Origin of the sequence: Aerosakkonema sp. BLCC-F183 (assembly GCF_041929145.1) — a bacterium.
Lineage (GTDB): Bacteria > Cyanobacteriota > Cyanobacteriia > Cyanobacteriales > Aerosakkonemataceae > Aerosakkonema.
In genome coordinates this window covers 1-57,671 of sequence record NZ_JBHFNU010000068.1, presented here as the reverse complement: position 1 = coordinate 57,671, position 57,671 = coordinate 1, and the positions used below count along the sequence as shown (strand labels likewise).

Below are 57,671 nucleotides of genomic sequence, written 5' to 3'. Positions count from 1 at the left end.
CTTGAGTTGATTCAGTGGAGCGAACTAGCTCCTTGGCGGCATCTGCGATCGCAGCTTTCTGGCGCTCCACCACCAGCTTTTCAGCCAAATGCAAAGCCCGTTGGATTTCACCTGACCACTCTCTAAATAGATGCTCGAACGATGCAGGAGCATCTTCTAACATGAAAGCCAAGTTTCCTGTCAGAATAGCCATGATAATTGCTGGATCGTCCGGGCTTAACTCGGTTAGCTGAATATAATCCAAAACTTTGCCCTTAAAATTAGAGTCTCTACCTTCCAGCAATCTGTCCAATAGTACTTGCTGTGAGTTAGTAGATTCTGTTGAAGTATTAGTCATACAATCTCCGGGAACTACTGTTTGAAAAACTGTGCCTTTTATTTCTGGTTTTCCAGAGCGTTCGCCCAAGCGTGTACGAAGTACGTATCGCGTAAGCTAACGTCTCTGAAAATTCCTTGTCTATTAGGAAAGTGTCAAAGCAATCCAGTGTTATCTAACACCGCAGAGGCTTTTTTAAGGAAATTGATTACCCGTTGTCGCTCCCAGAGTGGCCAAGCTTTTTTTCCTTCGTTTGTCAAACCATCTTGTTCCGGTCGCAGTATCGCTTGTGCAAACTTCACTTCCTCCCTAGCTAAACGTTTACCTTCTTGTGAAGAAAGGGCGGGAAAATCAATTTGAATTGCTTTTTTGATCGGTAAACCGTGGCTATCCACAAGCTGAATGCCTTTTCCCTTATCTGTGGCAATCTCTTCTTCAGTTTTGTCCTTGGGGGATTTGCAGAACGGTTCTAAATCGGTACTTTCATCGACAATTTTCCAATTGTTAGTCATGCCCCAGTTTCGCACTAATATGTGCTGTACGCATCCACCAAAATGATTCAAACTGTCGATAAATAAATTCAAACTGGCCTGTTCCCCATTGCATAAAAACCAGTTATAAATTTTCAGGTCTACTTCGCGATTTTCGTTCTCTTGAAGAGAGGCATTTTCCTTAATTATAGGAACCAACGTGCGATCTATCCATGCAGTGACAAGTTCGTGAATTCCTCCTGGCAAGTTAATTAGAGCTGGTAAATTATTCTCACTTGCCCACTCCAATATTGCATCAGGGTAGTTTTCCGTTTCCTGATTTTCTGAAAAGTAGACTATTCTAGCTTCTGTATAGGCATTTGACACATCAGGATTAGTCCGATCGCAATCCACCAAAATAATTGGTTTACCTTTGTCTCCACAGTAATGGGCTGCTGTTTTTACAAAAAAGCTCTTGCCATCTTTACTTCTGTGACTGCTGACAAAATGCAGCTTAATTACTGGAATTTCAGACTGGTTGTTCAAATCATCTATTATCGCCATTTTTCCACCTTCTTTATCATCGACATCTTGTTGGTTTGAACCATTTTTTAAGGCATCGCTATCGGTTGGAATTTCGGTTTTTTCTCCGATGCTAATTGCGGTATTTAAAGTTTCTGAATTAACCGGCTCCGGCTGTCGTTTTCTTCTGCTCACAGTGCCTCACTAATTGAAATATAACTAGAGTATTTGAAGTAGCTAAGCTTATTTAGGCGTTTTCTTCTGTTCTACGCCTTTTGGATTTTTATTTTCCAATTGAATCTCCCCATAATTTGGAGACCACCATTGATTTCGGGAAGTCCACCAAAAGGCTACATTTTGGCAACTTTCCTTACGATTTTTCAAGTTGGAACATCTCAGCATGGTTTTAGGTTGTCCGGTTTTTTTATCGGCATATTCAAATTTTTCTAAAGGGGCATTGCAAACCGGACAAGGTAGAGAGGTTAAGTTTTCTGGATTAGAGTCTGGTGCTGGACGTTCTGAATAAGGTAACTCATAAGAGCTAGTGCGTTCATTCCAAAACATTACTGCCCCACATCCGTCTTGATATTTATCACAACAAAGGAAATGCCCCGTTTTAACTTTTGGGTTATTTGAATAAACTTTGACCATCAGTTTGTTGCACTTGGGACATTCAAGGTTTGTTACTTCTATTTGTTGGCTTGTTTGATTAGGATTCATCTCAATTTCCTTGCTAGCTTTTACTAAAGCTGGTTCAAAATATTCTCGGTTCCATGAAGTTAGCCACTGCTGCCAATTTTGTTTTCCGGTGGCGATCGCATCCAATTCCTGTTCCATCTGTGCTGTGAACCCGGAATCAATCAAATTGGGTAGAACTTGCTCTAAAAATTGGTCAACATTTATCCCCAGTTGAGTGGGTTGTAGTTTCTTCTTATTCATCTCCACATAATTTCGTTCTTTGAGGGTGGCAAGAATTGTTGCGTAAGTCGAAGGTCGTCCAACACCACGCCGTTCCAGGACTTGTACGAGTTTCGGTTCTGTATATCTGGGCGGTGGTTGGGTTTGTTTTTTATCTGCTCCTGCCCGTTCTAAAGTAAGACTCTCTCCTTCTGACAAAGCGGGGAGGAAGGTATCTGCATCAATATCTTTCCAGTAGCGGGTATACCCTGGTATGAGAAGTTGCTGACCTCTAGCTTCAAAGTTCGCAGTCAGCGATCGCGTGACTATACGAGTTTTGTTGAGTTCTGCCGATCGACACTGGGAAGCCAAAGTCCGGTGCCAAATCAAACTGTATAACAGTGCCTCTTCCGTTGACATTTGTACTGACATTTCTGCTGACATTTCCGCAGAAGCCAGTTGAGGATTGCGACTAATGTCAGTCGGTCGAATGGCTTCGTGTGCTTCTTGTGCTGAGGCTTTGCTGCGATGAGCAGTTACTTTTTCGGGAAGATTATCTGGGTCGTTTTTCTCCAGGTAATCCCTAACTGCGGCACGGAATTCATCCGATAATGCAACAGAGTCGGTACGCATATAGGTGATGTAACCGTTCTCGTAGAGTTGCTGGGCAATTTTCATGGTTCTCTCTGGGGACATAGAAAGTCTCACCCCAGCGGCTTGCTGCAAGCTGGACGTTGTAAACGGTGGTGGTGGGCAATTCTTTGTGCGTTTCTGCTGGATGCTTATTACTTGATGGGGATGGGTACGGGCAATTTCTACGAGTTGGTCAGCAGCTTGCTGGGTGGTTACTCGCTGTCCCATCTCGTTAGTATGCTCATCCCTATCTTTTGCATCATCGGTTTCCTCGTTACTGCTATCGTCGTCAGTAGCATTAATATGTGAGTTGCCGCAGTAAAATGCCTTGAATCCCTCTTGATAGATCGCCCAAACTGACCAATAATCTTGGGGTACAAATGCTTGAATTTCTCGTTCGCGCTTTACTAGGATATGCAGTGTTGCTGACTGTACGCGACCTGCACTTTTAGCTCCGGCGATCGCACCCCACAACAACTGCGACACTCTGTAGCCCACCAACTTATCAACGCAAGAGCGTCCAAGGGCAGCATTTACTAAACTCAAATCCAAGGTCTGGGGTTGAGCGATCGCTTTTTTGATTGCTGTTTCTGTAATTTCCGTGAAGCGAACGCGGTGATATTTTTTTAGATGCAATTGCTCAACGATATGCCAACTAATACTTTCCCCTTCGCGGTCTGGGTCTGTGGCTAAATAAATTTCATTAGCTTGTTGAATTGCTTTTTTTAGTTCAGCTAACACTTTTGCACCGCGAGGTTTTCTTGGTACATATTCGCAGCGCACACAGTTAGCTTCTAAAGTAAATCCCAAACGGTGTGGGCCAGTATCAGCTAAATCTACAATATGACCCATACTGGCTTTAACCATCCAGCCATTTCCCAGGAATTTTTGGATCTTATTGGATTTGGTAGGAGATTCGACAATTAGTAATTTCAAGGAATTTTCCTCCAGAAAGTTTTTTGTCTGTAGTACCATTAGCGTCTTGTTCTTAAATAGTTCAACCTTGAGCTATCTAAGATTAGTGAAAGCCACAATTTTTCTGATTCTTTGGAAATCTATATTGATGCAAAGCACTTGGTTTTGCGTAAGCGCCGAAGTAATTAGGAATCACCAAAATAACATAGCGCTCGCCTTACTTTAGCGATTGCTAATTCACTTTGTTACAAATTCTCGGCTACAAAGCGGGCAGCTTTTGTGCAGCTGTATTAGATGTATTGCACTAGCTTGAAAACTGCTGTAATTTTACTTTGGCTGAAATTAGATTGGGAAACATCTACTTTTGGGCATAAAACATTTTTTCTTAAATCATTGATTGGCAAACTTTTGTCTGTGTTAGCTTACAATCTCCCACAGATTTCGAGTTCTTTTTGGCAGGGTAAATAATGCAAGATGGTATGGCATACTTGCATTGGAGAAATGGTATTTGGTGTAGATTAGGTGCAACATAAAGATAGCTTTATCGCTCTAAGCCATGTTTTTGGTGAGAGGGGGAAGAACGAGTATTATCACGATAATTTTCCTGAGAATGTATCTTTTCTAATGCTTTTTCAAAGTAACCTAAGTCGCGAGCGCTCATACGGCAAAGCATTTTATCTCCAACTTGAGCTAAAATTAAACCTCGTCCATCTTTGGCATGAATTTGCACTTCTCCATCTACGGAAGCTTTCCACTTATAAGAAAACTGACCATCCAGCGTTATGTTCTGACCTTTTCTAGTAGCGTACTCCAATAAGCGAGAGGCAATTTTACGCGCCCGCATATAGTACTCAATTTCAGATGTAGCTAGATCTGCTCCTGGGTGAGAAAATGCTCCATCAGGCTGTTCTCCCCTACTTTGCTGTATTTTCAGCCGTTCGATATCTTGATAATTTTTCGAGGTAAGTTTAATGCCTTCAGCATCTACTCGTACACCTAATGAAGTGGAAGAAAACCGCATTATAACTTGACCCGAATGGTCGCTTAGAGTATACTTTTTTCCTGACCTTTCTATGCGGTATTCAGCTAGCTGAAGAAGCTTGTTATTACCAAAAGCTTGTTGAGTATATAGCTGACGAATTACCAATGCTGCTTGATGTTGTTGCTGGACTTGCTTCCAGTTATTCCAATTATTAAGTAGGGTAGTTTTTGCTTGCGACCACCAAGATTTATTTTCTGGTTGTGATAGACGTTGTTTAAGCTGTATTGTCAGTTCGCCTACAGAAGTTTGCAACTGGTTAATTTGGCGCTCTTGAGCTTGTAGTAACTGCAATAGAGATTGAATTTCTTGTGTGTAAGAGGAAGCTAATCGTTTGGTATTACTTTCTGGTAATTGAGCGAGACTTCGATTAACAATATCGCTACCTCGTTCTACTTGTTGTTGTTCGCTCGGTTGTTGGAATGCAGCTATTTCAGCATTATCTGGAATGTCTTTATAACTTACATTTTTAGAATTGTCCTGTTCGGGTAAACTAGATGCCCGATTTTGAATTATCTCTGTGGCTACCTCTGCCATTTGTTGAGGTGTTTTCGACTTGATTGATGGTTTTGGTTGTGAATTTGGGGGAGCGATCGTTCCGGCGAAACCTTTAGCTAAGTCTTCCACACTAAAAGATGGTGTGGCTTCTACTCGGTTTTGTCCTAATTCTAATAATTCATTGACAGTGACTTGACCATTGTTGTCGGATTGCATAATTACACGACCATCTACTTCTACTTTCTTGTTATTAGCACCCTCAACTACACCACCAACAGGAGTAGTGCTAAGTTGTACCATTTGACTGGCTAAATCTGAGTTAACTTGTTCTGATTGCGGTTCTCTATCGGGATATTCAGCAACCAAACCTTCGCCATCAAATATTCGCACTCCCGACTTTTTTTCTGACAAATCAGTGTCTTGTGCTGTTAATTGTAGTAATTGTTCAAGTAAGCGTAAATATTGCTCTTGAACCGCAGCAGCTTCACCTGGAGAAACAGCACCTATAATACCTGTCATAACTTACACTTCTTCTAAGTTTTTTAAGAAAAGAGCAGCAGTTGCCATACTTTCAAGGCGATTTACTAAAATTTCTGACTCTGTGTAAAACAAAGCGAGTTTCCCATCCAAATACCAAGCTATGAATTCGCTCTTTTGTGGAGATGTTATGTCTGATGGCTGGCTATTGGTAATGCGATCGCATTCGTAAGCCACTCCAAAAGCCACTCCACAAAGTAGGCCAAACTGATCGAAAATTTCCACTACTTCTGGTGTATAATCCAGTGGTAAAGTAGGCATCTTTTTTGCTTCTTCAAGCTCTCGATACCACTCTGGGTATTTTTCTATTTCTTGAATGTTGCTCATAGTTATCTCCTAAAATAAACTAACTAAATCGCTATCTTCGTCAGTTTCTTTTTCTTGTTTAGGTAGGGGAAATAGTTGCTCGGCTAGCGCCCGTCTTTCCTCAAACTGCGCCCGACGATCATCATCGCTAATAGCTGACTTTCTTGCTATTAGACGTTCGCGAATCATATTCCATTTCGACTCCGACCAATCCATTTCATCGATGTCACCTTGGGGAACTTTTACAGTTTGGAATAGTGGCACATACGCTTCTTGTGAACGCACGTAAGCTGGATTAATAATTACGGCTCGTCCGGTTTCCATTTTGGCAAATTGTGCGGGTTCGAGTAGATATCTTTTTTGGTGATTTTCGCTGATACTTCTCGACCCACCTCCCTTTCCAGTGCTGCGGCTTTTGGACTTAAATTCAATTTCTGTTTCTCCCAAATAGTCAGCAAATAGTTTGGCAGAGTCGGGATCTTGTGGGTTCAAAATAAATTTGCTAGCTGTACCTCCTAAGATGGCACGAGATAATTCTTTGCCGTAAGCTTTTTCGAGTTGGGCGATATTTTGATAACCTAAAATACCCACAAATCCATCCTCGCGGTTTTCATTTAACCAGTTCACTAATGCTGGTAAGTACAAGGTTGGTAATTCATCCAGGGCAACTACTAATGGATTTTGGCGTGGTATGGTGCGCGAAACATTTCGAGTGACTACCATGTGTAAAATGGCAGCTAAGAGTGGCCCAACTATGTCGCGGTTGTTGCGATCGAGTCCAAAGATAATCAGTTGTTTGTTATCTAAATCTAGAGGTAGAGTAGTGCTAGAGCAAAACGCTCCCACAAAATCTCGCTTAAGGAAGCGCTGAAACATTCGTTGCGCCGTGCCAACAATGCCAGCCACGGTTTTTTCCGAATCTTTTACACTAATTAATTGAGACAGAGGCCGACTTGTCCAAACTTTTAATTGGTTCTTAGATGCTGCTTCTAATCGCGCTGCTAGGTCAGGTAAACTTAAAATCGCCTGAGCCATCATTAGATCGCAGTATTTGTCAGTTCCAGTGAGTTGCTTGACAGCTTTAGTTGCTAGTAAAATACCTTCAACTAAGCTATCGCCAGCTTCTTCAAAAAACTTATCGCTACTAGCAGTACCGCCACTTCTATCGAAGTTTTTGCTAATTACTTGTGCTAGCTGACCAGCTGATATTGCATCCTCTTCATCCCGAATCAAATCCAAAGGATTGCAAACTTCAGATTCAGGAAAACCGGGAGCAAATACTCGCACTGTGTATCCACGTTTCAGGGCATAAGCTACTGCTCTTTTAGTCTGTGCTGGATATTTGAAATCGTACAAACATATTGGGAAACCTTGGTCAATGGCAGAACGGATCAGCGGGTCAATTACGGAGAATGTTTTACCGCTACCCGCAGCACCAATTGCAGCTATTCCTCGCTGGGCATCTGGAACCCATAAAGTTGGTGACGGACTGATAAGGCTCAAAAGCTGTTGCTGCCAAACTGATTTGTTTCCTACAGGCATACCCGCCTGCTGCCACTCTTTTCTTAACCGCTTACGCATAAAAGTTGGCGTACCGATGTAAAGCGCTACATTATTACGAGTAGTTTTAGCTATTTGCTTTTTGGCTTTACGTGCTGCCGCTGCCTTTTCTTTTCCCCCTCCCCAGTAAGAAGTAGCAATTTTCCCCTTCTTAGAGAGGTTACTAGAAATTTGAAGTAAGGCTACTGCAACTAAGCAGGCTAAAAGTGTTAACCCAGATTGAGTTTTCAAGTATGAAATTAATTGGGTTCCAGTAGTTGGTAGAGGATGTTGAAACTTAGGCGTTTTAGCTAGCACTAACTTTGGTTGAGATATTTTTATTGTCTGCAAATTTGACATATTTAACCTCTCGTTGATAGTTCTGTAATCGAGCTATTAAACCGAGCAAAACTAGAACCGGAATAGCAGTACAAACTTTTTGAAAGTAATTCTGTTTGGGATTTATTCTTCTCAGTTGTGTTGTCGTTGGGATTGATTGTTTGAGAAACAACTAAACAAGGATATCCAGATTGGGTTTTATCGTTGCCTGCAACTGCAAATAAAGGTACTCCTTTCGGGAGTTTAGGTTGCAACAATAAACGCAAAACGGGAGTTCCTGATTCGGTGTAAACCACATATAAACAGCCGCCAATCCCGCATAAGCTGGGAGTATTGAAATTAAAGATGTAAAGTTTGGAGCCTTTGCTATTGATTGGCAACACTCTGACTCTATTAATGTCAAGTTCTTCACCTGCACCTTGGTAATTTTGTTCGATCGCTTGACTGACTAATGTGGGTGGAGCCGCAACAGAAGCGGGTTTCCAGTTGGTAGCATTATTTTCTTGACCTGCTAGAAATGTCAGCAGTAAAAAAGCCAACACGACTCCACTTAAACTTGCTCCTATCGCTAATAAAATTCTCTTTCTGGTAGACCAAAGGAGCGATAATGATGAAAACATTAGTTAATCCTCCTTTAATAACTTAAGAACAACCCATCGATTGGAGAGCTTGTTGATAATTAGCAGCCGCTTTTTCGCCGTAAGTTTTGACTGTTAAACGGTTGTATGTATCGCTGGCGCTGGTATCAATTGGAATCCCGCTACCACCAAAGTGCATCTGGGCGACTCGCTCTACAAGCCGATTTCCACTAAAGGGCTCTCCGGTGATTGGATCGATTTGTTGGGAGGCGCGATCGATTAATGTGCTGGCGTCAGTTCTAAACAAAGCTTCTTGGTCAGCTTCTGAAAAATACAAAAGCATTTCTTCGCCACTAATAGGGCTACCAGAATCTAAGAGGCTAAGAAATTTATTTCCTCCAGGCTTGGTAGAAATAATCGATCGCACGTCAGAACGATAAGACATAAATTGCTTTCCTCCTAACCCCCGACCGCAATTGCCTGTTGAATCGCAAGTATAAGCCCCCACAGAGTTATAATTTCCTTCTATCTCTGAAAGAGATGCTGACAGCGCATCTAACACTACCCCAGAACGAGATACGGAACAGTCACCTTTTTTGGTTGTTGGAAATAGATAAGATAACGATCTGTTATTAGTAAAAGGAGCCTTATCCAAGGTAGATTTAGTACCACCATTGTCTGCACCAGTTGGTGTTGAAATACCACCAGAGCCAGGTTCAATCAGACCTAAAAATATAGGTTCCATTTCCTTGACGGTCATCAATGGCACTGGGCCAATAAAATACGGCGTGCAGCCTAAGAAGTTGATACAAATTCGGAAAAATAAAGCTAAAGTTGCCGTACCTTCCGGTTCCGAAACGTCCCAAATAACGACTTTGAAGCCTTCCCCAAAAGGGTGACGACCTGTTGGTTCTTTACCCCCGTTTACTGAGGCGAGAATACCGTGCCCGCCTCTTACTTCTTGAGACTTTCCAGAAATCCACTGTTTGCCCAATACGGTGGGGTCGCCAGCCAATTCGATATGAGTGCATTCAGTATTACAGCGAACTTTGAAACCTTCGATATCCGAACCACTGATTGTACTCATGCGCTGTTGTTCTGCATTTCCAAAAGCGATATCGACTGTTCCTACAGCTGTACCGATCGCACTAATTGGATTCGGAAACTCCGAAAAAGGTACATCTTTAAGTCCTGGAATGGCATCGATACCAACTGCTTGCCAATCTTTAAAAGCGCCAATCGGAGTTGTGTCTATCCCTGGTATAGAATCTAATCTGTATTTACTTAGCTCCACAGAAGAAAAGTCCAATTTACCCACAAGTGGAGATTGTTTTAAAAGTTGACCAATTGCTTGACTGGGGTCAAAGTCCGTCGTCAATTTACTTTTTAGTAAATCCATAACTGGCAGAATTTCTTGAATCGGCGTTTGACCCAAGCTTGGGATAGCTTTAATTAAACTTTCTAAGTTTTGAAAGTTCATTATCCCTACTCGCTCTAGGGTGATATTATTCAAATCCAATCCAACAACTTGAGCAATCTTACTCAAATCGAAGTTTTGCAACTTAAAAGAAGATTGAAAATCACCCAATTTCAAAAATTTATCTGGAGTTTGTCCGGCTACCCACTGACGCGACGGGTCGTAATCTAGTTGGGAAATAACCTCTTCTGGAGCCAGAAAAGAACCGTTAGAAGAAATCGGTGGAAGACTGTCAAAAGTAATTTGGCTCCAGTCAGGTAACTTGGCTTGTTGCCAGTCTTGGGTGGGAATAAGGGTTGTTGAACTATTTGTTCTTGCTTTGACTGCGGGAAGCCAAAAACCAAACCCTAAAAAAACTGTTACCCAAAATCCTAATACCCATAATGAAAAAAAGCGCTTCCATCTGTTTAACTTCACCATAGCGATTCCACCTCCTCTTGAGTTGCTAATAAGCCATTACCAGAGGGTAAAACTGGCTCGACAGAGCTACCAAGTTGATGCAATCGATTGACTAATTGAACGGAAAGTTGAGAACTAACTCGTGCTTGCTCTAACGGAATGCCTTGGCGTAGATTTGTTAAAAAATATGCAAGTCTATACCACAAAGGAGAGCCTTGGCGTAACCATTGGCGTTCAACGGATAAAGCGATTCCCTTTTCGATCCGTTCAATAGTTTGGTTATTAACTCTACTATTACTGTTAGCTACAAAGTTCAATCTTTGAAGGCTCACAGCAGCAGTTGTACGGGTAGTTTGTTGAGTGTCTTGTACTACCTCTACAGTATGGTATTGAGGTGGCGTTCTAGATGGACGATTTAACTGGATTCGGAATACGTAAACTCGCCGACCTTGTGTTCCCCTGGTCACTAATGTTAGGAGAGTGGATTTTAATGGTGATTGTGCTAATCCCGGAAAATTCAGTTGTTGAATTCGCCGTAAGTGCAGCACAGTTGCTCCTGGTTTATCGCAGTTATTGGTGGAGAGTCCCTCTAAACATCCGTCTACATCAGTGGTGAGCCATGAAGGGTCGTCAAGCCAAACTTTTTCAATGATTTCTCCTGTTGGAATAAAGCTGATGTTGAGACCATAACCAGATGAAATTCCCAAATTTAATGGTGTTCCCGTACTTCCTGTAGCCGCTTCTACCGAAATGCGTCGCACTGCTGAATTTGCCTCGGCTGGCAGATGGAATAAGCAAATAGCACTGATAGCAGCAGTAACTAAAAAAGTGGTTTTTAAAGTGTTTTTCATTAACATCCTCCTTGGAAAATTCAGTTTTTCGATATGATTTTTGTAGACAGAAATTTCATCACAAATCAAAGGAACGATTGACAAATACAACAACCTTTTGGTTGGGTGTGATGTACCAGAGATTGGGGCGTGATTGGATTTGGGCGATCGCTCTAGAATTGCGCCGCTGGATCTGCTGCAATAGCGGTGTAAAGCCGCCTTCCAATACCGCTCCCAATATGTTGGGTTTATTCCGGTCAACGCGGGTACGCCGCCTTGAACCAAAAACCGAATCTAAATCGTCTATTTCTTCGCTGCGGGGTTGGTTTAAAACTCTGCCTAAATTTGCTAGAGAACCAAAGACAACCGTACTTACATCCATTGAGGCAATTTCTAGCCCTTTGTCGTCGTATTTTTGAGCCATCAAAGGTTTGCCCTCTTCACCCCGAATACTAATAGAACCTGGAGGTAAAAGGTATTCTTTTTGATTGATAATCAGAGCGATCGCATCACAATCAACCATACCGCTCGGATGAACTGATTTCACCTCAAATACCGCCAGCGTTCCAGGTGGTAGTAAAGCTTGTCCTAAAGAATCTACCAACGATTGGTTAAGTTGCACGACAAACCGTTCTTCTTGTGCATTTGATGAAGAAGCTATATTGCCGGTAGAACGTACAGACGCAACTTGAATATCATTGTTCGTACTGGAATCAATCGTTGCAATAACAGGTGTAACTAATACAGCTTCTGCCTGTTGTCCTACCTGGAGGTTTCTGACTTCTGACAAGGGTGTTCCTGTGAGAATATTGTACTCTTCATTTGACACATTTTCTACAGGAACCCCTGCGATAATACTTGCTTCTTCAGATGAAGTTGTATCCTCTGGTGAAGAGCTAATTGCAGTTGTTCTCTCTACCGGAGTCGCCCTTGGTACAGTAGCTACTTCCACAGAATTCTGGGTAGGAGTTGGAGTAATTTGAGAATTTACTGGCGTTGCAGAAACAACTTGTTCGGTTTCTCTTCCTCCAATAGGAAGCGCAGCAGATCCATTAGTTGGATTAACTGCTACAGAAGTAGCTTGTTCGTTGTCGCTCTCTTCAAATGGAACTTCGCCGTAACTCCCTAACTTTTGCAAAGCCATCCATTGTTTCATTGGATCGATAGGAGCTATTTTTTGAGGTTCTTCCTTTCTTTCCTGTTGTTGAGGTGGAGTAGGAATTGGCCTAAGAGTCGGCGGTGGTGTAGTGGGTACAGGTGTCGGACGAGTTGTAGCAATGGGTTGTACAACTGGTGCTGATGCTAACCTGGGCTGTGGGGTGATAGCTACGGGTGTCGGACGAGTTGTAGCAACAGGTTGTACAACTGGTGCTGGTGCTAACCTGGGCTGTGGGGTGATAGCTACGGGTGTTGGGCGAGTTACAACTGGCGTTGGTACGGGTACTGTACGAGTTACGTAGCGAGTGATTACGCGAGGGGGTGGAGGCGGACTAGCTGGTGGAACGCGAGAAGGTACTGCTGGGGGTGGTGAACTGCTTATTGGCTTTGGTTGATTTGTAATAGTGGATGCTGTTGTTTGTTCCTTAACAGGTTTATTATTAACCTCTCTATTTTTTGGGCTTTTAGACCTATTTAAAGCTGCTAATTGCTCCTCTTGAGCCCCCAGCGCTAACTGAGTTTTGAGCTTAGCAGTTTCAGCATCCTTACTCTCTTGTTCTTTTTTTTCAGTTAGTGGATTTGGCAGTTGTTGTGCTGTTGGGGAAGGTTTAATTTTGGTGTTCATAATGTTATTTAGGAATAACCCACCCACAAAGAAAATGGCAAAAGTTCCCAACCCTACTAAGCCGAGCTTGGCTAAAGGATTGCTCGATAAAGTTGCTTGGCTCTTAGCTTTATGAGGGTCTGAGTCTAAGTTTTCTTCTTCAAACAATTCGGCTTGAGAAATAATGTTGCCACTTTCAGGCTGAGCCTTTGAGGTTTCAACGTTTTCATCAGCAGATTCATTTTCATTGTCAGCGGTTAATTTCGCAGTTGAATTCGCTGATTCTACACCGCGTTCTCTAAGCCCTAAAAGCTGGGCGATGCTATCCTCATCCCATTTGGGTTTAGCGCTAGAATTTTGCTTGGTAGTCAAGCTAGCTGACTCATGGGTATTGTTATTACCATTGTTATTGTTGTGTTCTGACATTACAAATTCTCCTTTTCTAAGTCGCGAATTGCATAAATTTCTAAGCCACTAGAACGCACTGCATAAATAACAGCCGTTATGCCAGTTGTTTCGGCAGGTGGGTCAGGGGCTTCTACCGCTTGAACGAACACTTCTTTGTTAAAAGGGATTACATTGCCGAGATTATCAGTGCGATCGAATACCACTAAGTTGGCAACCATTTTGACTTTCCACTTTCCTGATGCAATCTGTTGCGGTGGTTGCACGTTTAAAGGAACTAAAGTTACTTGAACGTTTCCTTGAAACACACCGCTAGGAGTCAGAGTCGCCAACTTATTTAAGAATTCTTTACGAAAATCTTCACTTAAGGCGAAGCTGGCCTGCCAAGCAGATGTCGATACTTTGCCTCTACCCACATTCACTCCTGGATCTCGTTTAGGATTGGCAGCTTCTTCTACTGTTGTTGCTGGTAAACTACCTGACCAATTCATCATTAAGGTCATGGTGTTGATCGCAAATTTCTGTACCACTTTGGGAGAGCGTTCTGTACTACCTAAAGGAGCTACAGTAATCGCTTTTCCCGTCTCTAGCTGCACTAAAGAAGGAGGTTTCTTTCTGGCTAGGGTCGAAAAATTCCCATACAGTAAAAATAATCCAAAAAGATTGACTATTAATAACCCAAAAGTACCGACTGCGAATAAGGCTAGCGCATCATTTTTTGAAGGTCGATTTTGACGCTCTAAAAACCGGAGGCGTTTTGATTCGGCAGATTCTTCTAACCTATTTTCCGAATTAACCTCTTGATGATACGATTTCATACTATCCCTCCTTTGTTTAACCTAATTTCAGTTTTCCTGTCCAAACTTGAATAGCAGCGCTAATGCCAAATCTAAACATTGAATTCAAACTACTAAACACAGCCCAACCGCCACCTGTAGCGATAACAACAGATAAGATCGGAGCGAGTAATCCAGTGGCAAAAGCAAAAATTAACGGGTCGCTATTTTCGGCATTGACTATTAAAGTGGCTACCAATCCACAAATAATGTTGAAAGATAATTTAGCCATCCCAATAGAAAAGAAGCCAGTTAACCAAGCAAGAATCGATTTTTGTCCCACTGGAAGCAGCGTTCCACCGACAGCTAGTGGCCCTAAAAGACCTGTTAAAAGCATGGAGATTTCAACAATCCATTGGAAGGCAATGCTAAAAGCGATTAGCCATCCCCTAACTGCTAACTGAAATACATTAGTACTAAAAAATTGTTGAATGCCTGACAATGGATTATTAGAGGAAGGATTGGCTATTTCTTGTGCTTGACGACCTGCATTTTGCAGACATTCACTTTGCTGTGCTGGATCGACTAGAGTGGCGCATTGTGCTTCCAATCCTCGTATAGCGCTTTCGGCTCCTAAATTTCCTTGAACTCGTTGATATGCTTCTTGCAGCTGCAAAGATCCTGTAGTGGAAGTGAGAACAGCTTGATTGACGGAATTGATAATGTTTCTAAGTTGAAGCGTACAAGCTGATAAAACTTGACCGTTATTCGTCAGTAGGAAAATGACGATTATAGGCCAAATTATCTCAGAGAAAGCCTGGGGATTATCTCCATCTACTAAAGCTTTAAACCATTGCACCATAAAGATGATTAGAGTGCCAATAGCGAAGAAAATCCCCAGCCGCACGAGTGCTGCGTACAAACCACCGCCCAGTATGTCACTCCAAAGACCGTCTAGTTGTGCAGCAATATAATCACTAGCTGCTGCACCTTCTTCAGTAATCCGAGAAACTTCTTCTCTCACACCCGGAATACCCGAAGCTTGAGCGATAAATAAAGTGTTTAACCTAAAGTAAGTCAAAGGAGTTAATAGCATGGGTGATGTTTGTTTTTAAAATAACTTGGCTTGGGATGTGATTCTGAGTGTTCCAAGTCCTGCGCCTACTATTTCGCTGGAACGAGCTTGATTTTGGCCGTCTATGGAACGGGAAATATTAGTGAGATTGATGTTAGCTAATTCTTGACGCTGTGCTGCTTGTAAGTTATCCTTTCGCAACCCACCTAGCATTGAAGAAATCTGAACGTTTTGCTGAGCGATCCGCTTCATTACATTTTGAGTAACGACTTCTTCAGCAGCTAATTCTGCTTGTTGTTGTACTGTATCAACAGATTGTTTAGTAGCAGCGATCTCTTCTTTGGTTTGTTGCTGTCCTTCTTGCCCTAATGTGGCAGCAGCAGAAGCTCTGGTAATTTGGCGATCGACTTCGTTGGTTGTGCGATCGATTGGATTAACAGCTACATCAGAATCACCTAAAGTTTCTTCGACACCTTGACGGGTAGCAATCGGATCTGGAAAACCTAAAGCTCCTTTAGCTTCATTAATGGCTGATTCCAGGTCTTCATTGATAGCTTCTTCCAGAGGTTTGATTTTGTCTGTAATCACCTGGCTGATGTATTGTTCGGCTTGATTAATGTAACGCTGAACTTGCTCTACTAAGTCGAACAAAGGATTGTTTTTGAGGAAATCTAGGGAGACAGCAGCAGCAGGAGACGATGATATTCCCCATAACAAACTACTGACTACAATTCCGGACACTATTTTTTTCTTGGACTGCATAAAATTCTCCTTGATTTAACTAAGTGGCTTTCACGCCAGCGACAAGTTGCTTGGCATATTCTGTAAGCGCAATCAACTTATCTTCGTGTTGAGCCATAACTTTGGTGCGTGCCGCTTGTTCTTCAGGATTATTAGCTACAACGCCTAACAAATGGGGTGATGGATAATAGCGGCAGTATGTATAAATTCCACTGTCATCTAGTACCCATTGCGAGTACATCCCGGCTTTTTTGGGAAAGAAACTTTCTGTAGAGTTGCGACTAATAATTTCAGGTGGATATTTCAGAATTTGTACGAAGCTGTCAACGGCTGTTGGTTGAATTCGACCGATCAAACGAGTAGTGAGGTTTTGAAAAATTTTGGCTCCGCTAGGAGACTTAGCAATCGTGTCTGGGTCTTGAGCAGATAAAATGACTCGAATTCCAGCTTTGGCTCCGTTCGCACAAAGCCTGCCTACCAGAGCGGCAATGCTATCGTATTCAAATAAAATCGGGCTTTCATCGATGAAGAATATGGAGGCAGGAGCCGCCAAAGCTCTCCTTAAAGCAGCTGAATAAGCTGATAGGGAAAGGATAGCTGCATCTTCATCGTTGGAAAGATTTCGCAGAGCAAAAACTAATAATCTGGCATCGCTGCGAAAAGTTGAAGGGGAAGAAATCGCTTTACCGACTCGCGATGACATCCAAAATCGCAATCGCAATTTAATTAATGGCAGAGCGCTTTGAATGTCTCCGGCGATCGTATCTAGTTGCAAGCGCTCCGAAGAGCAATAATTTAAGAAGTCAGCTAAGGTCGGCGTGGCTTGCCATTCGGGAGAACCAAAGCCGTTGATAAATGCTTTGGCATAGCGATCGCGAATTTGCCAATCGCCAAAAAACTCTTCCAAAGCAAGTGCCAAAATTGAGCGAATGGTGTCCGATAAAGCTTGCTCTCTAGCACCTTCACCACGCTTGGTTCCCACAACCATTGCCATGAGAGCGGAAGTGAGAAACTCTTTATAGTCTTCAAATCGCTCTTGCTGAAGTTTCGGTTCGAGGGTGCTCAGATCTGGTAACTCGAATAAATTAGAGCTTTCCTTACCAATGTCGAAATAGGCACCATCTTGCCCCATGAAATAGGTGTAATCGGTAAAAGTGCTAGTCCCATCTGGTTTGGGGTAATCGAGAGCGACAACGGGCATCCCCTGAGCTAGGGCTTGGGTCAGAATTCCTGCTGCCGTGACAGACTTACCGCTGCGAGTCGTACCAAATAGCCCTAGATTTTTGTGTTGCGTGAATAAATTGAGGAATACTGGCGTACCTCCTTCCTCTGCAATCAACTCAAAGCCACAATTGTCACCAGAACGGGTGCGAACTAGAGCCATAAAACCAGGAGCTTCGCTGCTCAGGTAAGGCAGGCGGCGGTTAAAAGGAGTGGTTAGTAGCCTGTCCCAGCAGATGGGTAGTGTTTGCAGCCATAGTTTCCAAGGGTATTCGGTTTCCCGTAGCACCCAAGCTGGACGCAGAAACAGCGACTGAATGTGGCGGCAGTCGTCATCCAGCTTGCTGCGGCTGTCGCGGTAGACTAGGAAAGCGACGGCGGTGTGGATAGTGACAGCACCTCGATATAGTTCGGCTTGGGCTGCGATCGCATCTTCTACTTTGAGCAAGGAACCAACATCAACCGAGTTTTGTTCTTTCGCCAGCTGTGCCGATACGGTTGATTGCTTGGTGATCCGCTGCATATTCGTCTTCACCAAAGTGTCATTAGCCCGCATCATCTGGCAGAAAATCTCAGTATCGTAGATGTCCTCCCGGCGCATCACGTTGTCCCAAAAGTATCTCAACTGTTGTTCTTTGCTGACCCAACCTCCTGGCTTATCAACAAAAGTCAGCACCCCAACGTATTTACCGTTAACGTTTACCCACCGTCGGTCGGCAACAGGTACGCTAGAATGCGATTCCATTAATAAAGTGACCGGGTGAACTTCCGAACAAACGTCTTCTCGCAACCCATCTTCATCTAGCACCAACAACTGGGGTACTGGAATTGTTGGTGTATTGTTAAACCTCTGCCACAAATGCCCCCATAATTCAACAGCAGTTAATGGGCGAATATCTAATCCCATTTTGTTAGCCAGCAATTGTTCCCAGATTTGAAATCCATCCGTAAAAGATGAATAAATTAGTTTCTCAACTCGGATGTATTGCAAGTGCTGCAATTCACCTGTAAATTGCTTCCACGATCGTTCAAGTTTGGCTAAAGCTTTCTCAATCAAATCCGTTGTTCCCTCAGTATCTGGCTCAACGGTATAAGTGCCATATAAGCGTAAGAACTTTGGCTTGCGAATGCCCATATCAGTCAGTTCTTGTACCCGCTTGCGTTCACCCATGAGCAAATATTGCAGTTCTGTATTGGGTGCGTGTTGGCACAAGTTTTTCAATTCTTCTTGTCTGGCTGCATCTGACGTGAAAGAACCTAAGTTGATGGTTAACCGTTCGTTCTCCGGTAAGTCTTTTAAACTGGCTTCAATCGCATCAAAAATTGGATCGATTTGTTCAGTTCTTAGAGTGGTATGAATACCTTGGCATTCAAACCCGAACTGAAGCATAAAGCTGTTTTCACCTTTTTTGAGCAGGTAAGCACCTATCTTTCTACCTCTCAGTTCAATTTGCACCATTGACGCTAAATGGCATTCATCTTCAAAGGGCGTGGCTCTAACCTTGGTTTCTCCATCATTTATCCAGCGCTTGCCAATCTTAGTTTTGGTTTTTACCTTAATTGGTTGAGCCTTCTTTTTGTCTTTTTTCTTAAACCCAAACACAATCTCCCACCTTCTATCGTCGATATTTGTTAACTTTTTTGAATTGTCGATTTGGCGTAGGTTTTAGCATTCTGCGATACTGTCCAAATCCTCTAACCCAAAAGGGAGTGGAAATAAATTTTGACAAGAATTTCCAAGCTTTACTCCCTGTCAGTACCCACCAAGTAGAGATTCCCCAGCCAGCAATCACCCCAGTCCACAACCAAGAAAGACCTAAAATAAGTTTGCAAACCCAGTAACTTGTCAAACAAATACCTGCCCAAGGAAATATTTGATCGGCTGGGAATGGCCCCACTTTGGGAGCCTTTCCCAAAGTAGGGTTAACGGCTCGAAATCTTTTGTTATTTGATTCGGGCATCGATTTTTACCCAAAGTGGAGTTAACTAAAACGAAGATTAAGGAGCAGCACCAGGGCCACCAGCTGCACCACCAGTAATTAGTCCAGCTAAGATATCCCCTAAAGTTACTGTGACCAGAATAATTAGAGGAGTTCTGGCTAAAGACTGCCAATCTTCGTCATTTCTGGCTGCTGCAATTACTCTGACTAAAGCAACTGCTAAATACAAAACAAAAATTGCTCGTAATGTGTTAAAAACGACGCTGTAAATATCAGTTCCACCAGCTCCAGTACCACCAGTAGCACCGTTAATTGGAAAAGCGCTACGCAGCCAATTTTCAGTTTGAATAAAAAATTGAGCGTGAGCAGGAGCGCTAGTAATATCCAACCACCACAGCGTTACTATCACTGTGCAAAGTAAAGGTAGAATGTTGACTTTATGGCGACGCTGCCAGTGCCAAAACCCATTAAAGAATTTGTTGATTTCGCGAGGCCATATTACCGATGCCGTTCCGATAATGCCAAGCCCAAAAGCAAGGAAACTGGTAACACCGCCATCTACCACCATGTCAATTAAAAGTAAGACTGTTGCTGTTGACATGAGTGCGCTAATAGGTATCCGTGCCAAAAAGCTTTGGTTTTTAAGCTGGCATGAACGCACGCGATAACGCGCAAATTGAGAAGTCATAAATTCTATTTTCAACTCCAATAGCTCTAAACAAGTCAGTGAAACAGCTAGTTATTGTGAATTGCTGTTTTAATTATTCTTTCTATTTAATAGCCCGACATTAACTGACTATCCATCTTTCTAAAGGCAGTAAAAAGCTCCGCTATTTTTGTGTGCTAAATGGGAGAAAACTTATGCAACTTGAGGCGGAAAAACCACAATTACTTTTGGAATAGCGCTTCTCTGTCTTTAGGCGTAAAGCTTAGCTAAATTTAGCGGTAACTGTCGATTTTTAAGACTATACCGCCTTAGAAAAATTTAAAGATATTGTTCCCACTGAAGGTAGGTATTATTTTTGGAAAAACTTTGCTAGGAAATAGGTTATGACGTAAAAACTCAAGCGGACAAAATATTATGGACTGGCAAGACCTGGATTTATTAATAGAAACTGTTAAAGTCGTTTCCATTCAGTGTTCTGCTATAGAGCAGCCGAATACATTGAAATGGATTGATGAACGGTTGGCAGTTCCCAGGAAGTTGCCAGTATATGTTTGGAATTATGGACAAGAGGTTTTTGAAGTTTACGGATCAAAGCTATGTCAAAAAGTCTGGGATAAGTTTCAACCAATTAATGACTGCTTAATTGACCTGGTTAACTTTTTGCTACAGTGCGAAGAGCCTGGTATCTTTGTGGTAGAAAATTTACAGTTTTTTATAAATATTCTACCTCAAACAGACTCGCTCTGGTGCGCTCGCGCTCTAAAAATCAACGACAAACTCAGAACTATCTTTAATACCTGGCGCTTGAGTCAGTCACCCAAATACCTGATTCTGCTCTCGACAATGGGTGTGGATTTACCTTCACATCTGGTAAATCTTATCCCAGAATTGTGGAAGCCTCTGCCCAAACCTGAAGAAATCTTCTCAATAGCTAATGAGGTTTTAAATGAAGAGAGTGTAGATAAAAATGCTTCTGACATAAACACTTTAACTTTGGCTGCTTCTGGATTAACTGAAGAGGAAATCAAAACTGGGCTTCGCTTAGGTTTGAAGCGTTGTAGCACTAAGGAAAAAGACGCACTTTTCTTTTTACTTCAATATAAAATCAACCTACTTCGCAGCCTTAACTTAGAGTTCATACCCAAACCGGAAGTCAAAAGTTTTGGGGGCTTGGACTTGCTTAAAAAAGCATTTATCGAAGTTAAAAACAAGTACTCTCCAGAAGCTCGTGCAAGCAATCTTCCCCTTCCTAAAGGATGCTTGCTAGTAGGTCCACCGGGGACTGGCAAAAGTAGGGCTGTCAAGGCTTGCGCTGTCCTACTGGACTTCCCGCTAGTCATGCTAGATGTAGGGACGATAGTAGCAGGCGGTCTAAAGTTCCTTAAAGAGGTGCTGCGGCGAGTGGAAGCACTTGAACCTTGCGTCATAGGATTTGACGAATTTGACAAACTCTTTGCCGCCTCAAATAATTCAGGAGAAGACATTGCCAACAGGCAAATTCTCGGTACGTTACTAACCTGGTTGCAAGAGAAGAAAAGCAAAACCTATGTAATTGCCACGCTCAACCGCCTCAAATCGCTACCACCAGAATTAACTCGTGCGGGAAGGTTTGATAGAAAATTTTATGTTGGTTTACCTCAAGCGATCGAACGGAAAGAAATCATCCAGCTGCACGCTTCCCGATATGATTCCCGGTACGCTACGGGCGATGGCCCATTAAGTGAAAGTGAGTGGCGCACTCTGCTGAATAGTTCTACAGTTAACTTCAGTGGCGGCGAACTAGAAGCAATAGTAGAAAGAGCGGTCAACAAAATTTTCCAACAAGCTTTAGCAGAGAAACGCCAAACAATGCAAGCAGGACTGGCGGATGCAGTGACTCCTATAACCTTCAAAATAAATGCTGATGATTTAATAGAAGCTGCCTCCTCAATTCATTCACTCTACTCAATAGACCCCGACAGAATTATTGCAATTCAAAACCAATCTAAATACTTTTGCGAACCATCGAGCACTCCTGATAGTTCTAAGTATGCACCTCCAATCCAAACATTTTGGGGTCAACCAGTTTCGGTTTCCACAAATCTTGATTAGCCATGCAGCATAGTAAGAATCGGATTGATAAATTTATTGACTTGGTTGGAGTTTCTATAGGCTGTGTTTTGGTGGTCGGTTCCCTGACTCAAATTATTACCACCATACAAAAGCGATCGACTCGTGAAACTGAAAAGCCAATAGCTTACTTGGTAGTGGATAATCGTAAGGTTCCGCTACAGATTGCCCGGACTCAAAGAGAGCAGGCGCGAGGGTTGATGTATCGAGACAAGCTCAATGGCTTGGGAATGTTGTTTCCCGTCCATCCGCCAAGGGTCGTGTCCGTGTGGATGAAAAATGTTAATGAGCCTCTTGATATTCTGTTTGTCCGTCAAGGTAAGGTAGTTGCGATCGCACCCTCTGTCCCCCCTTGTCTCGATCGGCGTTGCCCATTATACAAACCGCCCGTTCCTGTTGACTTGGTAATTGAACTACCTGCTGGTAATGCAGATCGATTTAAATTATCTGTTGGTTTGGAGCTTGCTGTACTCACACCGACGCAACCACTAACAAAACAACGAAGAGAGCCAACCTTATTCTCAGGTTTTATCAAAAAATGTGTACTCATTACACATTTTTCCACCGAGCCAAATTTTTAAGGAATTTGCGAGGATCTTTAAGGAATTTGTGAGGATTTTTGAGGAATTCGTGAGGGACGTTGTTGTACTTCTTTTGGGGTGTTTCCTCAAACATTCCTAAAAATTCCTCAAAAATCCTCAAGTATTCCTAAAAATTCCTCAAAAATCCTCACTATTGTTAATAAGTATACTTGCTTATTATTTGGATTGTAACCATAGAGCGATCGCTACTACAACCGGGGAAGTAAAAACCCATGCCTAACATTTCATTTAAAATTAATTCCAACGCCAGATTGTTACGATAAAACAGTCCTGATAAATTTTAAATAACCAAATTACAAAATACTTCTGTTATGGAATACGCTGCATCGATTAGATACGGAGGCCAACTATTTAGCGCGTCTGACTGCAACCACGGGGATTTTTTAAACTTAGGATTAATCTGTCCTAACTGCAAAGATTCGGTGTTTTTAAGAATGGCTCATTCACGCTTAACTTCACAAGGCAAAGCGGTTGCAGTCCGCGCTCAATTCGTCCATCGTGCTGATACTAATCCTATCTTGGTAAAACAATGCGAAGCTAGGGTATCCAAATATAGTGTTTCTGAGATTCAACGCCGCACCAGAAATGCAGCCAACCAAAGGTTGAAACTCTTACAGCAATGGTTTTGGAAAGTATTCCTTACTTACAACAGGCATTATGTTTGCGAACTGCCACCTAATCCTTACGAAATAACTAACGAATGTCTTGAATTATTTGTGAAATTTCTAGATAATTTTGCCACCAAAAAAGTGTTACTTTTGACAGCTAAAGACCATTTTTGCGAGCTATTCACATCCAAAAGTAACCGAGGACAACTACATAGCTGGTTAGACACTTTTTGTAACGAATATGTCACAGGAGTCAAAAAAATAAATCCCTATGAGAGCTGGGAATCCAAATTTATCCTTCAGCAAAAGCTAGAAATATTTAGGAATTCCGTTGACCTCAATATGCACCGTTTAATAGTCAAGGAAGTTTTGGAGTTTTTGAGCGCCAAAAGCTCCAAACCACTGCTTGAAAAAGTGTTTTGGTATCAGGAGTTTTTGCTTTCAGGAGATACACCACAGCAACAAGCGTTTAGAGAGACATTCCAAGAGATTAAAAATAAAGCGCCCCATCTGAAAGAATACGAAATCAGAGCTAACTGCCACCTTTGTCCAATCCTTCGACTTCTGTCAGAGGTAGCTTGGGCAGACGCTTTCTCTGATTTGAGCCAAAAGCCAATCAAAAATAATGAAATAATTCAAAACAAGCCACCAAAGCAAGTTTTTAGTGTTGGTTTGCAGACAAATTGAAAATTTTTGAATGTATTTCCTGACGGGGCGACAACAATCTGTGAAACCCTCACTCAGTAATGGTTTTACAGATTGTTGTCAAAAAAAATAGGTCAGCTAGGCGGGAGCTTGGGTGGAATCTCTTACGTTGTTGGCTGAACAAACTATATCGACAGGGTATTAATTTTTGGGACTTTTGTGAAGAGCGTTCGTCCCCTCAAGACACGAAATTCCCACCAGTGAACAAACGAGAAATGGTGTTAGAAATAACTACATAAACAACCGCCTAGCTAAATTTTTTCTCTGGTAAAACGATACCTTTTGACTGCTAATCCATTCCTGGCTTGTCGAGATTCTATGGCTGATATCACTGCCATATACAACTCATATTCATCTTCAAACATTTGACCAGCTAATTCATCTTCCTTAATTCTTTGCCATTCGTTTTCGATGTGATTCAATTGGGGCTAATAACTAGGTAATAAGAATATATATAACCCCTAGTGACGCCATCGTTCATAGTTAGTTTTAGTTACCCCTCTTCTGTCACTCTCCGAGTATGATGAATAGAAGAATCAAAAAATAAAACTCTACAAGGCAGGTAGGGCAATGGATGTAGAATTCCAAGTCCGAAAACATTTGGCTTTCTTATGCCCAGCCAACAGTTGCGCTCGTAGATGAATACTGTGCTGAGTATAAACACATATTTAAAGAAGTAAGAAATTATGAGTGTTTTAAATATTTACATTTAGGAATAATGTCACCGCTTAAAAGAAAATCGCTGCCGGAGATAGCGAAAGTTGTAAGTATCAAGTCTCCTCAGTCATTACATCATTTTCTAGCGAAATCAGACTGGTCAGTAAATAAATTAAAAAGGCGGAGATTAAACAAAATCAAGGAAACATTAAATGGCCAGCCAATTACTGTAGTAGTAGATGAAACAGGAGACAGGAAAAAAGGCAAAAAAACTGATTACGTAGCCAGACAATATTTAGGGAGTGTGGGCAAAATAGATAATGGTATAGTTTCAGTAAATGTTTATGGAGTTTACGCGAATATAACCTTTCCTCTAATTGTTAAAATAAGCAAACCTAAAGGGACGCTAAAGGCCGAAGATAAATATCAGACCAAAATAGAATTAGCGGCAGAAATTATTACTTAAGAACTTGGGTAGAATATGGTTTTCGTCAGTGTAAGCAGGAATTGGGTTGGACAGATTATCGGCTGACTAATTTTCAGCATATTGAGAGGTGGTGGGAAATTATTTTTTGTGTATACACTGCGGTTTAGTTTAAATTACCCAGCTTTTTTAGACTTGGATCAATCCGCGCAAATTGGTCAACTTGTACGAACGCCGTAAGGAAGAAAGTTGGAAACACCCGGTTACTGGATATTCGCTTACCTATCGCCGTTTGTTTGAACTAGAAGTGCGACTGCTAGAAAAACAATGGAACGGTGAAGGCGACTTGTTTGGTCGGTTAGTGGTACGGTGAGGTATGGCAATGGCAGAAGATCGACATTCGTACTTAGTTGCCTATGATATCCGTAGTCCCAAACGTTGGCGCAAAGCTTATCAGTTACTCCAGGGATATGGTGAAAGGCTGCAATATTCTATCTTTCGTTGTTGGCTTACTCAACGGGAGCGAGAAAAATTACGCTGGGAGTTAGAAAAAATCTTAACTGCCGACGATGACCTGCTGTTGATACGTTTGTGCCATCGCTGTGTAGAAGGAATCAGGTTATACAACCGACCCGGAGCATGGCCAATAGAAGCGCAAACTTATCGGATTGTCTGATGCAAGCACCTGTTCGCGTAACGGAAACGGTGGGCATTGGATTGCTCAAAACCCTGATAGGAACTAGCGTAAGCTCGTTTTTTCGGTGTGAGGAGGTACTTGCAAAATGCTATGACTTAGATAGGATAAGGGTTCTACGATACAACTTCACCCCGGTTTTTTGCTAAACTCGACTGCTTCGTTGCTACTGTTACAAGGTGCTTGTAAAATTGTGTATCAGCATCCAGTACGCTCGGATTTCAGGCGACGCCGTTAATAACCTTTGATTGCCGTAAGGCGTTGATCACAAATTGACCCTGACAATCAGTATCGCTTAATCATGTTAATAACCTTTGATTGCCGTAAGGCGTTGATCACTAAACCCCATCGCCGTCATCGATCGTCCGGTACTGGCGTTAGACTTTGAAAGTTTTAAACAGAGGGCTAAAGCCAAACCAACTAAAGCAGCGTAAGTTTAATTTATGATGGGAGTATTAGGTCCTTTGGAAACTTATACCAATTTCCCACAATTGATAGGAGTTTCTAATTAAAGATTTTAAGAAGCCTCTATCTCAATTTCATTGAATGGTAAAAGCAATGTTGATTGGATAAAATCTCTAGTTTCACGCTTGACATAACATGGCGATTGAAGGCAATCTAACAACAATTTATTAGCGTAGCAATATGCTCGTAACATTCCCCATTCTTGCTCGGTATCTAATTGCCAATCATAATCAATATTGCGATATTTACGATTCAAGCCTTTAAGCTTATCACCCCAAGCACCACTATCATGCTTATACCAATGGTAATATTCATCCCAATGATCGTAAACCCCTTCTGGCAATTCTTCATCTAGGTTGATAAGTTCTTTCTGAAAATCTTGATTATCAGTCAATGCTATGGCTGAATATAACGCATCAGATAAGGTGTAAAAATTAGTATCGTCAATCGGATGCTTGTTATACATTTCATCAATTTCATAATCCTCATCTCCTTCATAAAGGCTAATAGATGTAAATTCCTCATTTTCAGGATTCCTATTAGCAATGCGATTTAACAAAGATGCTTGAGCGCGAGCATGAGCCAAATTAAGGTCTAAAGCTAGATTTGGATCGTCAAGAGAAGCACGGAAATTTCCCATACCAAATCCTGAAGCACATCCTTCATAGAAGCTTAACTGAATATTGGAATCTAAAGATTGTAATAGATCGCTCATCTCTAAAAATTCCCAAGGTGAATAGGGAAAATAGTTTGTATTATCTAATATGTCAATACCTACAGCCAGACAAATGTAAAATGCTCTAATTGCATTAGGCTGATGAGAGCTAGATATTTGACGCGATTTTTGACTAGCCCAAGTTAACAATTCTTGAATAGTTCTATTTTGTGCAGCGGCTAGATCGATTTGATATTTCATTGATAGCAAAAGCACATCAGCACTTCTTAGCATCTCAGTAGTTAGCAAGAAAACTTCACGCCATTGTTTATAAAAAGCGTATTTAATTAAATTATTCAGACCAGAATCGTTAAATTCGTTTGGATTAGCTTTTGATACAATCTCTTTGGCAGCAAAATACTCGTGAAATGTTAAATGAGAGAATGAATAAACTTCTCTAGCTCGTTCTACTAATAACCCATGCTGTGCCTCAATAGATTTTAATACAGCTTCGCTATCTAGCGCTAAAGCTTCTGGAAGTTGGGAATATTCTGGCAAGTTTTTAATATAAGAAGCTATATATTCCTGCACATCCTGTTTTCTCCAGAAATATTCCCCTTTCTCAAAGGTTATTAAAGCTAAATAGCTAAGTAAATCTTCTTTGCGCGGTACAGAGAGATGTTTATAAGCGTTATCCCGTTCAATAATACGAGTAGCATCCCATTTCCTTAAAAGTGTATGAGTTGCCCTTTTGTATAACTCAGCACGACTATTAGGAAAGTCTCCAGCATCTTCAAATTCAATACATAACAAAGTTAACAGTAGTGGGTTATTAGCTAGTTCCTTGATTGATTGGTTTTTTTGGAGGTGTTCCATAAACCGTTGGTCAGAATTAGAGATATTATTTTTATATGAAAACCACTTACTGACAAAGGTTTGGATTTGTTCTTGGTCGAAATCAGCAACTTCTACATCTGTAAAATGCTCAAATGTATATTCCTTGGCTGCAATTCGGCAAGTCAGGATAAATTTGTTATTAGGGAATCTTTGAGAAATATCACGGATCTCTTTTAAGACATGGCGATCGTATTCTTGCCGAACTTCATCTAATCCATCTAGCAATAATAGTATCCGTCCTAGCTCAAACAACCGAACTATTTGGTTATTGTCAATGTGGTTATTAGATAATTCCTTCCCAATGTAATCAAGTAAACCTATTTTAACATCAGGGTTAGCAAATTCTTTGAGATATATGAATATTGGTACATAATTATTAAAAATATTTCCTGAAATACATTGAGTTGCTAGATACCTTAAAAAGGTCGTTTTCCCTGCTCCTGGTTTCCCTAAAACCATCAATTTGTCATACTTGGTCACTGCCTCTAATCCAGGCACTCTTTCTTGAGCAACTTTAGGAAGTCCTAAGCGCTCAAAATAATTTACTGAAAATTCTTTGGTAAGCTCATCAATGCTTTTTCGTTGTTTATTAGTAATTTTTTCTAAAATATTGACAGTTGTATAAATATGATTGACCTCAATAGGGTACTGCATATCTAATACCCGCATTATCCCACATTTTTGAATAATGCTTGATTGACATTTTTGCCGAATATCTACAACTAGCTGCTCGATTGATTCAGTATTTTGAGGTTCGGATAAATCAGCAACATCTTTTTGATTTATCTCAAGGATAGTACAGATTTTGATAAAATTCTCTTTATCAATAGGCTGACTAGAGAAGAATTTATAGATAGTTGAACTAGATAGTTGAACTTCAACTTCTAATTTTTCCTTAGTCCAACCTTTTAGGCTGAGAGCAGCTTCGGCAGTTTTAGAACCTTCACGAGATAATCTCAAAGAACGTTTCGACATAATTAGTTTTCATCTGATTTATGGACTATTTCACTGTAGCAATAAGTTTTACAAGGTTTAGCTAAGAAATCTCTGACTTGTCTGTGACTTATCTCTGACTTATTTTTAAAACGATTACTCTTTCGTCTCCTAATTGGAATGGCCCCGCAAACATAAATAGTCAGACCTGCTTCCAAGGGGATTTTCGACCCAAATTATGGTGCAACTGAAAAGGTTCAGGGGGCGACAAGCGCCCCCAAACCAAGATGGAACAAGGGTTGTAGGATTTAGACTGGGGAAAAAATTTAGTAGCTTATTGAGAACAGACTTTCTTGAGAGAAAAATAAACCTAAATTCAGTCACCTTCTTGTGGTAAAAAAGAACGATTATTATATTTCAACAAGACCGCGATAAATATGCTACCTGAATTCTATCAAACCCATCTGCAAAAATATTTGAGCGAAACGCAACTGATTACATTAAAATTATTAGTATGGCTGCTGCAAAGCCACAAACAAGTAAAAATAGAAAGGCTGGCCGCAGTGCTGCCTTTACCAATTCAACAGAATAGTCGCCGTCGTCATATACAACGTTTTTTGAACTTGACCAGATTAAGTGTAGTTCTGGTGTGGTTTCCTCTGATTAAAGAAATTATTACTCAACGTATACCAAAAGGAAAACGATTGATTATTGCCTTGGATAGAACGGCTTGGCAAGAGAATAATATCCTGATGGCCAGTGCGATTTACCAAAAACGAGCTTTCCCCATATTTTGGATTTTATTATCCAAAAAAGGAGCGAGTGATTTGAGAGAACAACAAGTCGTCTTGCGCCCTGTGATTAAATTATTTAAAACTCATCAAATAGTGATTGTAGGGGACAGAGAGTTCCACAGTGTAGACTTGGCGCAGTGGATAGACCGCCAAGGTGTCAAGTTCGTGTAGAGGCAAAAAAAGGATACGACTTTTCGCCTGAAAAGACGGAAATTTAATTCCCTATCAAGTATTCAGCTAGCACCCGGTCAACGAAAATTTTTCTTGGGAATTAACATTACTCAAAAAAAAGGGTTTGCTCGTTTTAACCTGGCCGTGTATTGGCGCAGGAAATATAGAAATAAACAAGAAAAATTACCTTGGTATCTGCTGACTAATTTAGGTGATTTAGAAATAGCGGTAAAAGCTTATAAACAACGTTGGGGCATTGAAGCGATGTTTAAGGATTGTAAAACTGGTGGTTATAATTTAGAAGGTTCTCAAGCTTCACAGGATAAGTTAGTACGTTTAATCTTATTGATTGCTATCGCGATGACTACGGCTTGGTTACAAGGGGAACAAATAAGCACTTTAGGGAAATCAGCTTATATTTGTCGGCCAAAGGAAGCAGGCAGAACTAAACGAAGACATAGCAATTTTTGGGTTGGTTTGTATGGCTATAACTGGATAGCTGCCTTTCATGAGTGTCAGGAGTGGGTGGAGGAATTAGTCACTTCTGTTCGCAATAAGCGCACATTTTATCAACGGGGGTTAAAAGCTCTAAACCTCATCCAGCAAGCTTCCTAGCCCCCTTGTCGCCCCCTGAACTGAAAAGGGTTCAAAATCCACAGCACTTTTAGGCCACAAGGATGTCGGTTCGCGCATAAGTTGAAAAAGGAGCAACGGCAGATATACCCTTTGAGCCACCTCATTCGCACATAAGTTGAAAAAAATCCGGCTCATTCGCGCATAAATTGAAAAAATCTCCAGCAATTCGCGCATAAGTTGAAAAAATCAACAGCCATTCGCAGATAAAGTGAAAAATAACCCTTCCGTAACCGCAGCCAAACAGGTTAGCACCTTTCAACTTTCGTAAACAAAATAGGGTGAGGGTCAAAATCCACAGCACTTTAGGCTACGAGTTTGGCCAAAATCCACCCAATCACCGCCAGGGTCGTACCGACAATGTATAGACGGAAATGGTGTTTCCCAACCCGATATACTTGCAGCGATTGCTAAGGTACTGGTGATAGTTTTAACTAAATATTGGTACTATGGCATAGTTTGTTTCTTTGTTTACTTGTACCAATCTTGTGTTTGAGTATAATCAAAATTTCAACAAATCCACCGCTTTTCGTTTCACCTGTTCTCCACGTCTATCATATTTAGAAGTAATCGCTGGGTTAGAGTGTCCCGCTAACTTTTGGACGGTCACGATATCGACGCCTGCATCTAACAAATCAGAACAAAAGGTACGGCGAAAATCGTGTGGCGAAAATCTTGTAATGCCTGCATCATTGGCTAGTTTTCTCACAATCAATAATACCGCTTGGGGAGTTAGATGTCTTAGTTCTACTTGTCCCCCTTTCTGAATCGGACACAACAATGCTCCGGCTCTGTGGCCTCTTTTGGTTAACCAATTATTTACTAAATCAATAGCTATTTTGGGTAAATAAACCGAGCGGTCTTTGCCACCTTTACCGTTACATATTTCCAATTCGCCAGTCAGGGGATGAAAGTCTTTCAAAGTTAGATTAACCACCTCAGCCCGACGCAATCCCGCACCGCGCAGAATCCCAATTAGCGCCGCATCTCTCGCACCAACGGCACCTCGCTGTTCCTGACAAACTTGGAGTAGTTTAGTAATTTCAGCTTGAGTAAGCGCCCTACCCTTAAGTCCTTTTTCTACCTTGATACTCTTAAAATCTACAGCCTTAGCGTAGTCATTAGCATCAATCAAATCAAGCTTAAATGCTTCATGTAGCACTCGCCGCAGGGCAGATAGCATCTTATTCACCGTCGCCGGGGCAAACTTTTTCATTAGAGTAGTCCGAATCGCCGCCGTATGCTGATAACGCAATGCCGCCCAATCAAGCGTAAGTGCATCGCATTGCCCATCGGTGATGAGTTTGGCAATCGCATTGAGGGCAGGCTCCATCGTGGCCCTCGACCCCTTGCTCAATCCATCCAAGTACACCGCCGCCGGGTGCATCGTCAAAGGTTGGGGCGTTATCATAACCAGTGACTTGAAAGATAGACGGCTCATAGGATTATCGGAATAGCTCTTATAGATAATAATCAATTCTGCCACGAGTTCACCCCTGAATCTACGTGGAGTGGGGAAGCCAGGGGGAAACCGAGCGCAGCTTATTGAAAGAATCAACGCCACACCCAGAGACAACTTCTCCAATATTTCCCTTAGAAATTCCTACGATCGCTTATCGGTTTGCTATTGCTACTTTTGTTCTGACTGAGAAACTTGATTTTGCAAGTTAGCTAATTGCGTTTCTACTGCTTGTTTGATAGAAGCTTCCATAGAACTTTGCAAATCTTTTAATCTTTGTTCTAATTCATCCATACGTTGTTCTAAAGAAACATCATTATTCCTGTCTATACTAAATCTTGATACCCTGGTTGGTGGGATATCCAAACAACCATCAATATACTCAGTTAACAGAGCAGAGGCATTAGTTCCGCTACGCTTAGCCCACTGCTGAAAAGCTTGCCATTTATTAGGATCGATCCGAAAAGTTGCCAGTTTCTTTGCTGCCATAGTTCCCACTAATTTGTTAATCTCTAACTAAAGAATATCACCCGCGAATGTATATACGCGAAGGCGTCACCGATTGATGTATGTACAACGTATAGAATTGTATAGCGAAGAAAGCGACCTTTTCAAGGAAACCCAAGCACAGTAGACCGTTTGCGGAATGGAGTAGCGCCTCTGGGAAGCTTAACTGTAGAGTTACTGCTGAGAAACCTCATCATACAAATCGTTCGGCAAACATCCAGTCGGCTGCTCGTGCGATCGTATCCTTGGTTAATCTGGATGTTCGGAGTCGTATTTACCGCAGCTGGCGTGATGATGAATCCTGCCTTGAACGGTCAAACCCTGACTTGCGATCGCAAGCAAAGTATCTACCCCCCAGACGGTTGAAGGTTCTGTATCCGGTCGCTGTCAGTTAGAGAGTGGTACTTTTTGGGATAAAACCCACATTCCGCACCCTCAACTGTCACACATCAAGAAAAAGGGGATTCAGTAGTACAAGTGAACTAAAGCAGAAACAGAAAAAAGAGACTTAATGATAATAAATAGCATTAAGCTGGGGAAGTGGGAAGGAAAGGTAAGAAAACAACATTCATAGTTAAAAAAATTAATTTATCACCACAGAATAAATGGGAAAATTACCTTATTTGGTTCAAGTTGTGGAGAACTCTGTGGTGATGTGAATGAATAACGAAATAGAGATTCAAAATATAGACCATTTAGGGATAGTAGCAGGCATCATAGACGCGATAGGATTAGTAGAAATAATTAATGAATTAATCCCAGAAGAAAAAGGAGAAAAGGTTAGTTCAGGTCATGTAGTCAAAGCGATGATTTTGAACGGACTAGGATTTGTATCTCAACCTTTATATATGTTTCCTAAGTTTTTTGAAAACATTGCCTGTGAGCACTTGATAGGAGCCGGAGTCAAGCCAGAATATCTCAATGATGATAAACTGGGTAGAGTCATGGATAAGCTATTTAGCAAAGGACTGGATACAATATTTTTAATAGTTGCTTTGAATGCAGTCAAGAAATTTAACGTATCTTTATCATCCTCGCATTTAGATTCGTCCTCAATGCACGTACATGGAGAATACAATTCGAGCTTACCAGAAGTAAGCTTTATGAACCAACCAACAGTCAATGGACAAGGGTCAGAAGAATTAGCCAGAAAATCGCCCAAAGAAATAACCATAACCTACGGTTATTCCCGTGACCATAGACCAGATTTGAAACAATTTATCATCGAACTAATCTGTTCGGGAGATGGAGATATACCAATCTTTTTGAAATTAGCATCGGGAAATCAAGCTGACTCATCATGTTTTGCTCGAATCGCAGTAGACTATCAAAAACAACTAGAAGTTGATAGTCTCATAGTTGCAGACTGTGCTTTATATACCGAAACAAATATTAAATTGATGTCAGATTTACGCTGGTTGTGTCGCGTACCTTTAAGTATAAAATCAGCGCAATCATTAGTATCAACCTTACCAGAATCGGAATTCGTTGCTAGTACTTTGACCGGATATAAATTTCGAGAAACAACAGCAACTTATGCCGGAGTAGAGCAAAGATGGCTGGTAGTGCAGAGTGAAGCTAGAAGGGAATCAGACTTACGAAAGCTATCCCAAAAAATTGAATTAGCTCAAACCAAAGCCTTAAAAGAATTGAAACAGTTATCCCAAGATAACTTTGCCTGTGAAGCTGATGCAATCAAGGCATTAGCCAAACTGTCAAAAACGTTTAAATATCATCAAATAGAGTCGAGTAAAGTTACTGAAATTACCATAAATAAACCAGGTAATCCACCAGAAAAAGCTTACTCTATCTGGGCTACAGTTGGCCGGAATGAAGCTAAAATTAACAGCGATGTTCTGAGTGCAGGACGTTTCATTATTGCCACAAATGTTTTAGACTCAACTGTACTCAGCAATGATTCAATGCTTATAGAATATAAAGCTCAACAGTCTTGTGAGCGGGGATTTGGCTTTCTGAAAGACCCATTATTCTTTGCCGATAGTATCTTTCTAAAAAGTCCGGAAAGAATTGAATCATTAGCCATGATTATGGGTTTATGCTTGCTGGTCTATACACTGGCACAAAGACAATTACGAGCCGCTTTATCTAAATCCAAATCTACCATTAAAAATCAGTTGGGTAAAGCTACTAACCGTCCCACTTTTAGATGGATATTTCAATGTTTCCAGTCAATTCATTTAGTTCTACTTAATCGGGAACTTCACATTTCTAATTGGACTCAAGATAGAGATTTTATCCTGGATTTATTACCTGATGATTGTCTTCGTTACTATAAGTTAAATACCTAATTTTTGTCTGTTTATTTAACAATTAATTCATTATACTGATTACCAAGAGCTAATTGCTTTGACGAGTAGCTCTCCTTTTTTGAGTCAAAAAATCCGGTGGCTTAAGAGCATATATTAGGTTAACTGATTATTTAGACATTCAATATCCTCATTCATTTATCAAATAACTAGAGATCTGCTTCTGATTCTTATTGCTAATTATTGAGAATAGGTTTTGATGCCATTCTGGATTATTTAGGGCTACTCAAATGTCTTTTTTGACTGAATATGTCTCTTTTTACTCTTGCGAGTGCCTTCTTTTCTCCGTAATTTCCGATTGTGACAGTTGAGGGTGCGGAATGTGGGTTGTTATGGTCAACAGTCAAATGCTTAGCTCAGAAACCAGATTGAGAAAAGCACGGACTCACCAGACTTGCACAATAACTAGCTTATTGCTGTGGAGTTAGACCATACAAAGGCAACGCTGAACATAGGTACTAATACGATGAGCAACAACTACTGCATTGTCTCAAATACAGCTGAGCTGCCAGAAGCCAACCGCATAGCCTTTCTAAAGGAAGCTGAAGCGATTGAAATTCAAGATGGAGTAGATCCTAACAGGGTTCTTTTGTCAAAAGCTCCGCAGCTCGCTAAGCACCTAACGCCTATCAAGCATTCGCTTAAACTAATGCAGCAACCACACGGGCTACCATATACAGTCTTGCAAAATATGCTGATTGACCGGGAACTGCCTTCTCCCCCCAAAGACGGCAAACGGCCCAAGAATAAGAAAACTTGGGTTAGCGAAACTACTCTGCTGGTAACCGCCAGTGCTGCTGGCTTACAGCCTGTTGCTTACAAGCAAGAGAAAGGAGAGTTAGTTCAGCAAGTCACACCAATTGCGGGTCAAGAACTGTCGCTGTCTAATGGAGGCCGCATTGCTCTTGGCTTTCATACTGATGATGCCATCCTGGGACGAAATTATCGCCCAGAATACCTAATGCTCTTGGGACTGATTAATCAATGCAAAACGCCAACGTATATCGCTGTGTTAAATGAAGCTTTGCAGGAACTCAGTTCTCGCCACCAGCGTATTTTACGCGAAGACCGCTTCCGGATCGAACTCCCAGAATCTTTCCAGTTGTGGGGTGGCAAATTGATTCAGTCCGAATGGCGATCGCTGGTTAACAACGACAGTTACGGTGAACCCGAAATTGCAGGCAACCTTTACTCTATCAAGACTAAAGATAAAGAAGCCCAAACAGCGCTAAATGCCTTGGTTGATATCTTACCGTATGTGGCAAAACCAGTGGTACTACAACCAGGAGATTTACTAATTTTTAACAATCATAAGTGCTTGCACGGAAGAGCGGCTGTTGAGGGGGGCAATCGCTGGCTACAACGTTTATTTGCTAGGCACTCGCTTGAACTGTTGCGCCGTGTGACAGGAACCAGCGATGACACCTATATTTTTGATATCCAATCCCTGGTTCTTGAGTGATTAAACCCAGTCTTGGGGCAGTTCACCAACTGCCCTTATTTTATTGAGCCATTTTCTGTGAAAAACAAAGGATTAAAACAATGAATACTACCCAGAAAATTTGCCATTTATTAGACTGCAACTCAGTCAAATATAAGCTATTCTCCCACCCCGAAACACGAACTAGCGAAGAAAGTTACAAAGCTCGCCAACAGGCGGCAGGTGAATCTGTAATCGGGGCAAAAGCTTTGTTAATGAAGATGACTTCTAAAAAGGGTGCAACTCTGTTTAATGTTTTCGTTTTACCAGGGGATAAGAGGCTTGATTCCAAAGCTTTGAAAAGCCAATTAAAGGATGTAAAGAGCTTCCGGTTTGCGACTTCTGAAGAAATGGCTGAACTGACAGGGGGGTTAGTACCTGGCTCAATGCCGCCGTTTGTTCAACCGATTTTTGAAAATCTGAACCACCTGTTCATTGACACTTCTCTGTTGGAACACGAGCGAATCGGATTTAACGCAGCCAGCTTGACTCAATCCCTAATTGTCTCTTGCAACGATTACATTCGAGCGGCAAATCCCACCGATATCTTCCCATTTGCTTGTTAGATTTATTCCTTTGTTCTTAGAACCTATATCCCGCATATTTCATGGGGAAATTGCGGGATTTTTAAAGTAAAAATAGCACAACCAGTTGCCTTACAAGTCTTTAGTATGGGGCATGGGTTTACTAACGGAACTTCAACAAAATTTAGTTGAAGAATTGGCTCAAACACAGTTTTTAAGAGAATTTGAGGTAGATTTATGTTTTCCGGATTCATTTATTTCAAAGTAAAAGAGAATCGATATAATCGTTTTTCTGTTCAACCGCTCCTAAAGCGATCAGCGTGGCTCTTTGAGCTTTTGTTAAACCAGTAGCACCAGTAATGTCCATACCTTCGTAGGGTCTTTCGGCTCTCATAGTACTTTGACACTCGCCTGTCTCAACTTTCCAAACCCTGACGATCTCATCTTGACCGCAACTAGCAAGGATTTGTCCATCCGGACTGAAAGCAACCGACCGAACGAAATCTGTATGTCCCCGCAAAATTTGGCAGCTGAGATCGCTGTGGACATCGCTGTGCAAATTCCATAGTCTCACCGTTTGGTCATCACTAGCACTGGCTATCAAGCGACCATCTAGACTCAAAGCAATCGCCCAGACAGAATTCTCATGTCCCCGCAAAGTTTGCAAACACTCCCCAGTACGGACATCCCAGAGCTTTACTGTTTTATCTGCACTAGCACTGACTAATGTTTGACCATCTCGACTAAAAGCCACTGACAATACCCAACTGCTGTGTCCCTCCAACGTTTGTAGGCACTCCCCAGTGTTAATAAGCCATAGCTTCACAGTCCGGTCTAAACTGCCACTTACCAGAACTTGACCATCCGGACTGAAAGCCACTGACCGTAAAGCTCCCGTATGTCCCGACAAGATTTGACGACATCGCCCAGTGCTGATTTCCCATAACCTCACCATTCTGTCGTCACTGCCACTGGCGATTGTTTGACCATCGGGACTAAAAGCCACTGACCATACCCAATCAGTATCTTCCTTAAAGGTGTGGAGGCATTGCTTAGTGTTAATATCCCACAACTTTACCGTTTTATCTGCACTACTGCTGGCGATTGTTTGACCATCGGGACTAAAAGCTACTGACCGTACCCAATCACTATGTCCCTTGAAGGTATAGAAGCACTCTCCAGAGTGGATATTCCATAGCCTTACCGTTTTGTCTTCGTTAGCAGTGACAAGGTTTTGACCATCGGGACTGAAGGCAATTGACAATACCCGATTGGTATAGCCCTGCAAAGTTCTGAGACATTGTTTAGTGCGGACACTCCAGAGTCTCACCGTCCGATCGAAGCCTCCACTGGCAAGGGTATTCCCATCGGGACTGAAAGCCATTCCCCTAACCCAACTGGTGTGTCCCTTGAAAGTGTGGCGGCATTGCCCGCTATTAACATCCCATAACTTTACCGTCTGGTCAGCACCGCTACTGGCTAGTAAGCGACCCTCTGGACTAAAAGCCACTGACCGTACCCAATCACTATGTCCTAACAAAGTTCTCAGGCATTGCCCGCTATTAACATCCCAAAGCTTTACTGTTTGGTCGCTACTACCACTAGCTAAAATTTGACCATCTGGATGGAAGGCGACTGACCGGATTGTTTTGGTAGCACAAGACACTTCCCAAAGACTCAGCAAAAACACAATTAGTGAGATCGGAATAAGCGAAATTTACACGAGGCAGCTTGACTTCCCGTAAATAGGCTTGCCAAACGCTTAGATGAGAAAAGTCAGAACCGCTTAAATCCATCTCTAAGTAACAAAGCAAATTGAGAATATTTCCCGCTGCATATCCTGACTCTTGTGGAGATTGCTCTCGCAGAGTTGTTAAAATTTTTAGTAGCTGATTTTTAAGCTCGATTTTGCTTTTAAAATAGGTTCCTAATTTTTGCTTAATTAGCAAAAATATGTGACGAATTTGAGATTCTCTAACATAGTCCTTCGCTTGAGAAAGCATTAAAGAATAATGATTTAATAACTTAATTTCATTACCTTTAATTTCTTGATATATTAGCTCAATTAGTTTTTTATTTAAGTACTCCATAACAAGAGGTTGTAATGTAAAACCTGCGGTACTTTTTTCAACTATAGAGCGTCGCCGTAATGAAGACAAACTATCAATTAATTCGCGATTTGATACTGTGGGTACAATCTCCTGTTTCAGATCTGACAGTAAAGCAGGTTCACGGTTAATATTCAGCCAGTACAGAATCTCCTGTTCGAGTTTTGACAAGCGAGCAAATTGCTCCTCTAAAAGATAGTTAATTTGACCAAATAATGCAGTTTCTTGCTGTAAAAATTCAGGAATATTGCCATTAAAAACTTCTTGAATTGTACTGGCAGCTATATTCAATATAAAGGGATTAGCTTGGTAGAGGTCAATCAATATTTTATACTCATCATTTGAACCGGAAAGATTCCTGGCTCTAAAGATTTCCTTTGCTTCTTCTCCTAACCCTGATAGCCTAAATGAGCGAATGGGTCGCGTTTCTCCTTGCAAGCTGCTAATTTCCTCTGGTTCCTCCCGACTGGTCAATATCAAGCAGCTTTGATGAATTGCTTCTCCTACTCGTTTAAAGAATTGCCCATACCCCTCATATCCCTCGCGATACTGCCCCGCGCACTCACCAGAACGCAAAATTGACTCGACATTATCTAGTACCAACAAACAGCGTGAGGAGCGTAAATAATTAATTAGTAGTGAAACTTTACCGCTTATGTCGTCCGGAAAATCAATTTCTTGATTGTTGCACAACAATTGAAGCAAGTTGGTCAACATATCTTGGACTAATGGGGCGTTACGTAGCGATCGCCAAATAACGTAATCAAACCGATCTTGAATCTGTTCGGCCAATTTAATAGACAGGTAAGTTTTGCCAATTCCCCCCATCCCCAACAGTACCACCAATCGGCAGCCATCTTGCACAATCCACTGCTCAAGAGTTGCCAGTTCTTCTGTTCGTCCATAGAAAACCGAGACATCAACTGCCTCTCCCCAATCCACCTGTGGATGAGTACCTGTCTGAAGCTGCTTAGATGTCGTTTCTTTTAGGTCTTTTCTTGGATCGGGTGGTGGAAGCCTCTCCTGCGCTTGCCTCAGCAATATCAGAAGCTCGTTTTTTCTGAGTCTAATCAGTTCTGGGTCTAGTACGCCTATAGCTTTAAGCGCTTCTGTAACTTTTCTCCGCATACTGGGGCTGACACATTTTTTGAGGTATTCAACACTAACATCCCGTCTGGCTTGGCGTTTAATCTGTCCATAGTCCCAACCAGCTAAAGCTCCTTTAAGTACGTCTTCTTCTAGTTCATCCAAGGATTTTCCGTATTGGCGAAAGACTAACTCATTCGCCAGATTTACAAGACTTATAATTTGCCTGGAAAATGGATCTTTATTCATTAGCTAGCTCACTTCAAAATGTTATATAAATTTAACATTATTAATAACAGTGTGATTAAATTTAGGAACTTTATGAACTTTATGAACTTAACTTTATGAACAAAAATTGAAGATTATGTATTGAAAAGCTTTTTGACTGCCTAGTACATTGCTATTACGACAATAAGAATGATTCAGGATTTCATCAATGAAAGTTACCTCCTGAATCATAGGGAAGCAGCAAAACAACCAGACCATGAATTTACTTACCCGCAGCGAGATTCAGAAATTTCCAGATCCACTCCCAGGCCAAGTCGAGCGTAAGATCGCCCGCAATCAGCCCGGACGAGTTAAGTTTCAGGGGACTTACTGGCCAGCCCAGTTTTATTACCCAGATTGCCAAGCGACGGTTCTTCCTGACGAGCCAGTTACTGTAGTTGGTATCCAAGGTATCACCTTACTGGTAGTTCCAGTTAACACCTTTTCCCAAAGTCAATCATAAAACCTGGACAGATTGCATATTAGACAACCTTTGAATATTTAGCGAAATAAAAAAATGAAAAAGCTTGTCATGCTGTTGAGAGACCAAATGCTCCCACCACAGATACTCTGTAGTACCTGTCTAATGGCTTCCCAGCAAGGGCAACCCAGATGGCAAGACGGTCAACTGCGATGTGGTCGCCCGGTGCATAATCCTAGCAACAATGCCGTTGAATTTCGATGTATTAACGACGCCGAAATCATTGAATTTGAATATTCCGCTCCCTCTGAATAAGTACTAATTGCCATTAATGCCTAGTGTGATTTTTTCAAAAAATTATACTACTAGGTAACTAAATGTATATAGCTGTGAATACTGTTTGATTATGTAGCTGCAATTGAGGTAAAAAGAATGAAAAATCTCACAAAAAATCAACCGTTTTGTCGGCTCGTTGAAGTCGTTCAATTTGATAATAATGAAACTCATTCCTTAACTAACAGCTTTTCCTCAGATGGGCTACCTTCGTCTATCAACAAAACTGAGCGATTAGCAATGAGGCTGTTTAAATCAAACGATTATGAGGCTCTTTCTAAGATTTACAGCGATGAAGAGGTCATGCGCTATATTGGAGCGGGTGCAAGAACAGAAGAGCAGACAAGAGAACTTTTAGAGTCTTACATAACTCATTGGCAGAAATACAACTTCGGCCCCTTTGCCATACTACTTGAGGGTGAACTGATTGGAAGAGCGGGACTCTATTACCATTTTGACAGCAGCCCAGATGTTCAGATAGGGTACGTCCTGGCTCGTAAGGTATGGGGTAATGGCTACGGAACAGAAGTAGCTGCCGCCTGTCTCAAATATGGATTTGAGGCATTAAATTTCAACAAAATTGGTGCTTGTGTAAGAGTTGAAAACAAAAGATCGAGCAATATTTTGGATAAGCTCGGTATGCGTAAGCAGTTTGAGTTTTGCTATCTGCCGACTCAATATCAATTTGCTTACTACTGCGTCTCCAAGAGCGATTACTCAGCACAAATAATGCTAGTGTCGTCTTAGTTTATTTCCAGTGCCAAGTATCCTAAGCATACAAAGCCAAAAGAGGGATCTGTTGACCGAGTAAGAGCAGAAGAATATCTGCTAGAGAGCAAGGAGAAAACCAAATAGGGTTAACGTGCAGTGAACCATCATAAGTTCGTTATGCTTTGTACGGCTCACGTCACCTTGGAAAAGCTCTGCACAGTGTGACACCGTAGCAAATACAATCAGGCTATGACGCCAATTTACTCAAATGCACTTACCCAAACGGGGGTGTGGTCAAAACCCGTTGGGAGGAGAGGAGCGGGCGAGCGACCACTGATTTTTAGTTAAAAATAGAATTACGATGAGTTTAATTTCCTCGCAATTAAGGCCACAGGAGCTACTCGACTGTGGCCAACGATATGTTCAAGCTGGTGAGTATGGATAGCCATTGGAGAGCGACTACCAGACTAATGTGCCTTCTTTACACCCCAAAAACTGAGAAATATGGCAATGTCTTGAAATATCATCGTTTTCAGGACATGGCCATGAAACAAGATTACGATCATCTTATCTCTCAACTAGCCACCCAGTTATTCTCGGCCATTGAGGAATCGGAAAAAGACAAGCAACTTCTATTGGCAGAACTAGAGCGGGTAATCGCCTCCATACTGCGACAGGTAGGCTTACAAGTAGTAGCAAAGGTTTTCCAGCAATTAAGTTCAACCCTAACAGCACAAGCCAAGAAAGAAGGTTTAGCTGTACACCGCCGCCAAGTAGTCAAATACGCAGTCTTATTCGGGTGTCTGGAAGTTGAATCGCCCTACCTGTGGAACCAGAAAACAGGCGATTCAGCACGCCCACTCAAAGAGCAATTAGGCATTGAACATGGTGGTTAAGCTGTACACAGCTCCCTAGAGCAATTTTCTGGTTGTCAAATCACCCGACTGGAAAAGTTGGTTTTTCCACCGTTGGATGTCAAATTATATTTTTGGATGGTCAATGCCAATGAGATAGTAGTTTCAGTTGGCCTTGATTAGCTGTGGCCTACTTTCATTTTTTCAAGAGATGCCTTCTCAAACTATTATTGTTCGCGCTCACACTCGCACTATTTATACTCGCCCGGTCACTTTTGTCTGTTGCAAGTGTGCAGAAATGACTACTCGTGAGTGCTATCCAGGGAAGCTACCCAAGTATTGTATCAAATGCAGGCCACCTAAGAAACGCAAGCCTAATGATACTAGACCCGACGAAACACCGATGTTTTGCCCTACGCATAACCTGGTCGCATTAACTACCGGACAGAAAACTCCGGTTGCTTTAGTACCCTCTCAACAGAAAGAGAATGGTTGGTATGAAGTCAAAACTGCGCTTGATTGGTTCAGTGGTGAGTCTATTATTATGTATCACGAAGAACAAGGATTATCTAGTCGGGGTGTTTGGTTAATCAATTATCGGCTGGAAAAAGTTAACTAAGGGACAAATATTACTTTGAGCTAAGGAAATTTCTGATTGGAGAGTTCCTCCTGTGGCCTCAATTCTGATGCAGATAAAATTCATTTTTATTCTATTTTTAACTAAAAATCAGTGGTCGCTCGCCCGCTCCTCTCCTCCCAACGGGTTTTGACCACACCCAGTCAATCGTCTTAAGATGCTCAAACGTCAAATGTATGGCCGCGCTGGTTTACCTTTACTCCAACGTCGTTTTCTCTTGCTCTGCTGAATATTTGTTAAGAATTTTTCTCATTTATCTGGTTTTTTACCTGTTCGCGATCAGTATTGGGGTGGTTTTTCCTTCTCTAGTCTGTACTACATCCGGCAAGCTTTTCCTCTGGCTGTTTCTATCTGGTAGTCTGAGTGCCAATTTTCCTAGAGTGCTGCCTCAACAGGTTAGTTCTACTTTTTCCTCATGTCGGGTACTACATCCCTCTAACCCTTACCACATCTACCTTCTAGCTTATTGCTTCTCTTCACCAAAATAGCGTAAGAACCAACAGGCTAGTTCTACTTTTTCCTCATACCGGGTACTACATCCCTCTAACCCTTACCACGTCTATCTTCTAGCTTATTGCTTCTCTTCACCAAAATTGCGTAAGAACCGAATTTTTGCGATCGTCCCGCTCTCCTCCTTTGTATTGTTTTGCCTATTTTCAATCCTTTGTCAAGAGTCTGTCGGGATGAAGATGAGGGTTCATTTTTTTTGAGTCAAACTTTAAAACATCCTCTCAGTACTGACGCAAAAGATTCAGAAATTGTCTATCGGAAACGTCTCATAGAAGAAATCGAACAAAGATTAACCGACAGGAGAAGAAGATACATGAAGAGCGTTCGGGCCTTATCAATTGATGGTGGTGGCATTCGGGGCATTATTCCTTTGACAGTCCTTGAGTACATCGAAGACCAAACAGGACGACCAATTCACGAGCTATTCGATGTAATGGGAGGAACGTCAACTGGTGGCATTATTTCTCTAGGTTTAAATTCAAAATTACCCAAAAAAGACCAGTTCTATACTGCGCGAGATTTATTGCAAATTTACTCATTAGATGCTAACTACTTATTCCAAGTAGAGAATAGCACTATAGATGATAAAATTCTTAATGTATTGAGAGAGATGCTTGGATTGTTACCACCCGATCATGGACCTGGATTCACGGCTTCAGAATATTCTGCTCAATCAATTGAAAATTTTCTCCAAAATAAATTTGGTGACACTAAAATGTCAGCATTACCGCCTACACCGGACGTGACAGTTTTCAGCTACGATATTGACAATGCCTGTCCATACTATTTTAATAGTAATAAAAGTCGCGATGGAATTCTTAAAGGTAGTGATGAAGATGATTATTATGTATGGCAGGCAGCACGGGCAACCTCAGCAGCTCCGACCTTTTTTCCAGCAGCAGATTTTTCCAAGCCTGGGCAGAAGCCACGAGTCTTCGTCGATGGAGGAATTTTTATTAATAATCCCACTCTGGAGCTTCTGATTCGCGCTAAAGAGTTGTATCCTCAGTCACCATCTATTCTGTTGGTTTCGCTAGGAACAGGTGAATTTTCAAAATCATATTCTAATCTAAAAAAAGCTGGTGTTCAGGATTGGATATGGTTAGGTGCACCTCTGTTAAATGTCATGATGAGTAGTGTTTCTGCTGCTATTAATGAACAATTAGAAAAAATTAAAGAGCAATTTCCAGGTCTAACGTATCAACGCTACCAAAAGCGGTTTGAGAATGATATTGGGATGGACGATATCAAACCCGAGATAATAGCAAAGCTGCAACAATTAGGAGAGGATTTAGTTGCTGAGAACCAAAAGCAGCTTGATGAACTTTGCCGAGAATTGACAGGAAGTATTTCTAAGCCAGAGAGTACCAAAAAAGCTTGGCTTAACATTAAATACGGGAGAGATGTACAGAGACATACCAGTGGTGGATGGAATAACAAAGTAACAGTTTACCAACCTGTTCATAAACAAGGGTGGTTTTGGGTTGGTCAGTGTGCCCAAGGTGATGCACAACAACCCTACGAAAGGATGTTGCTCGTGAATCCCCTTGAACCTGAAGCAGTAAAACCACCGATAGACTTTAAGAAAGTTTGGGATAATAATTTCATGACTTCAACAGATTACGCTTCTTGCTGGCGACCGATTCCACCAGAGGGCTACGTAGCACTTGGTTACTTTTTACGCTTGGGTGCTAGAAATTATGAAAAACCTTCAGGGGAAGAAATTGAGGGATTAGTTTGTGTGCATCAAAGTTTAGTCACTGCTGCTGAAATTAAAATTGACAAATCTATATGGAATGATCGGGGGAGCGGTGCGGGAGTTCCTGATTATAGTATTTGGCGTATCAAACCTAAAGCGGGTACAATCGACCCTGGAACTTTTTATGGTGTTGCAGGCCATAACCCCCCAAGTACTGCTGAAGTTTACTGCTTAAGTGCTGATAAAGTCAACGTTCAGTGGAGTTAATGCTTTTAGTGTTGAGAGATGAAAAATGCTGGCGATCGCCCAGCCATCTTGAATTGAAGCCATTTTAACAGGAGCGCGATCGCCCTACTTATCCATCAAGCGATCGCATTACCTCTGGTGGACGAAACCTCCACTTGTACGCAACATAATTCTTTGGAAAAATAGATTATGCCTGCTCACAAAGTAACTCTTACCATCAAAAACAATAAACCATTTGAAATGACAGGTGGTAAATCCAATCAGGGGAACAAATACCATTGGGATAGGGACTGAAGATAGCCAAACTGTTTGGAGAAATACAGATGACCACAATTATAAGGAAAAATCTAAAGAATATAATAACTCAAGTTGTTAGTTATCCGAAGCGATCGCACTACGCGGGCACAGAAGGTAAAACCGGGTCTTCCGTACAAAGGTGTGCCAAACGATTAGTTTTTTAGTGTCATAACCATTGTATAGCCGGGATTTCAAGGCCATTTATCCTAAGAAAGTAAGTTGTGATAGGCAAACCTTGTGTAAATGATCTCAAAACCTTACGTAGCAAAGCCTGGGCGCTCAATTTAAGTTAAGTTAGCACACCTTTGTACGGAAGAGCCCTTTTTGTCAACCTCTTTTACTGGACTGGCGCTCTAGCTCCCATTTTCTCTAACTCTCTCACAAATGAGCGAACCGTAAGTTTCTGGACGTAAGTACAGTAAACCTTATTGCAAAGGGCTACAAATCTTTGTGATTACCCAAATTCCTATACATAACTTTACTGAAATACACTAAGGTTAATATTAAGTTTATTAACTTGCATTGACACGCATTGATCTAAAGAGATAGATTTTTCCTAGCCTAAAAAGACTGATAATTGCTTGCTCAGACAAAAACTATAGTTAGAAGTCAGAGAAAGCATGGTTTAGTCAATATGTATAAATTCCTAAATCAAATTTACTAGGATGGTTCTTCAAGCATCTACCATTTCCAATCAATTCGAGTACCCAGGATATAGCAAAACTGACAAAACAATATATCTGGACTCATTTTTTTGGCAGCAATGGCAACAATATCAAGATTATCTTTATCGTTGCTGCGTCAGGTGGATGGGCGGAAACGCTACCGATGCTGAAGATGCGCTTAGTCGGGCAATGCTTAGGGCCTGGGAAAAGGCGCAAAAGTTTGCGAGAGAAATTACTAACTTTAAGGCTTGGTTGACGACGCTGACTCGCAATCTGTGCGTGGATATTCATCGAGAACGCAGCCGGGGGGCGAATCGAGTTGAGGATATAGAAGGTTACGCAAGGAGTGAAGAGGAAGGATTTGTTTCCTGTGAGAATACGCCAGAAAGTGTACTCGAAGCTGACGAAAAAAGAATTGCAATTCGTCGCGCTATTGATAACTTACCGACAAGGCTGCGCGAGACGTTTATTCTGCACTTTTATCAAGAACTGTCTTATCCAGAGATTGCCCAACGGCAAGAGATTTCCTACCAGAATGTCTGCAAGCGTATTTCCCAGGCGCGGAAGATTTTGCAAGAGGAGTTGAGGGGATATTTTATCGGGGAGGAGGGGACGGATAGGGATAAATCAGTTCCACTGACTGCAACTGAGTCAGAAATAGGGGAAATGTCCGAGGGGAATGAGGGAGTTGAAGCGATCGCAGACGAGACGGTGACTCTATCCGAAGCGGTGGAGGAAGTGGAGAGTTGTGTGGGAGAGGAAGTGATCGAGGTAGCGCGTGATGTGCAGCAGTCTAAGTCGGCGATAGTTGCGGCGACTTCTGAGGAGAAGTTAGAGATAAAGAGTGATGGTTGTCGATGGGTTGAGATGGTGCTGGGTGAAAGGCTATTTACACCGATTTTGGCGTTGGCTCAATTTGATGAAGAAACTGGACGTTGGGGGAATTTCTGTCTGGTGGTGCAGGGGAAAATTGCGGGAGAATTTGTGCTCGTGCGATCGTCGTCCCGCTCTCCTCCTTTGTGCTGTTTTCCCTACTTTCAAATCTAAATGAGAGTAAAAGGGAAAGAAACATTAGAGGCAAAATTCAGAAAATAAAGGCTGAAGTCGTCCTTCAGGTATATGACCAACTAATGCCAATTATTGGACAGTTTGGGACGCTATTAATTACACAATGTCATGGCGAATGGAGCGGAAAAGATGAAAAGGATACTAATCGGGATATTAATGATGGCAGTTATTTGTCTAATCAATCCAATGTCTGCAATTGCAGATCAGGTGGTAGGTGTCGATGCAGACGGTTTTACCTGGAGTGTTACTGATGAGTTTGCACAAAAGCATTTTGAGAGTGGCACTCTGAATAACTTTAATGCAAAAAAACATTTGCTGGCAAGAAACAATGTTACCACTGTTACCTCTAAAAACAGCTGGCCTACCGCAATGGATGGGACGGTGAACACTATCATCAAAAAGAATGATTTAGAAACAGCCATTAGGAATTTAGGAAACTACCGCGGAACGGTTGACGACGACAACCGAGGCCGATTTACCGTAACAATAAGTGGAATTAGTGCAGCAGCAAGGAGAACAAATAATTATACCGATTGGAGTATCAGGTGTGCCACAGTAAGTGATATTACTATTGATGGACGAGTTGATGGACGAGTAGGGCAGAACAAGTTTTTGGTAGACCATTTACAAGAAGCAGCTGTAGCAAGTACAGCACCGGAATGTAGTTAAATCTCGCCTCTGTTTATTGCTGAATCGGCTTCTGTAAAATGTTGAAATGTAGCAGTTAGGCAAAAACGTAGTTGGAATGATAGAAGAAGTTGTCTGTTTCTATTAATGCAGACAAAGACAATGCCTGTCTATTTTTATTGAAACAGGTAAAACATTTTACCTCAACTGCTATCCTTTCAGATCCCTATTCGGCTGTTATTAACCGCTTTGTACCCAAATCTACCAATAAACTTTTATCACCAGCCTGACCAATCGGCGACATATTCCAAGAGCGATCGCTTTTCTGATTTGTGGGAGGCGATCGCTTTTTAGTTGAGATGGAGATGAAGGGGTGCGATCACAGTTTGTAGGGTTTGAGGATGAAGAGGCGATCGCTTCTCTTTTTGTGGGAGGTGATCGCTTTTTTTTGAGATGGAGATGAGGGGGTGCGATTGCTTTTCTGATTTGTGGAAGGCGATCGCTTTTTAAGCCTACGGAATGCTTCTTGTACTTGAAGTCGGTTTTAGAGAGTGCATCAAACTAGGACAAACAGTTTATACCTCAAAATATCTCAGAAATTGTTATTTGGAGCCGTCTTATATACAGGATAATTTTGGCTCTTCCGTACTTAGTGTGATTAATTTTGCTTATGAGAGCCAAAAATTTGAAAATCTGAAACCACTCAAAAGCTTACTAAATAAGGGAGTAAGGCAAAAAGGCTGACTTTGGACAGCGATGGATAAGCAGAAAGTTACAATATATTAGGAAGTTTGCCTTGAAGTGACTAACGACTATGATGAAATCGCCCTTAGATACGCTGCTAAACATAGCAGGGACTACCGTAGAAACCTTTCAACAAATTGAGGGATATATTTGCCTACATCTAAAAATTTTAAATCGGGGAATGTCGTGTCCTCATTGTCAAGGATATACAGAAAAATTACACCAAACTACCTACATATTAGCCAGAGACCTACCCAGTTTTGGTCAACCAGTTTATTTAAAAGTCCCACGCCGTCGGTTCTATTGCCGACCCTGCCAAAAGTATAGCACGGAAAGATTAGATTTTATTGACTGGCAGCAAGTACATACCCAACGCTACGAACAGAACATTTACCAAAGAGTTTTAACTAGCAGGTAACCGTTTAGGGGGTGCGTCTGCGACGCACCACCCCAAGAAAAGTTTGAGCATCAATATGTTTGATCTCTCGGCGTGAACCAACAATAATGAACGCACGAACTCTCTTGACTAATGAGCCAAATCCTCAGCAGAAGTTATAGCTAGTAATCAACTAACTAGGGCTTGCTGAATAAGTCTGCGATCGCTCTCGTCAGAATGACAGAAGGAATCAAGCCCTCAGATAGATAAGTTGAGATGGGCTAATAATCGCCCAAAGATAATTTTTGCTAATTTGTGAACCCCAAAAAGGAGTAGTTTGGAAAAATTGAGACAAAAAAGCACAAAAAACCCGCCGGAGCCAGGTAGAAAGATTCATCACTAAAAAAGTAATCGCAATCGCAGTCTCAGAAGTATGGGAAAGTTTAGCCATCACGCGAGCCAGAGAAAATCTACGTTTAGCTTGCCCAAACTTTCCCTCAATAGAATTGCGAATTTCCTCATCTTCTTTCGTCTGCTTTTTTGGGTTCTTCCGTACTTAGTATGCTAAATTTCTAGGAAAATGTCAAAAAAGTAAAGCTCGCATTTCAAAGTTATTGAAGTTTCTAAAGCCAAACCCACTACGTTTTAAAAGTTTTAGCTTGTTATTAATTCCCTCAACTATTCCGTTAGTAGTTCTTTGTTCAAAATATCCTACTACTGAGGAAAACCACCTTTCGATCGTCGGTACGCTGTTTCTATAGTATGGTTCTGCTCTTTTTAACCAATCAATTAACTCTAATGTTCCTTCTCCCAAACTATCACTATTTTCAAAAAGCATAGAAAACTCTTCTTTTAAGGAGTGCATAATTCCTACTAGCGGTGAAGCAGTTTTTACATCTAGCAATTTCTTTTTTTGTTTTGAGGATAAGTTCGGCTCGGCTTTTAGTAAGTAGTCGGACAAAAGTAATCGACACTGTATGAACTTTTGTTAAGGCGCTGGCAGGAGTGCGTTCGCGCAGCTGACGAACGGCATATCGCTATCCCCAGATAGTACAAATGTATGGTAAGACTTGACAGTGACTAGGAATTTTGGGCGAATTTTGAACCGATTGGCTCGATAATAGATCAAAGTCCCATAAGCGAGGTAATCACGAGCAATTAATGCCATCACCACCCTTAAGAGTATTTTTAACGAAAGCCCAAGACCAAAAACTCTTGGAATTAAGTAAATCTGCAATAGTTTCTCAAAAAGCCAAAAATCGAGCTAATATGATTAGGCTCTCAGCCATAGGCTGGAGAGTCGAAAAAATTGCCCAATATTTAAGGGTTTCAAAATTAGTGGTCAGAAATTCTCTGCACCGCTGGCTAGACAAAGGATTTATGGGGTTAGAAGATACTCCTAAGACAGGGAGGAAAAGAAAATGGCAGCCGTCAGATTTAGCGGTTGTGGAAGTGAAATTAGAAACAGAACAACGAGCTTATAGTAGCCGTCAGTTATGTGAAGTTTTAGCGAATTCCAGAAAAATTCAATTGAGCGAACGGCATCTGAGAAGAATTTTGAAAAAAAAACTATAGATGGAAAAGAACCAGAGAGTCTCTCAAATTTAAACAAAACCGCACTCAACTAGAAGTTAAGAAAAACGATCTAGAAATGCTGGAATTAGCGGCAGCAGCCGGAGAAATTTGTTTGAAATATTTGGATTGGATGAATCTGGTTTTAGTTTATGGCCAGAACCTGTATATACATGGGCGAAAATCGGCCAGCAGAAAAGGATTGAGCAGACTAAAAAGAAGGGGAAACGATTAAATATATGTGGCTTGTTAGAAGTAGGCCAAAGTTTTGAATATGGGCTATCTTTACAAAGTTTTAGAAGCGAGAGTTATATAAAATTGATAGATTGGCAAGCATCGCTTGCCGAACAGAGGTTAAAGGAAACAGGTAAAATAACTGTTGTCGTTCAAGATCGAGGTTCTCCACATATTAGTAAATTAACTAAAACTAACTATGAACGATGGGCAGACCAGGGATTATATATATTTTTATTACCTAGTTATTCACCAGAATTGAATTACATTGAAACCGAATGGCACAGGATTAAGGAAGATGAATTAGCTGGTCAAATGTTTGAAGATGAATATGAGTTATCTATGGCAGTAATATCAGCCATAGAATCTCGACAAACCAGAAATGGGTTAGCAGTCAAAAGATATCATTTTACTAAATAAATAATTTAGCAGGGCAGTTGGTTCTGTGATTATTTTTAACACCAGTTCTCGGTTATTCACTGGTGATAATTTCTTGTCTTGAGGAGGCGAGTAATCTTCGCAAAAATCCCAAAAATTAACATCTTATCGAGTAAAAGCAAGTTCAAAAACTCACCAAGCATTCCAGCTAAGCCGTCAGCTATATAGTTTTTTTGTACTAAGCTGATGCACGATATGCCGTTCGTCAGCTGCGCGAACACACTCCAGCAAATGCCTTAACAAAAGTTCATACAGTGTCGATTACTTTTGTCCGACTACTTATCAATTCAAAATTATCAGGAATTAGAGGTGGAAAAAATGAAGAATCAACCGCAAAATTCTAATGATAATTAAATTATTTAATCATCAACTAACAGGTAAACAAATCTGCTATACTTGAGAAGTAACAAATCTAATGTCAATCAGCTTATGACTCCCAATTCTCGAAAAAAGCCAGTAAACATAAGCAATTCAACTTAGGAAAAGTTAAAGGTAAAGAAATCATCGCTAATTTTTCAGGAGGGAGAATCACTTCAAACGCTGGAATTGTCTTAATAGCTGAATTAGATAAAAAATTAAAAATTAGTCAGCGATTCGCTGATTGTTTTCAAGATTATAGAAATTCGTCTTATATAGATTATTCAGTTGAGCAATTAGTCACCCAAAGAATTTATAGCCTCGTATTAGGTTATGAAGATGTCAATGACCACGACAAATTACGTGATGATCCAGCTTTAGCAATCGCCTTACAAAAACTTGATAAATTAGAATCAAATCAAAGAAGCTTGGCCGGAAAAAGTACAATTAACCGATTAGAATATTGTCCCGAAACTATTCTCAATCAAGAAAATAGTCGTTATCATCGGATTGAACATGACCCCAAAAAGATAGAAAAACTTTTTGTTGATATCTTTTTACAGTCTTATCAAAAGCCTCCTTCTGAAATTATTTTGGATATGGATGTCACAGACGATCGAGTACATGGCAACCAAGAAGGAGCTTTTTTTAATACTTACTACCAAGGCGTTTGTTATGCTCCATTATATATTTTTTGTGGGCATCATTTATTAGTAGCCAAGCTCCGTCCATCTAATGTAGATCCAGCAGAAGGAGCATTAGAAGAATTGCAAAGAGTGATTGGATTAATTAAACAAGAATGGCCAAATACTCAAATTTTAGTACGTGGCGATAGTGCTTATGCACGGTCAGAAATCTTTAATTTCTGCGAAGAACAAGAAGGCGTTGAATATGTGATAGCTATGGCAACTAATAGCCAATTAAAGTTAAGAGCTAACCAGACAATTGAGAAAGCTAAAAATGAATATTCAAAAAAGCTTGAACCAATTGTTGAATTAATGTCAAGTTTATTTGAGAAAAATGAAGACTTAGAAGTAGTCAGAACGTTAGTTCCTAGTTCAACTTGGTATCGTTCTTTATGTTATCAAACAGAAAAATCATGGAGTCGCCTTAGAAGAGTTGTTACTAAAGTTTGTTATGGGAGTGAAGGCTTAAAAATTCGTCATGTTGTTACTTTTTTACCCGCTGCAAAAATTTCCCCATCAGAGCTTTATACAGACAAATATTGTCCGAGAGGAGAGATGGAAAATCGGCTGAAAGAACAACAGTTAGATTTGTTCGCCGACCGCACTTCAACCCAAACATTCCAAAGTAATCAATTAAGACTTTGGTTTTCATCAATAGCTTATGTTTTAATGCAAGCTTTTCGTCATCATTGTTTATCTAAAACTTCTTTTGAACGAGCAACAATCGGTACAATTCGTCTGAACTTCTTGAAGTTGGGAGCGAGGATTACTGTGAGCGTCAGACGAATTTTAATAGCGATTACCAGCGCTTGCCCATCTCAAGATATTTTATCTATTGCTTACTTTAGAATACAAGTAATTCAGGATACTGGCTGATTTTTTGACGGTAACTTGCTCAACTTCAGATCTGCGTCAATGACTGACCATATATGCAGTCTATTTTCTGATGAGAAGTTTTTTTAATTAAGGTGATTTTCTCGGCAATTTAGTAACGGTTTGGTGATTTTAGATGAAAATTTTCTCTGGCGACTGTTCTCATATCTCTTGTTTTTCAAAAAGTTCAATTTTTTTCCAAAAATTAGCTTTTCAAATCAGTTTGTGAGAAATGCGGGGAGTGCTATTGACGACATTGGGTATCGGTGCTTTAATGGGATGGGTTTGCTTTGGTCGCAAGGAGGGTTTGCGCCTCTTAAGGCGGTTCATCTGACTCAGGAGCAGGCGAAGGCTTTGCAGTGGGCGACTAGCGCTGAAGGGAAGTTTGCTCGGAATTTGATGAGGTGGAATTCGGATAGTCTGACTAATTTAGAGTGTAAAAAGGATGTCTTGCGTCTGGGTGTGACTTTGGAAGTTGCAGGGCGTGCAGCTACGTCCGGATTTTGCACTATTTGGGTGGAACCTGTGGAAAAGCGTAGGTTTAGGAATTAAATGTTTGCGGCTTTATGCGCTGTAATGGCGTGTTAGACCACAACCGCGGCACAATTAATAGTTAGCTGGCTGTAGGAGATGGAACAAAACTATGAACAATTTGGAGGATTAAAATGGGACTACTGGGCGATATCGTATATGGAACCGAAGACTCTGACCTCAAGGATGAGCTCAACGCTGGAAACCAGCTCATGCTGGACTTCAATAGTCTTCACAATGCGCTGGTTAACAACTATCGAACACACGGTGAATCGTCGAAGACATTTAACTCTTATCTCATGGCGCTAATCGCGTGCCAATATCACTATACATACGCGAAGGAGTCACTCGAGGATATCGCGAAGATTCCCATGCCGAACACCGCCGACGCAACGGTGGATAAGATTCACGAAGTTGCTCTTGATTACGTGACCGGAGAGATCGTTCTGAAGACACTCAATTCCCTGGGTGGGAAAGTCTCCAACCTTGCGGATGAAGCGGGATCGTTCCGCGCCAGCATCTCGGAAGGATGGAGCGCTTTCAAGTCGTCCTTCAGCGAGGTGTTCAGTAATATACAAGCAGGCGGCGATTTGGCTAGAACAGCTACCAGCGAAGCCCTGACGGAGGTCGGCTCTGAAGCTACCGAGATCGCCGCCGAGGCAGGAGAGGTCGCTGCCGAAGCCAGCGAGGTAGCAGAGGCGATGGATGAAGTCGAAGGGGCCTCGGGAGAACTGTCGGAAGTGGCAGATACCGCTAGCGAGGTGGCAGAGACTGCCGAAGCCGCCGAAGCCGCCGAAGCCGCCGAAGCGGGAGGAATGTCCCTCAGCGGGCTACTTGGACCTGCAGCGCTCGTGATGGTTGCCATCACAGAAGTGATCTCGTTAATTAGTGAGGGGAAAGAAATCGATCAACTGAAGACCAACAATGGCAAGATGGCGCAGGCATTGGATGGGTCGAAGAAAGGGCTCCTCAACTTGCTGAATGTTTACGCTGCCTTGCTCAGATCCTCGAAGTCCGACATCATCGCGTACAAGAAGATGATCGCCAAGCTGAACGCGCTAGAGCATCCACATGGTGGTGGTATCCAGGACACGTTCGACGTTGCGAAAATCAACGATCTGCTCGCAGCAATCAACATCGCAAAAAGCAGCGTCGAGGACATCAACTTTACCTTTGATTTCACGGACGCAAACACAGCCAAGGATCATGCCAACTCCATGCAGGCTGCGTCCACTGCCATCAAGGGGATAGAGCAGTCTCTAAAGGATCTCTATGCTCCAGCGACAAAGGATGTCGAAGATGCCACAAATGTGGCTCGTCCTCACGCAACTCACGATGATCAAATGACATCGATTATCAGCTCGATGCGAAGTCATGTTCATGCAGGAAAAACGGTAGATGATGCGTTCAAACAAGAGATCGCTGATGTGCAGTCAATTGATCGAAAGACCATCGATATTTACGACAAGTTTCGACTGTACTTGAACGCGAACATTATGGCCTTAATCCCTTACCATGAGAAGATCAAGGAGGACATGAAGGACGGTCAGACGGCCAAAGATCTTCCCGATCCGGAAGGGCACATTGACACTAGCCCTAAGTCGTCGGATCAGCTCAACCAGTACAACCCCGATCCAGGAGACTTTACGATTCCGCTGCCACCAAAGAAAAAGTAGTGAGCTAGAACCCGACAAGCCATGCTTAGATGCTTCGGTGTGGCTTGTCCTTTCAAAATTTGCAAGGACAAATAACCACTATTTATAAGCAAGGATGTGAAGTAAAGATGGTTTTTGGGTTCCCCACTGACGGTATTGAATTCCCCGGTGAAGGTATCGTCATTGAACAGCAAGCTAAGGAGATTTCCGAGCAAGTAAAGAGCCAACTTCTTCCCGAAATTCAAGATATGGGAAGTAAGCTATCCAATTGGGTTCAGCCAATCAATGCATTCGCGCAACTTGTCTCTGCCATTCTGCATAAATCATCGGATTATTTACACGGTGTGTATTTTTCATATGGTCAGATTGATGACGAGCTTACTGGTGAAGAGAAAATTACGGACATTACAGATATTCTCAATAGAATAAAGACGATGCCATCGGGTGATGACGTGTTTCGGGTAATCCATAATTTGGGCACAGAAACCCCTGTTTTCAAAGATCTTGAAGAGTATGGTGGTTCGCTTGGAGAAGGACTGGGGTTTCTTGGGCAGACCCTGCTAGATTTTGTGGGCTCGATTCTGAAGATCATTACTGAAATCCTTGAATTTGTTATTGATCTTTTGACTCCCGCGATTGCGCTGGAGCATCGGGCACAGGCACAGATTGCTTACGGTCAGGCGATGCAGAAGATTGGTATGCTCCACGCGCTCGATGGTCAAATGGCGCAGGTTCGGAACGCCATGTTCATCCAGATGGTCAATATCTCAAAGGCTTACTCTACCCTTATTCCTGTCAAGAATACAATCACGGATGCCGACAGAAACTTAATTTCCTCGCCGGACGGCTTGAATTCCCTCAGCAAGAAGGTGAGCGCTCTGACTTCTGAAATTGAGAGATGCAACGGCAATGCCTTCATGATGGTTCGGTTCCTTATGGCAGCCATCCAAACCAAGAAGATCACTAAGGACGGTCCGACCGAGGCTCAACTCGACAACCTGAGCTATCAGCTCTTTTCATTAAGTGAGATCAGCAAAATGTTCCAATCAAAGGAAAAGCTGCGGGATTTCGTCAAAAAGTTCTTTGAGTCCAAGCTGTTCGACGACTTTAGTGATGTGTTCTCATCGAACTTACCGTATCTGAGTTCAACGCCGAGCCAGAAGCAGGAATTCTCAGATATCAACAACCATAAGTACGATCCGGATCCGAGCTTGAGCACTGACGACATACCGCTGCCCTAGTTTACTGACAACAGTATAGTAACTCAAGTTGCTAGTTACTCGAAAAGAGCCTGAAAGCGCGGGCTAAACAAATACAAGCGTAGCGGCCAAGATTATTGGCCCGCGCTTTCAGGCTCAATCCTACCAAAAAGGCGATCGAGGAGCTAAACTTACTAGAATGGAAATGAGCGGCTACTGAGAAAAATATTATACAAATATTTTTTTGAAAGTTAAAGCTAAAATAAAAGTGTTAATTTTCAGTAAAAAACCAGAGAAAGTAACGACGTGTATGGATTTGGGGAACAGCCGAGTAATCTCACTAAAAACGGTTTCAATTCTATGCCTAATAGTTTGTTTATACCCCTCTTCTGTCACTTTCCGAATTAAGCAAGTAGTAAATAAATTAAATTATCTAGAAGAATAAAAGGGTTTAAATCCATTCATTGCATCAATGAGGTGATTGAATCCCAGTAATAAATCAGAATTGGGAAAAATCTCTATCCAAGGATAAATCAACCAAAATAGTAAGAGAGGTTGGACAATTAAGCGAAAATTGTTTAGAACATTCTTCCATCCGCGTTCACGATTCCATTGTTGATGGTTAGAGAAATTAACCTCATTATTTTTTGGTAGCTCAGCTTTAATTTGATGAGATTTATTCAAGCATAAAAAAGCTGGGGAATTTAAGCTAATCATTGTGTATACACAAAAAATAATTTCCCACCATCTCTCAATATGCTGAAAATTAGTCAACCGATAATCTGTCCAACCCAATTCCTGCTTACACTGGTGTCGAGGATCACGGAATATGACCTCGATCTCAGGATAAGTAACCGTCAAAAAAACGAGACGTAAGTAAGGCAGAGAGAGGATATTAGCCATGTAGTATGGTACAGAAGCAGCATCTCACGATATTTGACCGCTGTAGGG

48 protein-coding genes and 4 pseudogenes (1 of these 52 running past the window's edge) are annotated in these 57,671 nt (G+C 41.5%); 27 read left to right on the top strand and 25 right to left on the bottom strand.

Annotation, left to right across the window (positions count from 1 at the left end; translation table 11 throughout):
* The 16 genes from ACE1CD_RS20300 to ACE1CD_RS20225 form a co-directional block, all read right to left on the bottom strand.
* Positions 1-337 carry the 5' portion of a DUF6753 family protein gene (locus ACE1CD_RS20300; RefSeq protein WP_374794694.1) on the bottom strand. The gene continues 347 nt to the left of window position 1, outside the view, so only the first 337 of its 684 coding nucleotides appear in the window; the start codon lies at positions 335-337; the stop codon falls past the left edge of the window.
* Positions 338-471: 134 nt separating this feature from the next.
* Positions 472-1,503, bottom strand: a complete 1,032-nt coding sequence (locus ACE1CD_RS20295; protein WP_374794693.1) for a hypothetical protein — start codon at positions 1,501-1,503, stop codon at positions 472-474.
* 48 nt (positions 1,504-1,551) lie between these two features.
* Complete coding sequence (gene topA, locus ACE1CD_RS20290) at positions 1,552-3,813, bottom strand: type I DNA topoisomerase (protein WP_374826087.1); 2,262 nt, start codon at positions 3,811-3,813, stop codon at positions 1,552-1,554.
* A gap of 481 nt (positions 3,814-4,294) precedes the next feature.
* Positions 4,295-5,809, bottom strand: a complete 1,515-nt coding sequence (locus ACE1CD_RS20285; protein WP_374794691.1) for a hypothetical protein — start codon at positions 5,807-5,809, stop codon at positions 4,295-4,297.
* A gap of 3 nt (positions 5,810-5,812) precedes the next feature.
* Complete coding sequence (locus tag ACE1CD_RS20280; RefSeq protein ID WP_374794690.1) at positions 5,813-6,154, bottom strand: hypothetical protein; 342 nt, start codon at positions 6,152-6,154, stop codon at positions 5,813-5,815.
* 9 nt (positions 6,155-6,163) lie between these two features.
* A complete protein-coding gene (locus ACE1CD_RS20275; protein WP_374794689.1) occupies positions 6,164-8,032 on the bottom strand; it encodes a type IV secretory system conjugative DNA transfer family protein in 1,869 nt (622 codons plus the stop codon).
* A 2-nt stretch (positions 8,033-8,034) separates the two neighbouring features.
* Entirely contained in the window at positions 8,035-8,631 is a 597-nt protein-coding gene (locus ACE1CD_RS20270) for a hypothetical protein (RefSeq protein WP_374794688.1), read from the bottom strand.
* 22 nt (positions 8,632-8,653) lie between these two features.
* Positions 8,654-10,486, bottom strand: a complete 1,833-nt coding sequence (locus ACE1CD_RS20265) for a M23 family peptidase (protein ID WP_374794687.1) — start codon at positions 10,484-10,486, stop codon at positions 8,654-8,656.
* Positions 10,480-11,316, bottom strand: coding sequence for a hypothetical protein (locus ACE1CD_RS20260; RefSeq protein WP_374794686.1), 837 nt, complete (start codon positions 11,314-11,316; stop codon positions 10,480-10,482). The genes ACE1CD_RS20265 and ACE1CD_RS20260 overlap by 7 nt, the downstream gene beginning before the upstream one ends.
* Before the next feature lie 58 nt (positions 11,317-11,374).
* Positions 11,375-13,483, bottom strand: a complete 2,109-nt coding sequence (locus ACE1CD_RS20255) for a hypothetical protein (protein WP_374794685.1) — start codon at positions 13,481-13,483, stop codon at positions 11,375-11,377.
* Entirely contained in the window at positions 13,483-14,280 is a 798-nt protein-coding gene (locus ACE1CD_RS20250; protein WP_374794684.1) for a hypothetical protein, read from the bottom strand. Before ACE1CD_RS20250 ends, ACE1CD_RS20255 begins: the two co-directional genes overlap by 1 nt.
* A 16-nt stretch (positions 14,281-14,296) precedes the next feature.
* Entirely contained in the window at positions 14,297-15,334 is a 1,038-nt protein-coding gene (locus ACE1CD_RS20245) for a hypothetical protein (RefSeq protein ID WP_374794683.1), read from the bottom strand.
* 15 nt (positions 15,335-15,349) lie between these two features.
* Positions 15,350-16,075, bottom strand: a complete 726-nt coding sequence (locus ACE1CD_RS20240) for a hypothetical protein (protein ID WP_374794682.1) — start codon at positions 16,073-16,075, stop codon at positions 15,350-15,352.
* A 19-nt stretch (positions 16,076-16,094) separates the two neighbouring features.
* Positions 16,095-18,878: a hypothetical protein gene (locus ACE1CD_RS20235; RefSeq protein ID WP_374794681.1), complete on the bottom strand. Its 2,784-nt coding sequence runs from the start codon at positions 18,876-18,878 to the stop codon at positions 16,095-16,097.
* A 13-nt stretch (positions 18,879-18,891) separates the two neighbouring features.
* Positions 18,892-19,236, bottom strand: a complete 345-nt coding sequence (locus ACE1CD_RS20230; RefSeq protein WP_190474673.1) for a hypothetical protein — start codon at positions 19,234-19,236, stop codon at positions 18,892-18,894.
* A gap of 37 nt (positions 19,237-19,273) precedes the next feature.
* Complete coding sequence (locus ACE1CD_RS20225; protein ID WP_374794680.1) at positions 19,274-19,903, bottom strand: hypothetical protein; 630 nt, start codon at positions 19,901-19,903, stop codon at positions 19,274-19,276.
* Positions 19,904-20,296: 393 nt separating this feature from the next.
* Here ACE1CD_RS20225 and ACE1CD_RS20220 point away from each other — a divergent pair, with 393 nt between their 5' ends.
* From ACE1CD_RS20220 to ACE1CD_RS20210, 3 genes are all read left to right on the top strand, one after another.
* Positions 20,297-21,973 carry an AAA family ATPase gene (locus ACE1CD_RS20220; protein WP_374794679.1) on the top strand — a complete coding sequence of 559 codons (1,677 nt, stop codon included), beginning with the start codon at positions 20,297-20,299 and terminating at the stop codon, positions 21,971-21,973.
* A gap of 2 nt (positions 21,974-21,975) precedes the next feature.
* Positions 21,976-22,572: a DUF192 domain-containing protein gene (locus tag ACE1CD_RS20215; protein WP_374794678.1), complete on the top strand. Its 597-nt coding sequence runs from the start codon at positions 21,976-21,978 to the stop codon at positions 22,570-22,572.
* A gap of 455 nt (positions 22,573-23,027) precedes the next feature.
* Positions 23,028-23,888 (top strand): hypothetical protein, encoded by an 861-nt coding sequence (locus ACE1CD_RS20210; protein ID WP_374794677.1) that lies wholly within the window; start codon positions 23,028-23,030, stop codon positions 23,886-23,888.
* 269 nt (positions 23,889-24,157) lie between these two features.
* On the opposite strand, the gene ACE1CD_RS20205 is transcribed toward ACE1CD_RS20210, so the two are convergent.
* A complete protein-coding gene (locus tag ACE1CD_RS20205; protein ID WP_374794676.1) occupies positions 24,158-24,328 on the bottom strand; it encodes a hypothetical protein in 171 nt (56 codons plus the stop codon).
* A gap of 148 nt (positions 24,329-24,476) precedes the next feature.
* Between ACE1CD_RS20205 and ACE1CD_RS20200 the strand changes: the two are divergent.
* The 3 genes and pseudogenes from ACE1CD_RS20200 to cas2 all read left to right on the top strand — a co-directional run.
* A pseudogene (locus ACE1CD_RS20200) lies at positions 24,477-25,203 on the top strand (transposase); the annotation flags it as partial.
* Positions 25,202-25,360, top strand: coding sequence for a hypothetical protein (locus ACE1CD_RS20195; RefSeq protein WP_374794675.1), 159 nt, complete (start codon positions 25,202-25,204; stop codon positions 25,358-25,360). The pseudogene ACE1CD_RS20200 and the gene ACE1CD_RS20195, both read left to right, overlap by 2 nt.
* A 3-nt stretch (positions 25,361-25,363) precedes the next feature.
* Entirely contained in the window at positions 25,364-25,663 is a 300-nt protein-coding gene (gene cas2, locus ACE1CD_RS20190; protein WP_374826086.1) for a CRISPR-associated endonuclease Cas2, read from the top strand.
* Between the two features lie 535 nt (positions 25,664-26,198).
* Here the strand turns inward: cas2 and ACE1CD_RS20185 are convergent.
* A complete protein-coding gene (locus ACE1CD_RS20185) occupies positions 26,199-28,673 on the bottom strand; it encodes an NACHT domain-containing protein (protein ID WP_374794673.1) in 2,475 nt (824 codons plus the stop codon).
* A gap of 395 nt (positions 28,674-29,068) precedes the next feature.
* On the opposite strand from ACE1CD_RS20185, the gene ACE1CD_RS20180 reads away from it, so the two are divergent.
* Both ACE1CD_RS20180 and ACE1CD_RS20175 read left to right on the top strand, forming a co-directional pair.
* The gene (locus ACE1CD_RS20180) at positions 29,069-29,596 is read left to right on the top strand and encodes a hypothetical protein (RefSeq protein ID WP_374794672.1); all 528 of its coding nucleotides are present in this window, start codon (positions 29,069-29,071) and stop codon (positions 29,594-29,596) included.
* Positions 29,597-29,689: 93 nt separating this feature from the next.
* Positions 29,690-30,211, top strand: coding sequence for a transposase (locus ACE1CD_RS20175; RefSeq protein ID WP_374794671.1), 522 nt, complete (start codon positions 29,690-29,692; stop codon positions 30,209-30,211).
* 520 nt (positions 30,212-30,731) lie between these two features.
* Here the strand turns inward: ACE1CD_RS20175 and ACE1CD_RS20170 are convergent.
* Together ACE1CD_RS20170 and ACE1CD_RS20165 are read right to left on the bottom strand one after the other, a co-directional pair.
* Positions 30,732-31,640, bottom strand: a complete 909-nt coding sequence (locus tag ACE1CD_RS20170; RefSeq protein WP_374794670.1) for a tyrosine-type recombinase/integrase — start codon at positions 31,638-31,640, stop codon at positions 30,732-30,734.
* 219 nt (positions 31,641-31,859) lie between these two features.
* A complete protein-coding gene (locus ACE1CD_RS20165; RefSeq protein WP_374794669.1) occupies positions 31,860-32,177 on the bottom strand; it encodes a hypothetical protein in 318 nt (105 codons plus the stop codon).
* A 150-nt stretch (positions 32,178-32,327) separates the two neighbouring features.
* Here ACE1CD_RS20165 and ACE1CD_RS20160 point away from each other — a divergent pair, with 150 nt between their 5' ends.
* The 4 genes from ACE1CD_RS20160 (at position 32,328) to ACE1CD_RS20145 (ending at position 36,568) form a co-directional block, all read left to right on the top strand.
* Positions 32,328-32,561, top strand: coding sequence for a hypothetical protein (locus tag ACE1CD_RS20160; protein ID WP_374794668.1), 234 nt, complete (start codon positions 32,328-32,330; stop codon positions 32,559-32,561).
* Between the two features lie 293 nt (positions 32,562-32,854).
* Complete coding sequence (locus ACE1CD_RS20155; protein WP_374794667.1) at positions 32,855-34,504, top strand: IS1634 family transposase; 1,650 nt, start codon at positions 32,855-32,857, stop codon at positions 34,502-34,504.
* 484 nt (positions 34,505-34,988) lie between these two features.
* Complete coding sequence (locus tag ACE1CD_RS20150; protein WP_374789930.1) at positions 34,989-35,984, top strand: TauD/TfdA family dioxygenase; 996 nt, start codon at positions 34,989-34,991, stop codon at positions 35,982-35,984.
* 80 nt (positions 35,985-36,064) lie between these two features.
* A complete protein-coding gene (locus ACE1CD_RS20145) occupies positions 36,065-36,568 on the top strand; it encodes a YbaK/EbsC family protein (protein ID WP_374789928.1) in 504 nt (167 codons plus the stop codon).
* A gap of 217 nt (positions 36,569-36,785) precedes the next feature.
* Here ACE1CD_RS20145 and ACE1CD_RS20140 read toward each other — a convergent pair whose 3' ends face one another.
* Complete coding sequence (locus tag ACE1CD_RS20140; protein WP_374826085.1) at positions 36,786-38,192, bottom strand: WD40 repeat domain-containing protein; 1,407 nt, start codon at positions 38,190-38,192, stop codon at positions 36,786-36,788.
* Entirely contained in the window at positions 38,128-39,969 is a 1,842-nt protein-coding gene (locus tag ACE1CD_RS20135; protein WP_374789924.1) for an NB-ARC domain-containing protein, read from the bottom strand. The genes ACE1CD_RS20140 and ACE1CD_RS20135 overlap by 65 nt, the downstream gene beginning before the upstream one ends.
* A gap of 235 nt (positions 39,970-40,204) precedes the next feature.
* On the opposite strand from ACE1CD_RS20135, the gene ACE1CD_RS20130 reads away from it, so the two are divergent.
* The 9 genes from ACE1CD_RS20130 to ACE1CD_RS20090 all read left to right on the top strand — a co-directional run bounded on the left by ACE1CD_RS20130 (position 40,205) and on the right by ACE1CD_RS20090 (position 49,217).
* Positions 40,205-40,450, top strand: coding sequence for an NfeD family protein (locus tag ACE1CD_RS20130; RefSeq protein WP_374789922.1), 246 nt, complete (start codon positions 40,205-40,207; stop codon positions 40,448-40,450).
* A 54-nt stretch (positions 40,451-40,504) separates the two neighbouring features.
* Positions 40,505-40,723, top strand: coding sequence for a hypothetical protein (locus ACE1CD_RS20125; protein WP_374789920.1), 219 nt, complete (start codon positions 40,505-40,507; stop codon positions 40,721-40,723).
* A gap of 117 nt (positions 40,724-40,840) precedes the next feature.
* Positions 40,841-41,488, top strand: a complete 648-nt coding sequence (locus ACE1CD_RS20120; RefSeq protein ID WP_374789918.1) for a GNAT family N-acetyltransferase — start codon at positions 40,841-40,843, stop codon at positions 41,486-41,488.
* Between the two features lie 509 nt (positions 41,489-41,997).
* Positions 41,998-42,348, top strand: a complete 351-nt coding sequence (locus ACE1CD_RS20115) for a hypothetical protein (protein ID WP_374789916.1) — start codon at positions 41,998-42,000, stop codon at positions 42,346-42,348.
* 169 nt (positions 42,349-42,517) lie between these two features.
* On the top strand, positions 42,518-42,925 hold the full coding sequence (locus ACE1CD_RS20110) for a hypothetical protein (protein ID WP_374789914.1): 408 nt from the start codon (positions 42,518-42,520) through the stop codon (positions 42,923-42,925).
* A 724-nt stretch (positions 42,926-43,649) separates the two neighbouring features.
* Entirely contained in the window at positions 43,650-45,419 is a 1,770-nt protein-coding gene (locus ACE1CD_RS20105) for a patatin-like phospholipase family protein (RefSeq protein ID WP_374789913.1), read from the top strand.
* Between the two features lie 941 nt (positions 45,420-46,360).
* Positions 46,361-47,407, top strand: a complete 1,047-nt coding sequence (locus ACE1CD_RS20100) for an RNA polymerase sigma factor (RefSeq protein ID WP_374789909.1) — start codon at positions 46,361-46,363, stop codon at positions 47,405-47,407.
* Positions 47,408-47,557: 150 nt separating this feature from the next.
* Positions 47,558-48,097, top strand: coding sequence for a hypothetical protein (locus ACE1CD_RS20095; RefSeq protein WP_374789907.1), 540 nt, complete (start codon positions 47,558-47,560; stop codon positions 48,095-48,097).
* 775 nt (positions 48,098-48,872) lie between these two features.
* Positions 48,873-49,217 (top strand): transposase family protein, encoded by a 345-nt coding sequence (locus tag ACE1CD_RS20090; RefSeq protein WP_374826084.1) that lies wholly within the window; start codon positions 48,873-48,875, stop codon positions 49,215-49,217.
* A gap of 208 nt (positions 49,218-49,425) precedes the next feature.
* Here ACE1CD_RS20090 and ACE1CD_RS20085 read toward each other — a convergent pair.
* Positions 49,426-49,731, bottom strand: a pseudogene (locus ACE1CD_RS20085) (transposase); the annotation flags it as partial.
* A 27-nt stretch (positions 49,732-49,758) separates the two neighbouring features.
* The gene (locus tag ACE1CD_RS20080) at positions 49,759-50,136 is read right to left on the bottom strand and encodes a transposase (protein ID WP_374789904.1); all 378 of its coding nucleotides are present in this window, start codon (positions 50,134-50,136) and stop codon (positions 49,759-49,761) included.
* A 200-nt stretch (positions 50,137-50,336) separates the two neighbouring features.
* On the opposite strand from ACE1CD_RS20080, the gene ACE1CD_RS20075 reads away from it, so the two are divergent.
* The 6 genes and pseudogenes from ACE1CD_RS20075 to ACE1CD_RS20050 all read left to right on the top strand — a co-directional run bounded on the left by ACE1CD_RS20075 (position 50,337) and on the right by ACE1CD_RS20050 (position 56,762).
* Complete coding sequence (locus ACE1CD_RS20075) at positions 50,337-50,750, top strand: transposase (protein WP_374826083.1); 414 nt, start codon at positions 50,337-50,339, stop codon at positions 50,748-50,750.
* A gap of 126 nt (positions 50,751-50,876) precedes the next feature.
* Positions 50,877-51,401 carry a transposase gene (locus ACE1CD_RS20070; RefSeq protein WP_374789900.1) on the top strand — a complete coding sequence of 175 codons (525 nt, stop codon included), beginning with the start codon at positions 50,877-50,879 and terminating at the stop codon, positions 51,399-51,401.
* A 491-nt stretch (positions 51,402-51,892) separates the two neighbouring features.
* Positions 51,893-53,338 (top strand): annotated as a pseudogene (locus ACE1CD_RS20065) (IS1380 family transposase); the annotation flags it as partial.
* 222 nt (positions 53,339-53,560) lie between these two features.
* Positions 53,561-53,887, top strand: coding sequence for a DUF6753 family protein (locus tag ACE1CD_RS20060; RefSeq protein ID WP_374789898.1), 327 nt, complete (start codon positions 53,561-53,563; stop codon positions 53,885-53,887).
* A gap of 113 nt (positions 53,888-54,000) precedes the next feature.
* Positions 54,001-55,542: a hypothetical protein gene (locus ACE1CD_RS20055; protein WP_374789897.1), complete on the top strand. Its 1,542-nt coding sequence runs from the start codon at positions 54,001-54,003 to the stop codon at positions 55,540-55,542.
* Between the two features lie 107 nt (positions 55,543-55,649).
* Positions 55,650-56,762 carry a hypothetical protein gene (locus ACE1CD_RS20050; RefSeq protein WP_374789895.1) on the top strand — a complete coding sequence of 371 codons (1,113 nt, stop codon included), beginning with the start codon at positions 55,650-55,652 and terminating at the stop codon, positions 56,760-56,762.
* Positions 56,763-57,149: 387 nt separating this feature from the next.
* Here ACE1CD_RS20050 and ACE1CD_RS20045 read toward each other — a convergent pair.
* Positions 57,150-57,530 (bottom strand): annotated as a pseudogene (locus ACE1CD_RS20045) (IS701 family transposase); the annotation flags it as partial.
* Between the last annotated feature and the right edge of the window lie 141 nt (positions 57,531-57,671).

Excerpts from the sequence above, each read along its gene's own strand:
- ACE1CD_RS20050 (WP_374789895.1), top strand. The coding sequence starts at position 55,650 with ATGGTTTTTGGGTTCCCCACTGACGGTATTGAATTCCCCGGTGAAGGT.
- ACE1CD_RS20215 (WP_374794678.1), top strand. The coding sequence starts at position 21,976 with ATGCAGCATAGTAAGAATCGGATTGATAAATTTATTGACTTGGTTGGA.
- ACE1CD_RS20120 (WP_374789918.1), top strand. The coding sequence starts at position 40,841 with ATGAAAAATCTCACAAAAAATCAACCGTTTTGTCGGCTCGTTGAAGTC.
- ACE1CD_RS20145 (WP_374789928.1), top strand. The coding sequence starts at position 36,065 with ATGAATACTACCCAGAAAATTTGCCATTTATTAGACTGCAACTCAGTC.
- ACE1CD_RS20270 (WP_374794688.1), bottom strand. The coding sequence starts at position 8,631 with ATGTTTTCATCATTATCGCTCCTTTGGTCTACCAGAAAGAGAATTTTA.
- ACE1CD_RS20240 (WP_374794682.1), bottom strand. The coding sequence starts at position 16,075 with ATGCAGTCCAAGAAAAAAATAGTGTCCGGAATTGTAGTCAGTAGTTTG.
- ACE1CD_RS20260 (WP_374794686.1), bottom strand. The coding sequence starts at position 11,316 with ATGAAAAACACTTTAAAAACCACTTTTTTAGTTACTGCTGCTATCAGT.
- ACE1CD_RS20265 (WP_374794687.1), bottom strand. The coding sequence starts at position 10,486 with ATGGTGAAGTTAAACAGATGGAAGCGCTTTTTTTCATTATGGGTATTA.
- ACE1CD_RS20250 (WP_374794684.1), bottom strand. The coding sequence starts at position 14,280 with ATGAAATCGTATCATCAAGAGGTTAATTCGGAAAATAGGTTAGAAGAA.
- ACE1CD_RS20125 (WP_374789920.1), top strand. The coding sequence starts at position 40,505 with ATGAAAAAGCTTGTCATGCTGTTGAGAGACCAAATGCTCCCACCACAG.
- ACE1CD_RS20130 (WP_374789922.1), top strand. The coding sequence starts at position 40,205 with ATGAATTTACTTACCCGCAGCGAGATTCAGAAATTTCCAGATCCACTC.
- ACE1CD_RS20150 (WP_374789930.1), top strand. The coding sequence starts at position 34,989 with ATGAGCAACAACTACTGCATTGTCTCAAATACAGCTGAGCTGCCAGAA.
- ACE1CD_RS20170 (WP_374794670.1), bottom strand. The coding sequence starts at position 31,640 with ATGATAACGCCCCAACCTTTGACGATGCACCCGGCGGCGGTGTACTTG.
- ACE1CD_RS20115 (WP_374789916.1), top strand. The coding sequence starts at position 41,998 with ATGAAACAAGATTACGATCATCTTATCTCTCAACTAGCCACCCAGTTA.
- ACE1CD_RS20090 (WP_374826084.1), top strand. The coding sequence starts at position 48,873 with ATGAAATCGCCCTTAGATACGCTGCTAAACATAGCAGGGACTACCGTA.
- cas2 (WP_374826086.1), top strand. The coding sequence starts at position 25,364 with ATGGCAATGGCAGAAGATCGACATTCGTACTTAGTTGCCTATGATATC.
- ACE1CD_RS20100 (WP_374789909.1), top strand. The coding sequence starts at position 46,361 with ATGGTTCTTCAAGCATCTACCATTTCCAATCAATTCGAGTACCCAGGA.
- ACE1CD_RS20280 (WP_374794690.1), bottom strand. The coding sequence starts at position 6,154 with ATGAGCAACATTCAAGAAATAGAAAAATACCCAGAGTGGTATCGAGAG.
- ACE1CD_RS20230 (WP_190474673.1), bottom strand. The coding sequence starts at position 19,236 with ATGCCCGAATCAAATAACAAAAGATTTCGAGCCGTTAACCCTACTTTG.
- ACE1CD_RS20285 (WP_374794691.1), bottom strand. The coding sequence starts at position 5,809 with ATGACAGGTATTATAGGTGCTGTTTCTCCAGGTGAAGCTGCTGCGGTT.
- ACE1CD_RS20135 (WP_374789924.1), bottom strand. The coding sequence starts at position 39,969 with ATGAATAAAGATCCATTTTCCAGGCAAATTATAAGTCTTGTAAATCTG.
- ACE1CD_RS20155 (WP_374794667.1), top strand. The coding sequence starts at position 32,855 with ATGAATAACGAAATAGAGATTCAAAATATAGACCATTTAGGGATAGTA.
- ACE1CD_RS20245 (WP_374794683.1), bottom strand. The coding sequence starts at position 15,334 with ATGCTATTAACTCCTTTGACTTACTTTAGGTTAAACACTTTATTTATC.
- ACE1CD_RS20180 (WP_374794672.1), top strand. The coding sequence starts at position 29,069 with ATGCTACCTGAATTCTATCAAACCCATCTGCAAAAATATTTGAGCGAA.
- ACE1CD_RS20055 (WP_374789897.1), top strand. The coding sequence starts at position 54,001 with ATGGGACTACTGGGCGATATCGTATATGGAACCGAAGACTCTGACCTC.
- ACE1CD_RS20210 (WP_374794677.1), top strand. The coding sequence starts at position 23,028 with ATGGCTCATTCACGCTTAACTTCACAAGGCAAAGCGGTTGCAGTCCGC.
- ACE1CD_RS20275 (WP_374794689.1), bottom strand. The coding sequence starts at position 8,032 with ATGTCAAATTTGCAGACAATAAAAATATCTCAACCAAAGTTAGTGCTA.
- topA (WP_374826087.1), bottom strand. The coding sequence starts at position 3,813 with ATGGTACTACAGACAAAAAACTTTCTGGAGGAAAATTCCTTGAAATTA.
- ACE1CD_RS20255 (WP_374794685.1), bottom strand. The coding sequence starts at position 13,483 with ATGTCAGAACACAACAATAACAATGGTAATAACAATACCCATGAGTCA.
- ACE1CD_RS20110 (WP_374789914.1), top strand. The coding sequence starts at position 42,518 with ATGCCTTCTCAAACTATTATTGTTCGCGCTCACACTCGCACTATTTAT.
- ACE1CD_RS20095 (WP_374789907.1), top strand. The coding sequence starts at position 47,558 with ATGAAAAGGATACTAATCGGGATATTAATGATGGCAGTTATTTGTCTA.
- ACE1CD_RS20075 (WP_374826083.1), top strand. The coding sequence starts at position 50,337 with ATGCCATCACCACCCTTAAGAGTATTTTTAACGAAAGCCCAAGACCAA.
- ACE1CD_RS20220 (WP_374794679.1), top strand. The coding sequence starts at position 20,297 with ATGGACTGGCAAGACCTGGATTTATTAATAGAAACTGTTAAAGTCGTT.
- ACE1CD_RS20225 (WP_374794680.1), bottom strand. The coding sequence starts at position 19,903 with ATGACTTCTCAATTTGCGCGTTATCGCGTGCGTTCATGCCAGCTTAAA.
- ACE1CD_RS20165 (WP_374794669.1), bottom strand. The coding sequence starts at position 32,177 with ATGGCAGCAAAGAAACTGGCAACTTTTCGGATCGATCCTAATAAATGG.
- ACE1CD_RS20185 (WP_374794673.1), bottom strand. The coding sequence starts at position 28,673 with ATGTCGAAACGTTCTTTGAGATTATCTCGTGAAGGTTCTAAAACTGCC.